Origin of the sequence: Pseudoteredinibacter isoporae, assembly GCF_040372805.1 — a bacterium.
Lineage (GTDB): Bacteria > Pseudomonadota > Gammaproteobacteria > Pseudomonadales > Cellvibrionaceae > Pseudoteredinibacter > Pseudoteredinibacter isoporae_A.
The window spans coordinates 57,672-115,342 of the sequence record NZ_BAABWJ010000002.1 but is presented as its reverse complement, the minus strand read 5'-3'; the positions used below and the strand labels follow the sequence as shown (position 1 = coordinate 115,342).

The window sequence follows — 57,671 nt, the reverse complement described above, 5'->3', positions numbered from 1 at the left end:
TGTCGTTGATGTTGCTCGAATCCAATTGAGCGGTGCCATCCCAATCATTGCTTTCCTGTCGTTCAAACTCATCGTAGGCGGTGATCGACGTCAGCTCGATATCACCCAATGACCATTCCAGTTTGAGCGATGCTCCCCGCAGTTGATTGTCACGACGTGGGCGCAAATTCCAGCGTTGTCCGGTACGTTCACTGACGTATTCATTGGTCCAGTCAGCGGCTTCATTATCTCCACGGGAATACCAGGGCGGTGTTTGTCCAAACGCGGCCCCTCCAGGAATCAAATACTGATCGAGGCCAAGATACGGTGCCGCAAAATCACTCGCCAAACCCGCATCAGTACCGGCGTAAGCGGTGTTTGCCCGGTTATCCGATTGATCGTCCACGTAATGCAGGTTCACCAATGCCGAGAGCGAATCGTTGACGGTGATATCAAACAAAGCCCGCCAGGCCAATTGATCTTTCTCGCCCAGTTCGTCATTGCGTGTCAGACTCTTTTGCCAGCCTTCGTTTGACGTCACGGATTTCAAAGCAAAGCGACCATTGACAGAATCGCTCAAAGTGCCAGTTAGAAACCCTTCCACATCCAATACATTCAAATCGTCATAGACCACGTCAATCGCGGCTTCAAATTCGTCGCTGGGCTTTTTGCTCACAAAGTTGATTTGCCCGGCCGTCGTGTTTCGTCCATACAAATCACCCTGCGGCCCCTTCAACACTTCAACACGCTCGACATCAAAGAGAACACCACGGCTCATGACAGTATAAGGAATAGCCACCTCATCCAAATACAAACCGACTGTTGAGGACGCCGCTGTAGAATAATCCTGAAAGCCAACACCACGAATGGTGTATAGCGGAACACCGGTAGCGGCCGTTTCATTCACGGTGAGGCCTGGAGTGAATACCGCAATATCCTCCGCTGTCGTGACGCCGTTGTCCTTCAGCTGATCACCCGTAAAAGCATTCACGGTGATGCCAATATCGTTCACACCTTGAGCGTGTTTTTGAGCCGTCACTACAACTTCTTCGAGAGTAGAAGCCTGAATATTGCCAGAAGCCATCAGTACAGCGAGAGATAAAGCATTTTTAGTCGAGCAGAAATGCCATGGTTTGAAAGTCTTTGTTATTTTATTCATAGATACAGGCGCACGATGGCCGCCGCTCCTTCATTCGCGAGGTAATAATTAGCAATCGGAGACATAACGTCACAAACGGACAGATGTGAACGGCCGCAGCCCAGTCCTGGCACTCAGTTTTTATTGCTTTAGCGGAGTGCTTCGAGAGAGATACTACGAATTGACGGCTAAATAATCTTGACGAAAGCGGACAAGGGCTTGACCACTCTGGTCAAGTCCTTGAATGGGGCAAGTGACTGATTAGGGTCAAACACCTGAGGCGAGGCGTATTAAAAATGTTGATCAGAAAAGCTATTCCACTTCATCTATCAGTGCAATGCCATCCTGAATTCCGTGCAAGAACAAATTCCGCAGCCAACGGTTTGCATGATCATCATCGGCGCTTTTGTGCCAGAACAAATGCCAGTTCAGCGCCGGAACATCAAAAGGCAGAGGTAAAATTTTGAAGTCCAGTTGGCGCGCCAAGCGAATCGGTAAGGTCCAGACCAGATCAGTATTGGCAACAATTTTTGCACCAACCATATAATGCTGGACGCGCACTTTGATATTGCGATTCAAGCCCATGCCATTCAGGGCGTGATCCACAATGCCCTGGCCTTTGCGGCGGCTGGAGACATTGATGTGTCCAAGTGCCAGATACTGTTCCAGGCTGAGCTCATTGCGTACTGCGGGGTGGTCAGGCCGAACCACACAAACATAATCCTCACCACTCAGAGGGGCATGGCACAGGTTATTGTCAGCAACGAGAGGTACATCAATGGCAAAATCAAGGCTGCCTGCCGCAAGTTCTTTGGCCATATCCTCGCGGGGAACATAGTAACTGGTCAAAGTCATATTTGGGGCCAAACGCTGAAGGTGAGACATAATGGGCGGCAAAATCAGCGTCTCTCCCAGGTCATTCATACTGCAAGCCACAATCTTCTCGGAGGTTTCTGGGGTGAACTTGTCCCCTTCCTGCACGCTCATATTCAATAGCTGCAAGGCCTCACGTACTCGACCAACGATGTTTTCGGCCACCGGGGTGGGCATCATGCCATCAGGTGTGCGCACAAACAGCTGGTCATCGAAGGTTTTCCGCAAACGATTCAAGGCATTACTCACCGCCGGCTGTGTAATACACAGAACTTCGGCCGCACGAGTCAGGTTCTTTTCCGTGTAAATGGCATCAAAAACGACAAATAAGTTCAGATCCACCTGGCTTAAACGCATGCTGTATCTACCTTGCTGTGGGGCACTAATGGGTTCTTTCAGCCCTTTAGACGATTCAAAAAGGCCCTAGATCATAATCACTATAATTAATAATGCAATATTAAAATAATAAACTTCAATGATAGTAATCACTTCAATATTCTCTTTTCATACCTTTTGGGTCCCCTATCAGGGGCCGGAAACCAGGAAATCGAGCACGAACCGCAAGCCCTCGGGAGAGATATGTCAGAGTTTTTGTTAGTACGTCACGGCCAGGCCTCCTTCGGAGCGGATAATTACGACAAATTGTCCCCATTAGGCTGGCAGCAGGCCCGCTGGCTGGGTGAATACTTTCAACAACAAGACAAGCCTTTTGACGACATTATTACCGGGAAACTCGTGCGTCATCGCGAGACCGCCCAGGGTATTTGTGAAGGTCTGGGATTATCCCGTGATGGTTTTACTGAACACGGTGGTCTGAATGAATTCGATTTCCACTCAGTGGTCAGTGCTTACTTGAGCCAACACCCCGAGGAAATGCCCAGCGACAAGAGTGACGCCCGCCCCTTCTTTAAAGTACTCAAAAGAGCCATGGAAGCTTGGCGTAACCATCAATTGGATGCTTCTCTGCCCGAGAGCTGGGAAGAATTTGAACAACGTGTAGCCGATGCTCTGTCCTTTATCCAAAGTCATTATTCCGGCCAACGCGTGTTGGTAGTGAGTTCTGGCGGAGCCATCGCGATGGCGATGAAGCACGTTTTGGGCTATGGCGACGATATGGTCATGAACATCAATATGCAGGTCATCAATTCAAGCTTGAGCCGCTTTGTGTTCAGCCCACGCAGTGTTCGCCTTGCAAGCTTTAACAATATTCCTCACTTGGACGATGTCAGTCGAAGTGACGCCGTAACGTACAGCTGATTCCCATTAGTCGTACGAGATATAAGTAGCACCCTTATTTTTATTGACATAAAAACAACCTGGAGAGAACCATGGATTTTGAATACAGCGATAAGGTAAAGGATCTGGTTTTACGCGTTCGTGCTTTTATGGACGAACATGTTTTCCCGAATGAAGGCACTTTTCACGAGCAGGTCAATGCCGATCGCTGGAAAACTCCACCGATCATGGAAGAACTGAAAGCCAAAGCGAAAGCGGAAGGCCTGTGGAATTTCTTCCTGCCCCTGGCCTACGGCGAATACTCCGGCGGCTTGACCAATCTGGAATACGCACCGCTGGCGGAAGAAATGGGTCGTGTTGCCTGGGCACCGGAAGTGTTCAACTGTGCCGCTCCGGATACGGGCAATATGGAAGTGCTCGCAAAATACGGTAACGCCGAGCAGAAAAAGCAATGGTTGGAACCCCTGCTGGAAGGCAAAATTCGTTCTGCTTTCGCAATGACTGAGCCCGAAGTTGCCTCTTCCGACGCAACCAATATCGAAACATCCATTGTCCGCGACGGCGACGAGTACGTCATTAATGGTCGTAAGTTTTACATTTCCGGTGCTTGCCGTGAAAGCTGTGAAATCATGATCGTGATGGGTAAAACCGACCCGGAAAACCCCAACCGTCACATGCAGCAATCACAAGTGCTGGTGCCGGTAAAAACGCCGGGTGTGAATATTGTTCGTCCGATGCAGGTATTCGGTTATGACGATGCTCCAGAAGGTCACGCCGAAGTAATCTTCGACAATGTGCGTGTTCCTGTCAGCAATATTATCCTGGGCGAAGGTCGTGGTTTTGAAATTGCGCAGGGCCGCTTGGGACCAGGCCGTATTCACCACTGCATGCGCTCGATCGGTGCCGCTCAGCGCGCGCTGGAAATGATGTGCAAACGCGCCAATGAGCGAATTGCCTTTGGTCAACCACTGGCCAAGAACCAATCAGTACGCGAAGACATCGCCATCTCTGCTTGTCAAATCGAACAAGCGCGTCTGATGACCTTAAAAGCAGCGTACAAAATGGATACAGCGGGCAACAAGGACGCCAAAGACCTGATCGCCATGATCAAGATTGTCGCACCGAACGTCGCCCTGGATGTTGTCGATCGTGCAATTCAAATTCACGGTGCTGCCGGAGTGAGTCAGGATTTCTTCCTGGCGCATATGTGGGCTGGCCAACGCACCTTGCGTTTGGCTGATGGACCGGATCAGGTTCATATGATGCAGCTGGGCCGCAACCTGGCCAAAGCACACGCCTGATACCATAAGACGCAAGAACTCAGCCGGGGCCTGCCCCGGCTTTGTCGTTAGAAAAATACGAGGAAATCACCATGGCAGACGTTAGCCAATTGGATGTGGTCAAACTGGCAAGCTATCTGGAATCTCAAATCGATGGTTTCAAAGGGCCAATCAGCGCCGACAAATTTCCCGGTGGACAATCCAATCCCACCTTTAAAATTACCGCCGAATCCGGCGTTTATGTTTTACGCCGACAGCCACCCGGCAAACTGCTGAAAAGCGCCCACGCGGTCGATCGTGAATATCGAGTACTTGCCGCCCTGGCCGACAGCGATGTGCCGGTCGCCAAGGTATACCACCTGTGCGAAGACCGTGAGGTGATTGGCTCCATGTTCTACATCATGGAGTACTGCGACGGCAATGTGCACTGGGATGCTCAGTTAGCCGAAGTCGACAACACCACACGTGGAAAAATGTACGATGAAATGAATCGCGTACTCGCCGCTTTACACAGTGTCGATCTCACAGCTGCTGGTCTTGAAGACTATGGCAAGCCCGGGAATTACTTCGCCCGCCAGCTGGACCGTTGGACGAAACAGTACCGCGCTTCTGAGCTGGAAAAAATTGACGAGATGAATCAACTGATCGAGTGGCTGGAAAATAATCAGCCTGAAGATGATGGTCGTGTCTCTCTCGTGCATGGCGATTATCGTCTCGACAATGTTATGTTCGACAAAAACAATCAGAACATTATTGCCGTTCTGGATTGGGAACTGTCCACTCTGGGCCACCCCTACGCCGATCTCGCATACCAGTGCATGCAACTGCGTATGCCAGGAGCCGGTGACATGAAAGGCTTGATGGGCATCGACCGCGCCGCCTTGAACATTCCTTCAGAAGAAGAATACGTCGCCCAATACTGTGAGCGAATGGGCTTGGCATCCATTCCCAACTGGGAATTCTATATTGCCTTCAGTTACTTCCGTTTGGCCGCCATTATTCAAGGTGTTGCCAAGCGCGCTGCAGACGGAAATGCCTCCAACAAAAAAGCGGCACAAATGGGAGCCTATGTTAAACCCATGGCTCAATTCGCACTGGATACCATTGCCAAAGCTAAGGCCTGACAGCCGCCCATAACAACAGGATAAGAAAATGAAAGCGATTGTATGTCATGAATTTGGTCCCCTGGAAAAACTCAGTTATGAAGACGTCGACACTCCCACCGCTGGCCCGGGTAACGTCGTTCTGGATATTAAAGCAGCAGGGGTAAATTATCCGGACGGTTTGATGGTACAAGGCTTGTATCAAATGAAGCCGCCTTTTCCATTCACCCCTGGCTCTGAAGTTGCGGGTGTCATCAGCGAAGTCGGTGACGGCGTGAACCATGTGAAGGCAGGCGATCGTGTTATTGGTTTTGTAGGCCTCGGTGGTTATGCTGAAAAAGCGCTTTGCCCGGCAACGCATCTTATTCCGATTCCCGATGGTATCAGTGACGCTGAGGCGGCTGGTTTAACCACCGCTCACGCAACCGCACATCACGCTCTGAAACAGCGCGCTAATATTCAACCAGGCGAAACCTTATTGGTCACTGGCGCTGCCGGCGGCACAGGTTTAGCGGCCGTGCAGATCGGTAAAGCGATGGGCGCAACCGTGATTGCAGCCTGCTCCAGCGAAGAAAAGTTGCAACTCGCTAAAGAGAACGGTGCCGACATTCTCATCAATTACAAAGAGAAAGACCTGAAGACCGAACTCAAAACCATCAATGATGGCAAGGGCATCGATGTTGTCTACGACACTGTGGGTGGTGACGCTTTTGACGCCTGCAGTCGCTGTATGGCATGGAACGGCCGCTTGCTGATTATTGGTTTTGCGTCCGGCGAAATCCCCAAATTCCCGGTCAACCTCGCTCTGGTAAAAGGGTATTCCGTGGTAGGTGTTTTCTGGGGTTCTTTCACCGCACACCAACCCAAAGACTTCGCAGACAATATGCGTGAGCTGCTCGGCTGGTACTTGCAAGGTAAAGTGAAAGTCATTGTCGATGAAGCCCTTCCTTTAAGCGACGCCAAATCGGCCTTGGAAAAAGTGATGGGCCGCCAGGTCAAAGGCAAGATGGTACTGCTGCCTTAACACCAGCACAAAACAGAATGCCATCCGCATTATTTGGAGAACAACAATGAGTACAGAACTGTTTAACTTAAATGGCAAAATTGCTCTGGTCACTGGCGCAAGCCGTGGTATCGGTGAAGAGATTGCCAAATTGCTGGCGGAACAAGGAGCCCATGTCATGGTGACTTCCCGCAAAAAAGAAGGCTGTCAAAACGTGGTCGACGCCATTGTTTCAGCCGGCGGAAGCGCTGAAGCGTTGGCTTGTCACGTGGGCAATATGGAAGACATCAGCAACACCTTCGACTATATCCGTGAACAGCATGGCAAGCTGGATATTCTCGTCAACAATGCAGCAACTAATCCCTACTTTGGCCATGTGCTGGATACCGATCTCGGCGCTTACAACAAAACCGTTGACGTGAACATTCGCGGTTATTTCTTCATGTCGATTGAAGCAGGCAAGTTGATGAAGGAGAACGGCGGCGGCGCTATTGTTAATACGGCATCCGTAAATGCAATTCACCCAGGCCCTGCTCAGGCCATTTACTCCATTACCAAAGCAGCGGTTGTCAGCATGACCAAAGCCTTTGCACGGGAGTGCGCTGAATTTGGTATTCGCTGTAATGCCCTGCTGCCCGGTTTGACCAAAACCAAGTTTGCTGGTGCCCTTTTTACGCACGATGAAATTTATCAAATGGCCGTTGATAAAATTCCAATGAAGCGCCACGCCGAACCACGTGAGATGGCCGGTACCGTTCTGTATTTGGTTTCTGACGCGTCCAGTTACACCACCGGCGAGTGCATTGTGGTCGATGGCGGCATGATTGTTTAAGTCGCGCTCATTAAGCTTCACGGCCAGCCTGAACTGGCCCCCAAAATAGAAGACAAATTATGGATTCACTATTAGATTTTCGAGGCAAAGTCGCCATCATCACCGGTGCCGCCAGCGGTTTCGGTGCCGTTCTTGCAAAAGGCTTGCATGAACGCGGTGCCCAACTGGTATTGGGTGACATCAACCTTCCTGGTCTGGACAAAGCCAGTGCCGAATACGGCGACAATGCAGTTTTACTGCAATGCGATGTCAGTAAAGAAGAAGATTGTGCGGCATTGGTAAACGCGGCACTGGAAAAGTTCGGCCGCCTGGACATTGCGGTCAATAACGCCGGTATCGGCCACGAAATGCTGGCGACTCATGAGCAGCAAGGCGATATTTTTGACCGTCAATACGAAGTTAACCTGAAGAGCGTCATGATCGGCATGAAGCATCAGATTCCCGCCATGTTCAAGGAAGGCGGTGCTATTTTGAACGTCAGTTCCATGGCTGGTATTGGCGGCGCTCCAAAACTGGCTCCCTATGCAGCAGTTAAGCATGGCGTTATCGGTTTAACCAAAACCGCCGCCGTGGAATACGCCAAGCAGAATATTCGCGTGAATGCCATCTGCCCATTCTTCTCGCCCACCAATATTGGTGCTGGCATGCTGAAAGAAGATGGTGTGGAAGATATGCTGGTCAGGGGTTGCCCCATGAAACGTTATGGCACTGTGCAGGAAATGGTCAATGCTATGATGTTGATTCTGTCCCCTGGCAACAGCTATATGACTGGTCAGGCCATCGCGGTCGACGGAGCCGTTTCAGCGATTTAAACATACTGGGCAGAGTTATACTCTGCCCTAACCCTTCCTGCAGCTCATTCCAGACACAAACTAAAAGTACCTCAGTGCCGTCGCCTTTCCCCAAAACACCCGATAGGAATAGGCGGTATACGCCAGAATAACGGGGACAACAATCACCGCGCCCCAGAAAATAAAGCCCAGAGCTTCCGGTGCAGCCACCGCATCAAATAAACTCAAACGCCCCGGAATAACATCCGGATAAAAGCTCACCACAATTCCATGGAAACAATTCAGGAACAACAATACCGCCAATACAAAAGGGATCCAGCAGCCGTAATCGTCTTCAGCGGGAACGCGTTTTAGCACCTGGTCAGACAAAATAAACAGAGCCGCACTGACGATAGGAATCACCCAAAGCAGTAAATTGTTTGGAAAGCTGAACCAGCGCGCATACACTTCCGAATTAATCCAGGGGTTCACGACACAAACAGCGGCAATGCCTGAGGCCATCAACACCCCACTGATGCGCGCGCTCCGAGCACTGTATTTTTGCAAAGCGCCTTCGGTTTTCATCACCAGCCAACATGCACCTATGTAGGAATACGCCGCGGTCACACCAAACGCACTCAGTAGGGAAAATACGATCGTCAAGGCATCATCAGAAAAACCGCAAATGTATTGCCCCAACATATACCCTTGAGACAGGGCTACGATCAGAGAGCCCGCTCTGAAAATATGATCCCACAGGCCCTTATATTCCATCGCAACCTTGGCCCGAAAATCAAAGGCCACACCTCTAAGAATTAGCCCTGCCAACATCAAAGTTGCCGGAACATAGAGCTCCTGAAGCAAAATATTGTATGCCTCGGGAAACGCAATCAACATCAGACCAATTGCCAAGACCAACCAGGTTTCATTGGCATCCCAAAAAGGACCAATTGAAGCGATCTGAGTATCGCGCATCGCCTCATCATGACGGTGAAGCACAATGCCTACTCCAAGATCGTAACCATCCAAAATAGCGTACACCAATACTGCAAGCGCCATTAAGCCGATAAATACGGGCCCAAGATACGCTGGATCGATCAAAACACTCAAAATATTCACCTTACGCTCCTGTCATTGTCGCTTTCAGTTCTAATGCTTCATTCCGATCAGAATTCTCCGGCGCTTCCAATCGGGCTGATTTTCTTGCCATCAAAAAAACCGTATGGATATAGGCCCACAGTAATCCACCATACAACGTTGCGTAGATCACAAGAGAAAACAGCACATTACCCTCAGGAAGAGTCGTTGCGGCCTCTGAGGTTTTCAGCACACCCTGTACAAGAAAAGGCTGCCTACCAATTTCGCTGACATACCATCCGGCTAAGGTTGCGAGCCAGCCCGAAAAGGTCATTGCCACAGAGGCTTTCAAAAGATAGGGACTTGCCTCGCCTTTGCGCCACAACTGCCAACTCAAGACCCAGGAGATGAGCAACATTAAGAGCCCACAACCCACCATAACCCGAAAACTCCAGAACACTGGGGCCACGGGTGGGTGGGCACCTCTAAACTCATTCAGCCCTCTGATCTCACCATCCGCTTCATGGGTGAGAATCCAACTGGCCATATTGGGAATACCCACCTCAAAATGATTTTCCCGCGCCTCCTCATCCGGCAAGGCAAATAACAACAGGCTGGCGCCGCGCTCGGTTTCCCAAACACCTTCCATTGCGGCCACCTTGGCCGGCTGATGTTCAAAGGTATTCAAACCATGTAAATCACCCACGAAAATCTGAACCGGCAAAGCGATCGCCGCTACCAGCGCGCCCAACCGGAGCGTAATTCTTGGCGCCGGTTTGTGATCGCCTTTCAATAAGCGATACGCCGATACCCCCATTAAGAGAAAACAGGCCGTAATCAAAGAAGCCAGCAACATATGAAAGAAACGGTACGGAAACGAAGGATTGAAAATTACGGCCCACCAATCCACTGGAAATGCCACTCCATCCCTCAACTCAAAGCCGGTAGGCGTTTGCATCCAGGAATTCAGCGCCAGGATCCAAAAGGCCGAAGCAGTTGTACCTAAAGCAACAATCGCCGTAGCGATGGTGTGCATGCGTGGGGAAACCCGATCAATGCCGAACAGCATGACTCCCAGAAAGGTCGCTTCCAGAAAAAATGCGGTGAGCACTTCGTATCCCAAAAGCGGACCGGCAATATTCCCCACCCGAGCCATAAAGCCTGGCCAATTGCTGCCAAACTGGAAGGACATCGTAATACCACTAACCACACCTAGGGCAAACGTCAGAGCAAAGATTTTTACCCAGAAACGATAACAGCGCATCCAAACCTCATCTCCGGTTTGGTGCAAACGAATTTTAAAAAACAGCAAGGCCCAACACAGAGCAATAGTGATGGTTGGAAATAAGATATGAAAGCTGATATTCAGGGCGAACTGAACCCTCGATAACATGACGGTATCGATCACAATATCCATGATTTACCTCGTGGATGAAAAGAGAAATGAGCCTTTCAGCTCAGAGCCCGGCGAGTGCCGGGTTTCAGTTCTCCGGCCCGCGCAAGGTAAGCTTGTCGGTGAACTCCAGAACCTTCCCCATGCCACTGCCTAACCTCATCAGGGTTTTCAGTTTTTGCGGTGGCATAGTCAATAATTCATCCGCCCAACCACTGCACAGTTCGAGCAGATCGTGAATTTCCTGCATTTTCTCCTGAGCATAGACTTCCTGCTCATTGGCCGGTGCAACCAGCAGGGTATCTCGTAGTACACTCAGAGTCGGTTCCACCTCTCGGCGGCGGCGCTCTTCCAATACTCGAATGGCCATGTCCCAAATACTTCCCGCTGCGGTAAAGTATTCTTTGCGGTCACCGGGCACCCGTTTTTCCTGCAGTAAACGCCAGGATTGAAGCTCCTTCAGGCCCATACTGACGTTACCCCGAGAGATATTCAGCGCCTCACTGAGATCATTTGCGCACAACGGGTGTTCGCTCAATACAATCAAGGCATACATCTGCCCCACCGTACGGTTGAACCCCCAGCGGCTGCCCATCTCACCAAAATGGTAAACAAAGGCCTCAATTTGTGGAGTCATGGTCATAACACTACCTCAGCTAATTCAATAATTTCTGTATTTTCAGAAATTATTGAAAGCTTAGAACTTTAATTGCGCCAGATCAAGGGTTCGAATGTAATTCATTTATACGTGATCATTCTGGCGAACGCCGTCTAGGCAAATGAGAGGTCGACAGCAGCATGCCCCCTTCGACGTCCTCAACTCCTCCCTCTAGCTCAAATCAACCAGCTTGCAATACCCGACTTAATTACCAATTTCCCCTTTTTCAACTGGCCATCAGGCCTTAGCTGTGGCAAATTTAGGCGCCTAAAAATGAACGTCATCCATCACAGAGGAAGTGTTATGGTTCAAGAGTTGAATCGCCCTTTTATCTCCGTTTTTCTTGCCTTAAGTGTTCTTATTTTGAGCAGCTGTGCCAGCCGAGTCAGCACAGTGCAATCCGATACCGCCAAACCCATTAAAAACAGCGAAGGATATTTACTGCTCGGACTTTCCTCCAATATGTATCTCGAATACATCGTGATCGACGGTGAAAGCAAGATCATGTTTACCAAGGATGATGTTCGCTACAACAGTAATTATTTATTTACCGCCTTGCCTGCGGGGGACTATCGGATTAAGTCAGTTAAGACCGGAAAATATACGGGATACAGTTTGCTGGGGGATATCTGGTCATTTTCTGTTGCGCCCGGCACCATTAGTTATGTTGGTGATTTTCAAGCCAAACGAAGTCAGTGGGGAGACGACATCCTGATCGTTAATCGATCCTCCTATGCCTATGAATTTATGAAAGATCACTTTCCAAGCCTACTCAAGAAACATTCAATTGACTACACAGGAAAAAGGGAAGATCGTTTTTTTGATTTAATACATAAAGGAGAAAAAAGTAATAACGATGAAACATTCGTAGGTAAAGGAGTTACAAAATGAACAAGAAAATCATCCAATTTCTAGCTCTATCACATCTTCTAATGTTTGGCATTGTGGCGTTTGCCACACCTATCCCGGCTGAAAAACTCTTCAGGAACATGGACATTCATTCTGTAACACTCAGTCCAGATGGAGCCTATCTCGCGACATTCAAGCGCCATGAAGACCGCACTTCAATAGACTTTACTTTTACCAACACCATGATTCAGCACGAGATCATCTCGTTTCCGTACAAAAAAAGCGCTCGCTTGCTCGACATAGAATGGCTGGACCATAAGACTCTACTCATCGATTACAAACATAAGAACGGTAAAGAAAGGCTTCAAGCCATTTTGCCTATCGAATTTAAAGAAGATGGGGTTCCCCACACAAAAGCCAAGCGCATTTGGGCGAAAGGCTATATCGTTGACAAACTGATCGACAAGCCAGGCATTGTCTTATTTGCCCGAGATGAGGGAAGGGATGAATACCGTCAAAAGCTATACTACACAGACTACGCCACTTTGATGGGTAATAAAGTTAGAGAAAAAGGCAAACCCTTTCATACCCAACCTTTTGCCGCATACCACGTATTTTCCAGCCATTCTGATAAAGAGCTGATGTCTATATCGTTGGATAGAGACAATGAAAAGGTCGACTTTCATTATTGGATAGAGGGCATGAAAAAATGGAAAAAAGCCGCTAGTATTGATAAAGGCAATTACAATTTCAGCCCCGTGAGCTTAATCAACAAAGAAACCCTGGCTGTGCTCAGCAATCAAAATTCCGACTTAAGAGGTTTGTACGAATACGATCTCAACACCCAACGTTTAGGAAGCTTGATTTATGCCCACCCCAAGTATGATTTAATCTCAGCTAGTTTTAGTCCTCAGACCAAAACTCTTGAATCAGTTAGCTACCTTGATCACGGACAATTAGTCAGCAAGTATTTTTCTAAATCCCAGGCGGAACTGAAGGCTAAATTAGACAAGGCCTTTTCTGATCAACAAATTGCAATCATTGACAATGCTCCCCTCAGTTCTATTTCTTTGCTGGCGACATTTTCAAGTGATAACCCAGGTCAATACTACTTATTCAATAAAAACACCTTGAAAGCCGAACTTGTCGGAGACTCATTCATTGACATCGACAGAACTCAACTGAGTAAAGCTGAACATATCAGTACTAAAAATAGGGCCGGCCAAGAACTCGAGTCCATCTTGATCCGCCCTCACTCTGGGTCAAACGGAGTACTGATCGTGAATCCTCACGGAGGTCCAGTTGGAGTTAGAAACAACGAATACTTTGACCGACAAATCCAGTTTCTAAGTAGCCGCGGATATTCCGTTCTCCAGGTTAACTTCAGAGGTTCCTGGGGGTTTGGTAAAGAATTCTTAGAAGCCGGACTTGCTCAATTTGGCAAAGCAATTGAAGAAGATATTGACACAGTTGTTGATCATGTTCTTACCAAATATCCCTACCAACATGTTTGCTCCATGGGATCGAGTTATGGTGGATATTCTTCGGTCATGCTGGCCATGGAAAAACCTGACCTATATAAATGTGTCATTGCAGCTTTCGGAGTCTACGATCTTCCGCTAATTTTTAACTCCCGAAACCTCGATGAAATTGATGGCAGCATGGAAGGAATTGAAAGAGTTCTAGGTTCCATGCGCGAGGAGCTTTGGGAGAAGTCTCCTCTTTACCACGCTGAAAAACTCCAAGCTCCCATTCTGTTAATAGCAGGTCATAACGATAAAATTGCCCCTATCGAGCAAAGCAATCGTTTTAAAATGCGTTTAGAACAGCTAAAAAAGCCTCTAGAAACTCTTTTTTACAATGATAGTAGCCATGGGCACGACAACTGGTACAGCGAGACACACCACAACTATTATGTAGATGATTTCATTAGGAGAACGCTCAACCTACCCTCACCATATGCAGAAAATGATAAAAAATCACGCATTGAACACTACAAAAGCATTGCAGATGGCTTAGATAATGGCACCGTCAGCGACCCGGATAGTGAGGTAGCGTTCAGAAACTATCAAGAAGCAGCTAAATTGGGCCATGCCCGCTCTCAATTTAATATTGCAAGCTACTATCACCGAGGCGAACAGGTTGAGAAAGATCTAAATCAAGCCGCACATTGGTATCAACGCGCAGCCGACAACGATTACAACAATGCCAATATACGCCTAGCCCATTTGCATCGCAGAGGAATCATAAAATCTGCGAGCAAAAAGAAAGCTCTCGATTTCTACAATAAAGCGAGTGAATCTGACAGCTATACAGGAAAAATCTACGCCGCCAGGGCTCAGTGTTATGGAGAAGGTATAGAGAAAAATATTGATGTGTGCATCAACACCCTAGAAGCAACTGTTAAGGAAAAGTTCTATAAGAAAGAACGCGACAAGGCACTCATGAATGATGTTCATAGCATTGTTGCCGAAATAAGCTGGCGGATTCCTTTGAACGAGGACCGAACCAATAGCTTAAAGAAAATACTTGCCTACACCAAAGGCGCATCTATATTCGACGCTGAAGTTGATGAAGATGATATCGGCATTTTCAGTAAAGACAGCAATGGCCGCTATACCTTTGAAGAAACAGCAACCCAAATTCCTCTCAAAAAAGGCGTGGTCTTTGGAGCCATGTTGGACATTTCACCGTCACCCAAAACAAGTAAGACACTAAGTCAACTGGTTGCATTGAAAGCAAAATGGACAAGCCCCATCCAACATGATGAAGATGGTGCCAAGAAAGAACCATATTACTATATTCAATTCTCGAGATATTCAGGTGGGTTTTACTTTATAAGAGAATTACCCGACGACTGGATGCAAGTCCCAGGCACATGGACTTTAGAACTCGCAACGCTTGATGGAGAGAGTCTATTCAAACAAGAATTTGACCTCCAACCAGAATCCGTCATTCGCAAACGACAGGAAGAAAGCGGTTTAGGCTCCCTATTTTGAAACCCACCATAGAGTGGATGGCCTAAAGCCATCCACTCTATGGACCTCTTCCTCGCACAATGCCATATTTGCCCCTACCCCCTTCCTCCCCAAAACAGCAAAAAAAGGTGAGTTCACACCACCAAATGCCTTTATGATTGAACTCAACAGCTCAATAGGAAGTGTGTTCAATTGGATTGGTCAACGCGAATTCGGCGGGTAGTCGAGTACATTGAAGGCAATTTGGACGGCGGCATATCGGTCGAAACTGCCGCTGAGATCGCCTGCTCCTCCAAGTACCATTTTCATCGAATGTTCCATGCCATGCTCGGCGTCACTTTCGCGGACTATGTCAGGAAGCGAAGGCTGACCCAAGCCGGAGCTGAGCTAATGTCCGGTCGTAAAAAAGTGACTGATATCGCGTCCAAGTATGGTTTTGATTCACCGAATGCATTTACACGGGCTTTCAGAAGTCTACACGGCATCAACCCCAGTGAAGCGAGAACCGGCAAGGTCAAGCTATCGATCTATAAACAAGCGGACTATCGAACAAAAACAGTAGGTGGAGACATGCTGAAATATCGAATTATCGAGAAGCCCGAATTTCAAGTCATCGGTAAAGCCCAGGAATTTGATTATGAAAACTTCATTAAAAGTGGCCCCGGATTCTGGAAAGACTATGTCAGCAGTGAGGAATACTCTGCCCTTTCGGAGTTGAGTCAGGGGCACTGTGGCCCGGTATCAGAAGCACCGTTAATGTCAGTTTATTTCCCCAATGATGACGGCCATCGAGATTCATTCAGTGATGTCCTGTGCATAGAAAAAACTGAAGACTTAAACAGTGATTCATTCAGCCAATTTTCGATACCTTCTGCCTGCTATGCGGAATTCACGTGCAAATATCCAACTTCGATGAAAACCAATAAACGTATTTATGGAGAGTGGTTTTCAGCAACAGGTTATGAACGAGACAACCGTAAACCGGATATCGCCGCTTACTTTCCCATCGCTTTCCGACCGCTCAGAGACATGGGGATTCGCTGGTGGATTCCTATCGTTAAACGGAATTAAGGACACCCGTCGGGTTACTGACCCTGAAATTGTTTGATTTTCCCGAGCAGACCATCTTCCGTTTGAGGCCCTAACAAGGCCTTGCTTAGGCGAATACCTTTGCCAGATTCAGGGCTAGGCACCAACATCAAATACGTCATTGGCAGGGCCTGAGCTTTGCGTGTCAGCTCCGGGTGAATATGCTTGGGCTCGTGTTGCCCAGCCAGAACGGGAAACTCTATTTTCATTTGAGCAATAAGACTGTTCAGCTCTTGCCCCTGATGCTTATCGAAATCAATACCTATTACCGTGATACCTGTGTTCTTGTTCAGGCGGTTCAGCTCAGGAATTTCGTGCAAACAGGGTTTGCACCACTTGGCCCAGTAGTTAATCACCAACACTTGCTGTGCATCGAGCCTCAGCTCGCCACCATCGGCGAGTTCAATATGGCGATCTCCGCTGCAGGCAACAAGAATTGCTGTCACCCACACGACAAGCGCGAGGCGCTTTCCTTTGGATAGTCCCACCCAACGATTACTGAGTGTCATTCCCACCATTGCCTTGCTTGGCCTGGTGAATCGGAAATACTCCATCATCGCTGATCAGGGCATCTTCTTCCGGTAACTCCAGAGTTTGCGGAACCGTATCGAACACATCGGTTAAACACACGTCGTATTCCAATTCGGTTTTCTGATCGATGGCTAACATGCGTGCTGCCACCGAAGGAAACCATGGTAAGGACTGCAGAAAGCGCGACTCACCCGGCAACTGACTTTCCACACCCACCATTTCGGCCAGAGTGCGCAGGCGCACACGGGATAAATCTTTACTCAGTACATAGTCACCGCTGTTGGTCGCCGCAATAATTTGCTGTTGCAACAAGGACTGACGAATATTGGCCCACTGACGCCCATCCACCCCCACTTCGGCGGCTTGTCGGTCGGTCAGGCTTTCGCCCTGCTGCCAGCGTTGATGGAATGCCCACAGCACCAATAAGGCCGCCACCAAATCTGGATAATGCTGGCCATCAGCGCCATCAGAAAAGGTCGACATGACTCGCACTAAAATCGCGCCGGACAAAACCAGCATCCACATCACGTAGATCCAGACCAGGAACAAGGGAGCCGCAGCAAAAGCGCCGTATATGACTTCCAGTGAAGTCATACCGACAACGGTAGCAAACAGTTTTTTCACCAGTTCAAAAGCGATCGCCGTGAGGAAACCACCAATCGCCGCGTGTTTTAAATTGACCTTGCAATTAGGCACAGCCACAAACAACAAGGTAAACGCAGAAGTTGCCAAAATAAACGGTAGGAAACTCAAAAAGCCCGCCAAGAGCCCTTGGGTTTCAGCGCCCTCAAACAGTTTAAGTGACAGTAGATACGTTGTTACCGCCAGGCCCATACCCAGCATAAGAGGCCCCAGGCTCAATACTGCCCAGTAAAGAAGAAAGTTGGCCAGTCCCTTACGTCCTTCCTTAACCCCCCATATGGAATTGAAATTGCCTTCGATATTTTTCAGCATTAAATAGGCTGTCACCACCAACATAATGACACCCACTGACGTCAGACTGCGCGCCTGGGAAGAAAAGCCCGCCAAATACTCCTGCACTTCCTGGCCCGTGGATGGCACAAAGTTATCAAAGATCAGGGTCTGCAGCTGGGATTCCAAACCAGAAAACGCGGGAATCACCGAAAACATGGAATAGCTCACCGTCATCATCGGGACGATGGCAAACAAGGTCATATAAGTCAGGGCGGCTGCACTCTTTTGGCATTGCTTATCCTGATAGTGGAATATGATTTGTTGAATAAAACGCTGAACTGTTTCTAGCGTAATCATATTGTCCTCGTAAAATATGTGGTTAGAGCCGTCAAGCCCGCAACGCCCCAGAGTATCTATTTGCCAGGCAAAAGTCTGTACTTGTGGTGATAAAGATTAGTCTTAACTGATCCATCGACATACAATAGGCAGTTTAGCCCATTCACAGCAAGCGCACTTGCCATGTGTGAGAACTGATTCGCGCTTATTGAAGGAATTATCTATGTACACCATTTACCACAACCCACGCTGTTCAAAATCCCGCCAAACCTTGGCGATTTTGGAAGAGAAAGGCATTGAACCTGAAATTGTCCTGTATCTCGATACCCCCCCAAACAACGGCGAGCTAAGCACCATTTTGAGCAAGCTCGGGATATCGGCTCGTCAATTGCTTCGCAAGGGCGAAGAGGCCTACAAAGAACTGAACCTGGCCGATGATAAACACAGTGAAGCGGATCTCATTGAGGCCATGACTCAACACCCTAAGTTGATCGAGCGCCCGATTGTCGTCAATAGCAACAAAGCCGTACTGGGTCGCCCTCCCGAAAACGTACTTGAATTAATCTAAGACCGGCAAAACAGCCCCGAAAACCCTCATTTTAACCCGTTAAGGTCCTCGGAAAGAGACAGACATGAGCAAGCCTTATATTCTGGTTTTGTATTACAGTCGCCAAGGGGGCACCGCCCAACTGGCACAGCAAATCGCACGCGGAATTGAGAGTGCAGGAATGGAAGCACGCTTGCGCACGGTGCCTCCGGTATCGACTACCTGTGAAGCTATCAGCAGCGATATTCCCGACAGCGGCGCCCCCTATTGTTGCAAGGAAGACCTTCAGCATTGTGCCGGTTTGGCCCTTGGCAGCCCAACCCGTTTTGGCAATATGGCCGCGCCACTGAAATACTTTATCGACCAGTGCAGTGACCTGTGGTTGAACGGTGATTTAATCGACAAACCCGCCAGCGTATTCACCTCGACAGCCAGCCTGCACGGCGGCCAGGAGAGCACTCTGCTCAGCATGATGCTGCCCCTGCTCCATCAGGGTATGGTGGTGATGGGCTTGCCCTACTCCCAGAGTGAACTGAGCACAACCCAAAGCGGCGGCACCCCCTATGGGGCATCCCACCTTGGGGGCGAAGAAGGCCGTGCGCTCAGCCCTGAGGAAAACAACCTGGCCCAGGCTCAGGGACAGCGCTTGGCAAAACATGCGTTAAAGATGGTGTAACTTATGAGTGAAAACACCGTCAAAGAAGTTAAGCGCATTCCCAATCTGGAGAACAAACTCCAATGGGGAATGCGCCTGCACTGGTTGTGTTATGGAACATTAATCGTGCTCTACAGCTGGCTCAACCTGACTCACGAACATGGCGCCTGGGGCGTCTGGGGCTTTCAGGTTGTCCCCTTGTTGCTACCGCTGTGGAGCATGCTGAAAGGCAATCACAAGGCGTTTAGCTGGTTTTGCTTTATCATTTTGTTCTATTTCACAGCTGCTGTGGTCAGTGTTGCCATGCCGCCGGAACATGTGCAGGCCTATCACTGGCTACAATTGATACTCAGTACCATCTTGTTCTTTACTGGCATGATGTGTAGCCGCTGGATTCAGTACCACAAGTACTGGCAACAGCAAGATACACAGGACGCGCCGGCACAAGCCTGATACTGCGAGCGACCTGCCTCTTGGCAGTTTATTGAAAAAGGATCGATTATGAGTGACTCAAAGAAGCGCCCATGGGTTTTGCGTTTTTTAAGTGGGCTGTGGGATGGCATCAATGGCCTGCGACGCATTGTGCTGAATATCCTGTTTTTATTTATCTTGATCGCGTTTTTCGCGGCTCTGATCCCCAAGGGACAGACACCTCTCAGCAAAGACACCGCCTTGGTTGTCGCCCCCGCTGGCTATTTGGTTGATCAACTCAGCGCCAAGGATCCTTTCGCCCAACTCATGGGCGGCAACGATGGACAAATGGAGACCCGCCTACGCGATTTGCAACAGGCCATTCTGCGAGCCAAAGACGACGATAACATCAGCGCCATGGTTCTTGATCTCGGCGGCATGGCGGGTGGCATCAGCAAGCTTGAAGAACTGGGCCAGAGCATCGAAGCCTTTAAAGAGAAAGGCAAGCCTGTGTATGCTGTGGGTGATTACTATTCCCAGAGCCAATATTATTTGGCCGCCTTTGCCGATGAGATTTATTTGAACCCCATGGGGGGGGTTGGCGTGATGGGTTTTGCGGCTTATCGCAACTACTACAAAGATGCGCTGGATAAACTGTCCATCAATGTCCATATTTTTAAAGTCGGCCAATATAAAGATTTCCTCGAGCCTTATATGCGCAACGATATGTCCCCGGCGTCCAAGGAACACAATGAGCAATGGCTGAATCAATTATGGGGGCATTACACCCAGCGTGTTGAAGGCCTTCGCGGGATGGAATCCGGCAGTATTGATGAATTAATTAATCATCTGGATGTTCGCCTGCAGGAAAGCAAAGGCAACACTGCCCAGCTGGCCTTGAGCACCGGTTTTGTCGATGAACTTCTGCCTCGTCATCTGCAACTGGCCAAGCTTCAGGAAAAAGTGGGCAAAAACGAAAAAGGCGATAGCTATCGTGGTATCGACACCGCGCATTATCTTGCCCTGACCGAACCGGCTTTCCAAACCAAGGAAAACAAAGTCGGCCTGATCGTCGCCAGCGGCACTATCCTTGATGGCGAACAACCTGAAGGCAGCATCGGTGGCGACACTCTGGCGCAACTGATTCAACAAGCCAAGAAAGAGCAACTCAAGGCGCTGGTTTTGCGTGTTGATTCCGGCGGCGGCAGTGCATTTGCATCTGAAATTATTCGTCAGCAACTGCTCGATTTACAGGAAGACATCCCGGTTGTGGTATCCATGGGCAGTGTTGCCGCCTCCGGTGGCTATTGGATTTCGGCCACCAGTGATGAAATTTGGGCAACCCCCACAACCATCACCGGCTCCATCGGCGTGTTCGGCGCCTTCCCTACACTGGAAGAAAGCTTGAAGCATTTAGGCATTCATACCGATGGCCTGGGCACGACCGCTCTCGCCGGCAGTATGCGCGTTGATCGCACCTTGACGCCTATGGCTGAGCGTGTCGTCCAACAGGGTGTTGAACAAGTTTATGAGCAGTTTCTGGATATTGCCGCCGAAGGTCGCGATTCCACGCCCGATGCCATTCACACCATTGCTCAGGGTCGAGTGTGGAGTGGTGAGCAGGCGCTGGAAAATGGCTTGGTGGATAAACTCGGCGGTCTGAACGACGCTATTGCCGCCGCTGCGGAGTACGCTGACATCAGTGATTACGACGTTCTCGAAATCAAACGCAAACTCAGCCCTAGCGAACAATTTATGCAAGAGCTTGCTAACAATTTGAATGCTCAAGCGACGGCAAACCCCTGGGTTCAGCCGATCACTCAAAAAATGGCGAGCTGGTTCAGCCCTGTGACGGCAGCAATTGAAGAGTTGGGTAATTTGAATGATCCGAAAGGTATGTACGCACGCTGCCTGGCCTGCATAGCGCCGTAAATTCTGTTCAAGCTTCTCAAAGTAAAAAGCCGCGATACATAGGTCGCGGCTTTTTTGTATCGGCTATTTGACTCTCTGCGTATACGCAGTGCTTTGCTCTATCCAAGAGCCTGATCGTTACAAACCCAATACGTGCTTCACAAAAGGAATCGTCAGCTTTCTCTGCTCGGCTAAGGAAGCATTGTCCAGACGATCCAGAATATCGAAGAGCTCACCAATATGTCTCGGGGCACGGTGCAAAATAAACTGGGCAACTTCATCAGACAACTCCAGGCCTCGGGCCTTGGCTCGCAGCGTCAAGGCTTGTTGTTTTTCAGTATCCCCCATTAAAGGCACTTGAAAACTCAAGCCCCAACTTAAGCGCGAGGCCAAATCGGGCAGACGGATGTTCAACTCGGTCGGATTGGCACTGGCGCTGAACAGCATTTTGCGGCCACTGTCTTTGCTGCGATTAAAACAATTGAACAGGGCCTGCTCCCAATCGGCTTTGCCAGCAATGTGTTGCAAACCATCGAGACACAAAAGATCAAAACCATCCATACCTTCGAGCAAGGCATCGGGTGCAAACCCCACTAACTCCGACAATGGCAAATACTGGGCGCTCAACTGCTGCTGATTTGCGAAATGGCAACTCGCCTGCAACAAATGACTCAAACCACTGCCACTAGCTCCCCACAAGAAAAAACCGTGTTCGGTCGGGTTTTGCAAAAACTGCTGCAGAGCGTGCACAGCCTGAGCGGCACCCGAACCTTCCTGAGTGTAAAAGTTCTCAAAGGTGGCGTCGTCAGCGAGTGCTACGCCCAGAGATAATTGTTGAGGTTGAGAATGATCCACGGAATTCTGAACTGGCAAAAATAAGCGCGAGCTTACCCTTTTGCTCTTTATGGAATCAAGCCCCCAAGTAAAATCAGAGGCCTGATCAGGAGATCATCATAGGAAAACAATCATGATCATTGTGGAGGCTGGGGCGTCTGCGAGGCATCGATGACCACCGCATCTGAAGACTGGGTACGTTCCTCGCCGCCACGCTCTAACTCACCGGATTGTTTCAGACTGCCATCATTCACGGGCATCAATGGCGCCAACACATTGTTTTCTGGCGGCGGCAGCTGGTAATACATCACCCCCTGCTGCTTAGCGTCACCCGCGGCAGAATTGGGCTGTAAAACATTATCCAGAGCAATAGCATCGACCAATTGCTGCAATTGACCATCAATAAACAAACGCAAACGCAGCTGTTCTCCCAGAACCCGTTCCGGCTCGGCATGGCGCACCATGGCCAGCCCATTCAGGTAATCCAACACCTTTCGGTAAGACGCGAAATGGCCGATATTGTCCAACTGCATGTAATAAGGCTTGCTGTCCAGTGGGCTGGCCACGATCGCATGTTGGCTCGCCAGATAATCCGCAACCTGATTGAGGCCGCTCACCACAATGTCTTCCGGATTGGCGCCGCGGCCATCAAACAACTGTAATTTTCCCCGATCCATCAGCAACCAGGACGCCAACCATTGGCCGCTCCCGGTAATGCTCATTCGGCCCAGTAAGGCAACATCGCTTTGATAACGACTGGAAGCGCGTTGCAGACTCTGCTCATTCAACGACCAGGCCGCAGCGACCGGCAAGGCCAGTCGATCGTCCAAATCCATCAAGGGTAAGGACAGCGGCAGGCCGCGATCCGTTTCGACCCGCCTAGCGGCGTCCAGTAAGGATTCCTGCTCATTCAGATTGAGCATCTGGCGTTGCTGAAAATCGTCCTGAACCAACCACAGCAACACCTGCGGGCGCTTATCCGGCCAGATGGGGAGAGACAATTTACGCAGCAAGGTATCAACCGCACCCTTGGCATAATCCAGATTCAGCTGATAACCATCTTCGGCATTTTCATAACTGAACTGCTGCAAGTAGCGATTCGCCTGCCCCAAAGCCGCGTTAAGACGCTCAGGTTCTGGCAGATTTTGAGAGCCACTGACCTTAACTATCACGTTGGCCAAACCCGCCGCGGCCAACGTTTCCCTGCGCTCAGGGGTTTGATCCTGAACATCAAAACTGGCGCGATAAAGGTTTTCAACCTTCACCGCTTCAGCCCACTGAGCTCCGGCAATTACCCACAGCGCAAACATCCAGGCGATTATTCTGCCCACAACTCCCCCAATACAATCAAATTCCGGTCTGTCTCACCATTTTCAGCCTATGGCCTTGTTGATGCGAGTAACGACCACAAAGTTCCAAAAAGGCCTGAAACTATAGCCCTGCTGGTATGAACTCGGGCTAAACCTGCCCCTTCCCAGGGAATCTCACAGCAAGCAAAGCTACAATCCGGCCACATTGTAGCTTTGCCATAGCAGAATGGCAGCAATCACTAAAAGAAAATGCAAATTAGCCAATAAAACTAATGAGCTTAGCAGCCATTCAAGCTAAAATACGCGCCCATTTTTTAGACTACTCAAAGACCCAAACCATGACAGATAAGCAGCCTTCCTTAAGTTACAAAGACGCCGGCGTAGATATCGACGCAGGTAATGCTCTGGTTGATCGCATTAAACACGTTGCCAAACGCACTCGTCGCCCCGAGGTTATGGCCGGTTTAGGCGGTTTTGGCGCCCTTTGTGAGCTGCCAAGTGGTTACCGTGAGCCCGTCTTGGTATCCGGTACAGACGGTGTTGGCACCAAGCTGCGCCTGGCGATGGATTTGGACCAACACGACACCATCGGTATCGATCTGGTTGCCATGTGCGTGAACGATCTGGTTGTTGCTGGCGCTGAGCCTCTGTTTTTCCTGGATTACTACGCCACTGGCAAGCTGAACGTCGATGTCGCGGCTGCAGTGGTTGATGGCATTGGTACCGGCTGTGAGCAGGCGGGTGCAGCGCTGGTAGGCGGTGAAACGGCTGAGATGCCAGGCATGTACGAAGGCGAAGATTACGACCTGGCCGGTTTCTGTGTCGGTGTAGCAGAGAAAAGCGAACTGATTGACGGCAGCAAGGTTCAGGCGGGCGATTCCCTGATTGGCCTGGCGTCCAGCGGCCCCCACTCCAATGGCTACTCATTGATTCGCAAAATCATCGAAGTCTCCGGCGCCGATCTGCAACAGGATCTGGCGGGTCAACCATTGGCAAAAGCCCTGATGGCCCCGACTCGTATTTACGTGAAGTCGTTGTTGAAATTGATTAAAGAAAACCAGGTCAACGCCCTGTCCCACATTACCGGTGGCGGCCTGCTGGAAAACATTCCCCGTGTATTGCCCGAAAACTGCAAAGCCGTGATTGACGTCAATTCCTGGACGATGCCCGAAGTCTTCAACTGGTTACAGAGTGCCGGCAACGTAGATGGCGTGGAAATGTACCGCACCTTCAACTGCGGCGTGGGCATGATCATCGCAGTGCCGGCTGACCAGGCCCAAGCAGCAATCGAACTGCTGAAGGCTGAAGGCGAAGACGCCTTTATCGTCGGCCAAATCGCCGAAGCGGCGGCCGACGAAGAACAGGTTGAGTTGCAAGGTCTGTAATTCCCAATATGGAAACAAGCTCTCAAACTCGAATTGTTGTATTGATTTCCGGCAGTGGCAGTAACCTCCAAGCGATGATTGACTGCCAGCAAGCCGGCGAGCTGGACGGCGACATTGTGGCGGTTATCAGCAACCGCCCCGGAGCAAGGGGCCTGGAGAGAGCCGCCGAAGCGGGTATCGAGGCACAATGCCTGGACCATAAGGGGTTTACGGACCGCGAAAGCTTTGATCAGGCCCTGCAAGCTCAAATCGATCAATTTCAGCCTGATCTGGTCGTACTCGCCGGTTTCATGCGTATTCTCACCCCGGCATTTACTGAGCACTACCTCGGGCGCATGATCAATATTCATCCTTCTCTGCTCCCCAAACACCAGGGGCTGAATACCCATCAACGCGCGATAGACGCCGGTGACGCCCAACACGGCGCAACGGTTCACTTTGTAACCGCCGAGCTGGATGGTGGCCCAGGGATCGTTCAAATCGCGGTGGACATCAACACAGAGGACACCTCTGAGACACTCGCCCAAAGGGTACAATACCAAGAGCATTATATGTTCCCATTGGCGGTGCAATGGTTTTGCCAAGGTCGTCTAAGACTGCATAAAGACGACAATAACCATGTTAGCCTTTTCGATGGTGAACCTTTGCCTGTAAGTGGTCGTCTAATAAAGGCCCGATAACGCGGGCCCTTTTGACCATAGCCAAGGTAAACTCTGATTTATGTTAAACACTCTGCGACCTCTGCTGCATAAAACCAGTTATATTCTGGCCAGCTGCTTATTGGCCGGTGGGGTATTGGCGCAAGAACAACAACAAGAATCCGCACAATCCCCAGCCCCCCTGCAAGCTGCCCTTCAGCCACTGACTCTCGCCGTGGATACCGAACAGCAAATGCCCAAACCCTTTCACGCGACCTACAAAGCCAAGTTTTCCGGCTTTACCATTGAAGCGACGCGGGAATTGGGCACGCACCCAAATGGCGAACAGGAATTAATTTTCAGCGCCTCCACCTGGCTGGCCAAGCTGCGTGAAAGCTCACGCTTTAATTGGTCCCGTGGCCAGCTGATTCCCAGCCAATACCAGTATCACCGCGAGGGCCTGGGCCGCAGTCGCGATGCCGTTCTGGAATTTGATTGGGACAAGAACAAAGTCGTTAACAATGTGCAGGACAAGCCCTGGCGCATGGACATTCCAGAAGGTGCGCTGGATAAACTCAGCTATCAATTACAACTGCGCAGTGACTTGCTCAACGGCAAACAGACGCTGCAGTACAACATTGCCGATGGCGGCCGCCTTAAAACCTACCTGTTTGAAATGGTCGGCGAGGAATTGCTGGAAACTCGCCTGGGCAAACTGGCCACCGTTAAAATTAAGAAGGTACGTGCCACCGGTAAAAAACGTGTCACGTACATCTGGATGGCCAAGCATTGGGATTACTTGCTGGTGAAGCTTCAGCAAACCGAAGAAGACGGAAAAACTTACGCCATCGACCTGCTGCGCGCAGAAGTTGACGGCAAAACCGTAACTCCTCGTCTAGGGCAACGCCGCGAGTTATTACCGACCCAACTGCCCATTATCGACGCCGAGCTGAACAGCCTTGGCCAATAAGTTAATCAGAGGATCTTATGGAACTTAAAAATGAATTGGTGGGCATCATCCACTATACGCTGCGCAATGACGAAGGCGAAACCATCGACACATCGGCAGGCGAAGCGCCTCTGGAATACCTGCACGGTTTTCAGAACATCGTTCCAGGTCTGGAAGACGCATTGAGCGGCAAAAAGGTTGGTGACACTTTTAACGTCAGCGTAGAACCCGAACAAGGCTACGGCGAACTTGACCCAAGCTTGGTTCAGGAGCTGCCCAAGGAAATGTTCCAAGGGGTGGATCAGGTTGAAGTCGGCATGGCTTTTCACGCTGAAACCCAAAATGGCATGCAAACGGTTGAAGTCATCGAAGTTGATGAAGAGACTGTTACCATCGATGGCAACCATCCCCTGGCCGGTCAAACCCTGAACTTCGAGATTGAAGTGGTTGGTATTCGCGAAGCAACTGCCGATGAGTTGCAGCATGGTCACGTACACAGTGCTGAGGGTTGCGGACACTAAAAAGCGACGCCTGTCAGAGCTCCAGGGCTCTGACAGTGCATGTTCAAGCCGATATAAACACCTACATCACGAGCCCCATCACAACCGCCTCACACAGGCCTCAACATCAGCTCGTTCAACGTCTCATAATTCAGCTCTGCCACTTCTGATTCGCCCCCCATAAACGACGACAAGGGTTTATAGGCTGCGATAAAGCTTCCCGGCCCATAACTCAAACGCTTCACCCCCGCTTCAATGAACTCATCCACTGCTGTTTCCAAAGAAGGCAACATGATATTCAGAGGCACGGAATTTGATGTGACCAAATAACGAATATCCTCAAGCACTAACAGTCCCGGCACAAAAACCGAATCCGCCCCATACTCAGCATAACGAGCCAAGCGCTGCTGAGTTTCATTCCGCTGTTGTTCGGTGGCGACAAGGGATTGCAGATAAACATCCGTGCGCGCGTTAATAAACAAACTATCCGGGCCAAATACACGCCGAATGGCTTTCAGCTTTGCGCATAGAAGATCTGGGCTATCTTGACCATCTTCAATATTAATGCCCACCACCCCCATACCAACAAGCTCAATGACCAACTCCACTACCTGCTCAGGTTTGTCACAGTAGCCAGCTTCAATATCGACGCTCAACGGAACCTGGCAAAGCTTTGTGATTCTCTCTACCGAGTTTAACAAAACATCTACAGGCAGCGCCCCACCATCGGCATAGCCATTTGCCCAGGCGAGCGACGCACTGCTGGTGGCAATCGCTTTGGCACCCGAGCGTTGAACCAAAGCGGCACTCGCGCAATCCCAAACATTGGCCAGCAGCAACGCTGAGGGTTCATAGTGAAGTTGTCGAAAAGCCGCAACATTGTTTTGGTTCATAGTTCCTCCTGTCACATCATTGATGTGCATGATGATGGCAAAGAGAAAGTAAACCGTCTGGCGGCATTCGGAAGTCAACGTTGCAAAAACCAAATACGCTCTTCGGCATCTACACCGTCTTTAAAATTTTCGATAAACCGTGAATGCGATAAGCTGCATACCTTATGGCTGCGACCATAAAGCATATGGATTTCCTCACCGCCTACCGAAAATGGCGGTCCACCCATTAAAGCCGGATCGTATTCATAAATCACCACGAGCTGAGGTGCGCAACCACTGAGCTCGTTCAGTTGTTGGCTGTACGCCTTGCGCATTTCAGGCGGCAATGCGATCAGTGCGGCACGATCATAGATCGCCACCACCGGCCCCAACTGTGCTTGGCTTAGCTCGAAAATATCACCAACAAAAATATCCAGCTTGTCAGCGTGATAGCGCTTTAGATTGCCCAACTCTTCCTTCTGGGCCGGGAGTTTCAAGCTGTCAAACAACTCGATCACAGCGGTTTCATTCAGCTCAGCACCGCACACCTGATAACCCTGTTCCAATAGCCATCCGATATCGTTGGTTTTTCCACACAAGGGCACAAACACCCGATCACCGCTCTGCAAATCCAAATGATGAATATGCTGAATCAGAACAGGGTCAACCTGCGCCTGATGAAAGCCAAGATTACGCTCCTGCCAAACCTGATGCCAAAATACTGCGTCCATAAACATCTCCTGTTAATATTTTAGAAAAGCCTGCATCGACTCTCTGTCCAGGGCAGCTTAAAGGTTCAAGTCGACTTGAGGTCAAGCAGGAATGAGCACAGAATTTCTGAGTATCGGTGAAGTATCAAAACGCAGCGGAATCGCCGCTTCGGCCCTGCGATACTATGAAGAAAAGGGACTGATTGAGCCGGCGGGACGGCAAGCTCAAAAACGCCTCTACCACCCGACAGTCACCGAACGCCTGGCCCTCATTACACTGGGTCAACAAGCAGGTTTCAGTCTCGATGATATTGCAGAGGTTCTCACCACCACCGGTTTTGAACTCGACAGAGAACAACTCACAGAGAAAGCTGCAGAATTAGATAAACAAATTCAACGCTTAACCGTGATGCGCGATGGTCTACAACATGCCGCAAAATGCCAGGCACCCCGTCATGCGGAATGCCCCACCTTTCAGAAATTATTAAGAATCACCCAGAGGAAAAAGGTACAGGCCGCGCAGAATTAAACCGGCAGTAAGAAGTGAAATAGTGGCACGAAAAGAACAGGAGCAGAGCCAACGCCCTGCCCCTGTGTTTAGTACTTACAAACTCACCGGGCGACCCGGTGTCCATGGAAGGCCCAGACGATCAGCCTCCGTTTCCAGTTTGGACATGGCCTGCTCAGCCTGTTCCAACTTAGGCATAAATGCCGTCAACTGTCGCTTGGCAATATCAAGGCCCGTGCGAACGTTACCACCTGCAGCGGCCTGAGTATGCCAATGACTGCCGATCACCGCATTCACACGAGACATAATGCCCCACGGCGCTTTCTCATTCGCCGAGGTTTTTACAGAGTCACCGTATAAATCCATTTTCATGGCCTGCAATTGGCCGCGCAGCGCGCGTGCATCAGCCGAGACAGCCGTTGTATCTACCGTCGCCACATCGATTGCTTTCAACATATGCTTCAAACGCTTGCTGATATCCGCGAACTGGCGCCCCACAGCCAACACCTGAGCCTGAGTCTTCGCCGTATCTTTTTGGAATGCCAACAACGCCTGGCGATCTTCCGCCTGCAAGACCACATCACTCATGGTATTCAGGGCAAACTTCTGAGGCGCAGCAACTGCGGTGACATTACCATCCACACGCTGCATCAACTGTGCGGTGTAGCTACCGGGCAATGCTAATGGCGCCTGCGGCGAGCTGCCCCATGGACTGGGCTTGGATTTCTTCAAACTAATGGGCTTGATCGCTTCATGACGGAAATCCCAATTCACCTGGTGCAGGCCTTTTGAGCTCTTTGCGGTGACTTTGCGAACCCGATTGCCATCGGCATCTTTGATCTCGAACCACATGCTTGGAGCTTCCTGGTTTGCCTCCGCGCGCAACGCATCCCAACTTGGGTACGGCGTATCCTTGCCTTCTTTCTGCAGGGCCGCTTCCTGCTTCTGGCGCTTCGCCTTCAAACTCTGCAGTCCATCACGCAAATAATAACGGAAGGCCACACCATACTCCGGGTTCGGCGCGATAAAGAAGTTATCCCCCATCATGCCCTTATCGCTGCTGTAACCACCCCAACGGCGGGTTTCCATATAAATCGGCGAGTCTTTAACCGGGAAAACCGTGACCGCTTGATTCTTCAAATCAGTTTGTTGAGTGCGCAGCGGCGAGTAGTCGTCCAGCACATAGATGCCGCGACCAAAAGTGCCGAACAACAGATCGTTTTCACGACGCTGAATCTCCAAATCACGCACCGCAACGGTAGGTAACTTGGTAAACTTATGCCAGTTCTTGCCACCGTTCTGTGTATAGAAAGCGCCATATTCAGTACCAACAAAGAGCAGGTTTGGATCGACATGGTCTTCTACAATCGTGTGAACCGTACCACGCTCAGGAAGATCTCCAGCGATGGAACTCCAGCTTTTGCCTCGATTGTTTGATTTCAACACATAAGGTTTTTCGTCACCGCGTTTGTGGTTATCAAACACGGCGTACAGAACGTCCTGATTGTGTCCGGAAAACTGCAGATCCTCGACCAGACTCATATCCGGGACGCCTTTGAATCGATCATAACGTGTCCAGTTTTCACCGCCATTGTCACTGACATGAATCAAACCATCATCAGTACCAACCGCCAACAAACCCTCTTTCAAGGTGCTCTCATCCAAGGCAATCAGAGATCCGTAAACAGAGGTGGAGTCGTTTTTCGCGATGGCGTCGACACTCCAGACTCGATCCATCACTTTCAGCTTGTTGCGATCCAAACCGCGACTCAGATCACCGGACACGGCTACCCAACTATCGCCACGATCGTCTGAACGGAAGAGTTTTTCTGCTCCGTAGTACAAACGTTCTGCTTTGTGCGGGCTGATTAACAGGGGCGCATTCCAGTTCCAGCGCAGGGCATTTTCACCTTCCGCCGGTTGTGGAGCGATATAAACCGCCTCGCGAGTTTTGCGATCGCTGCGCGCCAAACCACCGTACTGATATTGAGAGTAAACAATGTCGGGATTGCTTGGATCAATCGCAGGTTCAAAACCGTCGCCGCCCAGAGTCACCCACCAATCAGCATTGGTGATCCCTTCCATAGACGTATTGCGTACCGCTGTTCCCAATGTGTTGTTGTCCTGGGTACCGCCGTACACATTGTAGAAAGGCGTGTCATTATCGGCGGCAATTCGGTAGAACTGAGTCAGTGGCAGGTTACGCAAATGATTCCAATGTGCCCCATTGTCGAAACTTTCGTAAATACCACCATCACCACCGATACGAAGATGATTGGTGTGCTCTGGGTTTACCCATAAAGCGTGATCATCCACATGACGGGCTTTGAAAGACAGCGGTTTAAATGTCTTACCTCCGTCCATGGACACCTTGGTAAAGGTATCCATGACGAACAGACGGTCCGGGTTTTTCGGTCCGACCACAAGCTCGTTATAATACTGCGGACTGGAACTCATATACGAGGAGCGTTTGTTCCAAGTTTTACCAAAGTCGTCACTGCGATAAATGCCTTTGTCTTTATCGTTTGCTTCAATGATAGCATATACCGTATTCGGTTGACTGGGCGCGGCGGCCAAACCGATGCGACCTTTTTCAGAAGCCGGTAAACCCTGAGTGAGTTTCTGCCAGGTTTTACCACCGTCGGTAGTCTTATGAATCGCTGAGCCCGGGCCACCATTAATCAGAGTCCAAACATGACGGCGACGCTGATAAGACGAGGCAATCATTTCGTCCGGATTATGTTTATTGATCAGCACTTCATTGATGCCAGTGTGCTTGTCAATTTCCAGAATGCGTGTCCAGCTCTTACCACCGTCAGTAGTTTTGTATAAGCCACGATCACCCCCACTCGACCACAGTGGCCCCTGTGCGGCAACAAAAACGGTGTTGCTGTCACGGGGGTCGATAATGATCTGACTGATATGGCCTGACTTTTTCAGGCCAACATTCTTAAAGGTTTTACCACCGTCAGTGGATTTATACACTCCGTCACCTGAAGCTACTGAGCGCTGGGAATTGTTTTCACCGGTACCTACCCAGATAACCTGAGGATCTTTAGGATCGAGCTCGACAACACCGACAGCATAAGAACCGTAGCGATCGAAGATCGGCGTGAAGGTTGTGCCCGCATTTTCAGTTTTCCATACACCACCCGATGCCACGCCCACATAATAATGTGACGGATTGCCGGGAACGGTTGCCAGGTCCGAAATTCGTCCACTGGTGTGGGCGGCGCCCAGATTGCGTAGATTCAGACCACCTAGGGCGGCGTCTTTCGCGAGGGCGGTTTGGCCGAAGCCCAGGGAGCTGGCAGCCACCATGACTGCAAAGGATAAACGGGTTTTCTTCACTTCGATTCTCCATCTGTGTTTTTAGCGTAGGGATGGTCCATTAGCTATAACGAATAGAAAGGTATTTGGCGCAAAACGACATCATGGACCATGGCCCAGATGCGCCAGTCTGAGAGCTTTGGGCGGTAGACGGATTTGAGAGGGAGATCCAGGGCCCGAGTGCAGAAGGAAAACTGTACTCCTCCCACACTCAGCATCTTATGTCTGAACAAAGATTGCAGCGTAATGATCGGGTGAAAACATCCCCTCGTCATCAAGCACTCGGGTTAATCAAAAACTTCTCCCCCGTCTTCTGCTGGCTGTAACGCTCTATGGCCTCTTTGCTTAAGGCGCCGGCTAGGGATACTTCTTCGCTGTAATGACTGGCAAAGGTGGTTTGCAATTCAGCCGCTACCTTAGCGCGCATTTCCATGCTCTTTTCCAATCCAACTTTAGCCAGGAACGGGGTCAGCAGGAAACCACCAATGCCCCAGGAAAAACCGAAACCACGCTTCAGAACGGTGGGGCTGCGATCCAGTCCACCGTAGATATAGAGTTGCTTGTAGACATCGGAACCATAGCGGTTGTACTCGCCCATATTGCGCGCCGCTGCCGCTTCCATACAGTTCAGGATATCACTAGCAAGCTCTCCGCCACCGGTGGCATCAAAGGCCAGAGTTGCTCCAGTCGCCACCAGAGCCTCGGTCAGCTCGGCATAAAAATTCTCACCACTGGAATTCACGATGTACTTGGCGCCCAAATCTCTCAGTATGGCGGCCTGTTCATCTTTTCGAACAATGTTGACGAGATCGATACCCTCATTAATACAAATGCGATTCAACATTTGCCCCAGGTTTGAAGCCGCCGCCGTGTGCACCAGTGCCGTATGACCTTCAGCCCGCATAGTTTCTACCATAGCTAAAGAGGTGAGTGGGTTCACGAAGCAGGAAGCACCCTGCGCTGAGCTTGTCCCCTCTTCCAGAGGTAAAGCCATCATGGTGTGAACGCAACGGTACTGGCTGTACATATCGCCGCCTACAATGCCCACTCGCTTGCCTAACAAGGCTTTGGCGGCATCAGAGTTGCCCGACGCCACGACCACACCGGCACCTTCATTGCCAATGGCCAGAGATTGCCCCAAGCGAGCTCTCACCATGCCCATAAGATGAGCAGGAATGGGCGCTTTGACGACAGGTCGTTCCGGGGTGCCACTGTATTCAGCGTTACTGATATCCGCTGGGCCGATCAGCAATGCGAGGTCAGATGGGTTTAACGGTGCGGCCTCCATCTGCACAATGATTTCTTCCGGGCCTGGTTCAGGAATATCAACACTTTCCAGGCTCAAGGTCAGGGTATTGTCTTCACTTACTAAAGAACGTAACTGCAGTGCACTTCTGGACATACGATTTCCTTATTATTTTTGTGGATCACACGGGCTAGCAAGAGGCCATTTATACCTCGCTTTGATGACGGTTAATAGTGGAAAATGTGACATTAATCCGCCGCCGTCGGCAGAACCGACATTTCAGGTCTCTATAGCAAATGCCTGGAATTCCCTTAAAATAGGCGCCCCAAGCAATAAAAAGACAGGAAACTGTAAACATGTGGACCGTGTACCTATCTGGAGAAATTCACACCGACTGGCGTGATCAAATCAAAGCAGGCGCTAAAGAGCTGGGCCTGGATATCGAATTCACCTCCGCCAATACTGATCATGACAGCAGCGATGCCGCCGGCGATCACTTAGGGGCCGAAGACAAGGCTTTTTGGCGTGATCACAAATCCGCCAAGGTGAATGCCATGCGCATTAAAAGCTTAATCGAGCAGGCTGATTTTGCGGTGATACGCTTTGGCGATAAGTACAAGCAATGGAACGCCGCCTTCGATGCGGGTTACTGTGCCGCATTGGATGTTCCCTACATCACCCTGCACGATGAAAGCATTATTCATCCATTAAAAGAAGTCGACGCCGGCGCGATGGCTTGGGCACAGACGCCTCAGCAAGTTGTTGAAACACTGCGTTACATCACCCAAAACTAAGCATGAAGCCAAGGTTTTTCGCCAGGACCTTGGCGCCTTTAAGCCGCCTTTCCCGGAAATATCTTTTTCCGTCAAAAAATTGAGCCAATAACTGGCTAACTGTAAACATTCGCCTAAACTTACTTTCTGTACCGCAAGCTCAGTCCAGTTTAGTTGTCTATGCAGCAACATCAGCCTCAAGCCAGAGGGCATAAACCATAGAAGTCTTGCTATGCAACCACCGAACAGGCATAGTTCGGCAGATATAAATACTTTGAATAATCAGTGACTTGGCCAATAAGGAGAGTCGATGTTTTCCAAGCCTATTGAAGCACTGATCGCTAATTCAGGCGCATTGGCCATTACCGAGGCCTTTATCGTATTGATGCTGGCCGCGTTTATTTATGCGGCTTACGCCAAGCGAATGGATAAGTCGCCGGCGTTTTGCAACTACACCCCAACATTACTGACCTCCTTGGGTATTCTGGGTACCTTTTGCGGGATTGTTGCCGGCTTGCTCGGTTTTAATATCGGCGATATCGACGGCAGCATTGATATGCTGCTGCAAGGTATGAAAACCGCCTTCACCACCAGCTTGGTGGGTATGGGCCTCTCCATTATTTTCAAGAGTTTAATCGCCAGTGGCCTCCTGAATCCTCCACAACAGGAAGAAGACTTGCCCAGCGAAGAACAGATTGGGATTGAAGATCTATACCAGGTAATGCGCGAACAGCGCGATGGCGTACTCGCTCTGCAATCGTCCATCGCCGGTGAACACCAAAGCAGCCTGAACGGCCAACTACAGGCATTGCGCGCCGAATCCAAACACAATATTCAAGCCGCGCAGAAAGAAACCAAACACCAGCAAGTTGCTTTCCAGGCCTTCCAGAAAAACCTCTGGCTGAAGCTCGACAAATTTGCACTGAATCTTTCCCAGGCTGCGGCTGAGCAAATGGCCAAAGCCCAGCAAACCGTGATTCGCGACTTCAATCAGAACTTCAGCGAACAGTTTGGCGGAAACTTTTCCCGCTTGAACAGTGCCGTGCAAGAAATGGTGGAATGGCAGAACAATTACCGTGATCAGCTCGCCGATATGCGCAGCAATTACGACCAAGGGGTACAGGCCATCAGCCAGACTGAAAGTGCATTGGCCAACATCAATGAGCAAACTCAACAGATTGGTGTAAACCTGGGTAACTGGCAAAGCATTATGGAAGTGAACCAGCACCAAATTCAGGAGCTGGAACGCCATTTGGAAGCCTTCGCACACATGCGCGATGAGGCTGCGCAGGCGGTTCCTGATATGCAGCAACACATTAAAGACACTCTGGCCGGTGTTCAGCAGGCCAGCGAACAAATGGGTAAAGGAGTACAGGAAAGCAGCGAGCAGATGAAGCAATCGCTCGCCGAGGGCGCAAAATCCATGGAAGAATGCCTGCAAAACAATTCGGAACGCTTACATACGGCCCTTCAAGAGAGTGCTGAGAAAATCAGTGACAGTGGTAAAGCCTTACAAGACAGTGGCCACGCTCTACGGGAGAGCAGTGAAGCCCAAAGAGATACTCTGCAGCAGACTTTGAAAGACGGCCAAGAGCAATTGATGCACGCCTTTGGGGAAAGCAGTCAAGCGTTGAACAAAGCCGCTGAAGCCATCAGCCAAAGCCAGATCGACAATAATAAATTGCTACAGGAACTGGCTCAGAATATTCGCGAGCAGAGCGACGGCCATTACGAAGCACTGCAAAGCAGCCAAGAGAAATTGCAGCAGCAGTTTGAAGAACTCGGCAAAGACATTGGCCTGGAAAGCCAGGAATTCGCCGAGCAAATTCGTGAGAGCGGTAATGCTCTGATGCGTGTCGCCGGCCGCAGCCGGGAAGCCTTCGACAACGATATGCAAAGTATGGTCGAGAGCGTGAGCGACAGCATGCAACAAATGTCGGCGCAGCACGCTGAAGAATCCCTGAAGATTGTTGAGCTGCACATCAAACTCACCCAAGATCTGCATCGTATTTTGACGCACGCCAATTAATAAGCATTCGGTTAAATCATCCACATGAGCGATCCGATTCAAAAACTCGCCCTGAACCAGCGACAGCAATCGCAATCTCTGGAACAGGAAAAAGATCATTGGCTCACCGTCTCTGACTTGATGGCCGGGCTCATGGTGGTGTTTTTGTTTATCGCCGTTGCCCTCATGCGTGATGCCATGGTGGAGCGGGACAAAATAAAACAAGTCGCCATTGCCTATCGCGATAATCAACTGGCCATTTACCAAGCACTGCAAAAGGAATTTGGTCCCAATCTCGCCACTTGGAATGCCGAAATTGATAAAGACACCCTGACCTTTATTTTTAATTCATCTGAAATTTTGTTCAGTGAAGGTGCAACTGAATTGAGCCCTAGCTATCAGGCCTTGTTGGATAATTTTTTCCCGCGCTATATGGGTGTGCTGGAACAGTTTTCCGACTCCATCAGCGAGGTGCGTATTGAGGGCCACACCAGCAGTATCTGGAACGAGAACACCAGCGACACCGAGGCCTATTTTTTAAATATGGAATTGTCGCAGGAACGCACGCGCTCGGTTCTTGATTACGTGTATCAATTGACCGCTGTCGTGCCATATCGCAGTTGGATTAAAGGACACATCGCCGCTGTAGGTTATTCTTCCTCCCATCCTATTCTCAACCGTTATGGCCAGGAGGATCTGGACCGCTCCCGGCGCGTCACTTTTCGGGTTATGACCAATGCCGAGACACGAATTCAGCAAATTCTAGACGTGAATTAGTTAAATTCCCTCAGCGGTCAGAAAAACCCCAAATTCTTCCTGAAAAATGATTGCAGCGCCAGCATCTGTCACCTATTCTTTAGCCTGAAAAAAACAAGTAGAATAAGGGCCAAAGCCATGTCGTCTGTTCGCTGCAAGCCATCTCGATCTCTTTCTTCACTCTCCTTTTGTTTATTAGGTGCTGCGTTTATTAGTGCCAACCTTCACGCCGATACTCTGTACTATAACGGCCCCATCCTGAGCATGGTCGACAGCGCACCTTTTCTGGATGCCGTCTTAGTTCGCGGCGATAAAATCCAACAAACGGGACGCTTGGCAGAATTGGAAATCAACTGCCAACAACCCTGTGAAAAAAGAGATCTCAATGGCCGCAGTCTCCTTCCAGGGTTTATTGATGCCCACGGCCACTACACGATGACACTGGATTTTCTGGCCTATCGCAATGTCGCCTCTCCACCCGTTGGTCCGGTAAAAACGATGGACGATTTAATTGCCCAGATGGGTCAGCAAAAACAGAGCAGCAGCCCAGGCGGTGGGAAACATTGGATTTTGGGAGCGGGATATGACGACTCCCTGCTGGCTGAAAAACGGCACCCTACCCGGCACGATCTGGATAAAGTCAGTACCGACATTCCCGTGTTTGTTCGTCACGTGTCTGGCCATTTGGGTGCCTGCAATACCTTGTGTCTTGAAATGGCAGGCATCACCGCTGACAGTGACAACCCTGAAGGGGGTGTGTTCCGCCGCGAAGAAGGCAGCACACAACCTAATGGGGTATTGGAAGAAAACGCAATGGCCGCGATTCACTCTATTTTTCCTCAGCAAGGTTTGGAAGAGCAATTGAATCGTTTGCCAGAGTTAAATCGCTATTACGCTCAATACGGCATCACCACCGTACAAGATGGCGCGACATCCAATGCTGGAATGGCTTTACTCAAAGAAGCCGCGGATAAACAGCTTTTGGATTTGGACGTTATCGCCTACCCCTACACTGCCTGGACCGATCTCAATCAATACGCACCTGAATCCGGCCTCGACAAACCTTATTCGCATCATTTCCGCAACGCCGGCATCAAGCTCGTGCTGGACGGCTCTCCACAGGGAAAAACGGCTTGGCTGTCTGCTCCCTATCATCACCCACCTCACGGACAGGGCGAAGAGTATCAGGGGTACCCCATACTTAGCGATGAACAACTCGAAGAGAAGCTCAAAGAGTATTTTCAAAAAGGCTGGCAGGTTTTAGCGCACTGTAATGGTGACGCTGCCGCTGAACAGCTGATTCAAGTCATGGGCAAGCTGAAGAAAGCCGGCATCCACCAAGACCGTACGGTGATGATTCACGCTCAAACCGTCCGCGATGATCAGCTTAAGCGCATGAAAGAGCTGGGCATTATTCCCTCGTTCTTTGTCGCACACACATTCTTTTGGGGTGATTGGCATCGAGATTCTGTTCTCGGCCTCGAACGTGCCCAACGTATCAGCCCATTAGTCAGCGCCAAAAAAGAAGGTCTTAAATACACGATCCACAACGACACACCTATCGTCCCACCCAACATGCCACTGCTCTTATGGACGGCAGCCAATCGTGAAACTCGCAGCGGCCAGCCCCTGGGCAAACCACAACGCGCGAGCGTAAAAGATGCACTCAAGGCCATCACCATCAATGCGGCCTACCAACACTATGAGGAAGATCGCAAAGGCAGCATCGAGCCAGGTAAATTGGCTGATTTGGTTATCTTAGAGCGCAACCCCTTAATGATCCCGCCACAACAATTGAAAAATATTCGCGTGCTGGAAACCATCAAGGGAGGCAAGACGGTGTATAAAGCGCAAACACTGTAACGGTGTTTAAGCAAGCAATGCTAAGCCTCACTCAGACTTGGCCTGCTGGGGAGTCCTGTAATACGCGCCAGTATCAAATAAGGTAAACCAATGCCATTTACCCCTCTCCATATGGGCCCGGGAATTGTTATCAAAGCGCTGCTGCAGGGCAGCTTCAGCCTGATGGTGTTTGGCTGGTCACAAATCGTCATGGATATCCAACCACTTTTGGTGTTAATCACGGGAGAAGGACACCTCCATGGTTTCTCTCACAGCTATGCGGGAGCAAGTTTGCTCGCTGTATTTTCTGCGCTAAGCGGCAAATATCTTTCTGAGGTCGGTCTCTACCTATTGGAAATGAACCCTAACTGGACGGTCAACATTTCTTGGTGGGTGGCGCTGCTGTCCGCCTTTGTCGGCTCCTACAGTCATGTCCTTATCGATAGCCTCATGCACAGTGATATGGAACCCTTCTTTCCATTTAACGCTGAAAATGAACTGCTGGGTGTAGTATCCGTAGAGCTGCTGCACAAGCTCTGCCTTTACAGTGCCTTGGCGGGTGGCGGGTTATACTATGCGATCCGTTGGGTAATGGAACGTCATCGAGGGCAGTAAATCAAATGCCATGTAGACAACATTTGCTTCATGACGTTGATGCCGTAATATACACGCGAATTTATCGTGAGAAAGTCAAAAACCATGTCCCAACCCCCCTGCCCCAAATGCCACTCTGAGTACGTTTATCAAGATCAGGATAGTCTGATCTGTCCAGAATGTGCCTACGAATGGAATCCCTCAGAAGAATCGTCAAACGATGACATTGTCACGGTAAAAGATGTCAATGGCACCTTGCTGCAGGCTGGTGATAAGGTAACTTTCATCAAAGATCTGAAAGTAAAGGGCAGTTCTCAGGTCCTCAAAATCGGCACCAAAGCACTCATACGACGCGTTGTCGATGCCAAAGACCACCAACTTGACTGCAAGATCAGTGGAGCCAGTGACATGATGGTAACGGCAAAGTTTGTAAAAAAAGCCTGATCGAATTCGACCAGGCTTTACGCAATCAATTTATCTGGACAGATTAATAGCGGTATTCCAACGACACTCTCACGGTACGCGGTTCAATTACGTGATAGTGAATATCTTCAACGCCACCCGCCTCTCCACGCAAACGGGATTCATAATAGTAATCCACGTCATGGGCATCGCTGTCGCTGAGATTGAGAACATCGGTGTATACCGACCAATGTCCGCTTCGATAACCTGCTCTCAGATTCCAGATCGTACTGTCGTCAGAAGTAACGGAGCCATCTTCAATCAGTGGTCTCTCACCAAAATGACGCAGGCGCAAACTGCCAAACCAACCGTTCGCAAAATCAGCACTGATACCCGCTTGCAATACCTGCTCAATAGCACCGGGAATATCATTGCCCTCTGGCGCAGAATCACTGAATTCCGCATCAGTGTAGGCGTATTCCAGATCGGCGCTCCAATGCTCGTTAAAATGATAATAAGCCGTCAACTCAATACCCTGTCGTTCTGATGCGCGACTCGCTTCAGTATTACCCGCATCACCAACAAACAACAATTCACTGTCCAACTCCAATGACCACAGGGCAATGGAAGCATTCAAACGCTCATGGAAAAATGCGCGCACACCCGCCTCATAACCAAAAGAGCGTACTAATGGGTCAACGGTATTTACCGAGTCTCCACTGTCTGGATCGATGCGAATTGTTGCTCCCCGTACATCATTGGAATGCAGCCCCTGGCCCGCAGAGGCATAAACTTCCCATTCATCAGATACGCTGTAAATAATGCTGCCTTTGAGAGAAACAATATCGTCGTCGCCCTGGCCACTGTTCACACGAAGATCAACGCCGCTCTGATTCACACCTGCCCGATCGTTCACCTCAAAATCCAGATAATTGTAACGAACCCCTAAAACTGTGCGTAACTGCTCGGACCAGGCTATCCGGTTTTCCCAGTAGAGTCCCACGCTCATCTCTTCGACCTGATCGCTGCGTTTCACGCCCAACCGTTGACGCGCCTGTGTTTGATAAAGCCCAACTTCATCAATGTCATCCACACGGACATCGGCGCCAAAACGGTTACTGACCGCATGCCCCGCCCAACGGGTTTGTTGCAGATAATTCAGTTGACCACCGTACACTCGGCGGTCATCAAGTTGCTCAAACTGATCACCGTCATTGTCGTCATCAAGATAGTACGTAAAATTGGACCACAAACTCAGATCGTATTGAATGAGGTACGCTGAGGCATGCCAGGCGTCTTGCTGCCAGTCGACATTCACACTGTAGCGACTCGACTCACCACCCAGACTGTCATCAATCACCCCGAGCTCACTGATCACCCCCTGCGCTACCGCGCGAGAAGGAATTTGGTCTGCGCTATTCCATTGATTGTCGTAAGCCATGAACGCAACGCTCAAGCGCCCCGTCCCTAAAGGTTGGGTGTGCTTCAGCAATACATTGGTTTTCTCCAGATCTTCCTGAATACCCGACCAGGGACCGTCATAGCGACTGCCTTCCAGCGCCATAACCGTTTCACCACCCGCCAACTCGAATCCATTCAGCAGTAATAGGCGTTGATAGCCATCTTTGCCGGCTGCCAAACCAATTCTGCCGCCATCAAGCGTGCTCAGTGTCTTTATGTGGGCACTGCCCGCGCCACTGAAGTCACCTACATCGGCATAATACGCCCCTTTTTTATAGGCAACGCTGGCAATCGTTTCCGGGATAATAAAATTCAAATCAGTATAGCCCTGGCCGTGACCATGGCTGCGCATGTTGACCGGCATGCCATCAACAACATTTGCGAAGTCTGTGCCGTGATCAAGATTGAAGCCTCTGAGAAAATACTGATTGGCTTTGCCGGTACCGCTGTGCTGAGTGACCACCATTCCCGGAACCAGCTCCAGAACCTCACCGGTGCGAAGTAAGGGGCGCAAAGCAATTTCTTTCGCACCAATTACACCTTCCGATGCAGATATCGCCTTACCAAGCAGGTTGGATTGTCGTCCCTCCACGACCACGGTTTCGATAGTGTCCGCTTGGGCCAAAGCGAGCTGACTTAACGGTAAAAAAAGGGAAAATATGCGCTTCATCGTTTATCTGCTTCAATACTGTTGCTAGACTACGGCCCGCTTACACTGAAACGGACGGTTTGGATTGGAAGGCATTGTCTACCCGTAAGCGAAAACCGATAAGGGATCGACTTTATGAAGACCATCGGCTTAGGGCTGGAGCAGCTCTTGGGTCAAAAACAGCTGAAAAAGCCGGCTCCCAATCTTGGTGAACGCGAGCTGGAGGTGATGAAAATTCTTTGGGACCAGGAAGTCTTGTCCGCCCGTGATGTGTTGACTCTCTGTGGGGAAAGTTCACTTAGCTTAAGTACGGTGCAAAGCACGTTGGAACGCTTACATCGAAAAGAACTGATCTCCAGGCAGAAACAAGGACGCCACTATGTCTATCGCGCCATTGTGAGCCGCAGCACCATCATTGGTCAGCTGCTTGGTGACATTGCCGATCAATTCAGCGAAGGCGACATCGCTCCAATGATTTCGGGTTTTGTTTCCTATGTTGACCAGGAAAGTGCACGACAAAACAAAAGCCTGTTACCCGACCCGATCTTGAAAAGCCTGCAAGCGGCCGAAGATGGCCATGACTAATTCGCTCATCACTTTCGCCTACTATCTGTTGGGCTGGGTTCTCCTAAGCATCGTTTTATCCTGGGTTTCAGCGGCACTTTACCCCTTGTTTTCCCGCCAACTCAACCAGTGCAGCCCTCAAAGGGCAACGAACTACACCTTTTTCTTTAGCTTGCTCCCCCCACTCGCCGCAAGCTTGAGCATTCTGATTCTGGCCAGCCCAGAACTCGCCTTCCCTCTGGTGGCAAGCCATTGCCATAATGAATCCTGCGCCCCTCATACCGTGCACATTGAAATGAGTACTCTATTGAGCAGTTCCAGCCTTGCATTGGGTGCGGCGGCGATTCTCGTACTCTGCATCAGTATGCTGTGGCAAATCAGGGGTAATCATCGCTACGAGCGCATGCTGCAACAACTGTCTGAGACGGACACATTAGGCTATCGCTGGTTCGACAGTCAAAGGCCTATTGCGCGGTGCATTGGCCTGTTTAAACCTCAAGTGTATTTCTCTACCGGCTTACTGCGCGTGATGACAGAGGAACAACAAGAACTTGTTCTGGCTCAAAACCTGGTTCGGGCGGCACGCCATGAAAATCTGAGTTATTGGCTACTCAAATGGGCCAGCATCGCCTGGCCAAACGCTCTCAAGCACCGTATTCGACGAGACTTTTTACAACACAGTGCATGTGCATGCGACATCAGCGCCTTCAAGATGTTGGCAGACAAAACCAACAAGCGTGATTTTGTTAAAACATTGGAGAGCATTTATGCGAAACAATACAATCCCAAGCAACAACCCTGGCGGGAACGCTTGGATATTTTTCAACACGCGGTAGACACAACATCGCAGGACAAACTTGGCGGCATCTGGACAGCACTCTCAATGACCATCAAACTGACTGCGTACACGACGTTGCTTGTCATCGCAGCGGTATACCTCGGGCACCCGGTGTTAGAAGTGTTTTCTCGTTGAAGCCAACGTTCCCGGCAGCCAAGAAAACTAAAAACCATCAGGGCTCGTACGAACTCTCATAGGCTCGATGTTTACACCGGCCGCTATGTCGACGCATTGCAAAGTGAATGTATTGCCCCTTGGAGGAATAAGCATTGACCGATAACCCTCTTATACTCCCGATGTTCTCGCACATTGCACTGTGTGCCTTTCTCTATGTATTGCTTACGATCGCCCGAGCCCCCAAAGTCTGGGGTTTATGGCAAATGAATGACGGCTCAAACCCGTGGCATGCATGTGAAACCCGGATTACCAATAACCTCAAAAACCAATTTGAGTGGCCCCTTTTTTTCTACATAGCCTGTGTGCTGCTGCTCGCTGAAGGAGACGCGGTAAGCCAACTACAATGCTATTTAGCCTGGGCTTTTGTTGCTGGCCGCGTGCTTCACAGTATTATTCAGATTGGCACCCGCAATATTCGATTGCGTGGCATTGTGTTTACGATTAACTTTTTAGCCGTTTTAGCAATGTGGACAGACATGGTGTATCAGACGCTCTAGCCCAAAACCGGCCCTTCAAACTGACCCCGCCGCAATGAAAAACGGAAGAACACAAGCTATGAAACAAGCCATCGTTCATATCGCCCTGGTGGTTCGCGACTACGACGAAGCCATCGAATTTTACGTCAACACCTTAAAGTTTGAACTGATCGAAGATACCTATCAACCAGAGCAGGACAAACGTTGGGTGGTCATTTCCCCACCGGGCTCACAGGGCGTAACGCTACTGCTGGCCAAAGCCTCTAAACCGGAACAAGAGCCATTCATAGGCAATCAAGCGGGAGGGCGAGTATTCCTGTTTTTGAATACGGATGACTTTTGGCGGGATTATGAGCGAATGGTCTCGGCAGGCGTCCAGTTTGTCAGGCCACCCAAACAACAAAGTTACGGAATGGTCGCCGTTTTTGAAGACTTGTATGGAAACCGTTGGGATTTACTCCAGTTAAATCCCAACCATCCCATGACTCTGCGTTCAAAGTGAAGCCGATGACGGCACACTGAAAACGCAAGCCATGACGCAGACGAATCTACGCCAGCACTCGTCTGCTGTTGAACCAACGCCTCAGTTTATTCGATTGAGTCACCAAGCCGACCCCAACAACCGTTACGGCCACCGCGACACCATGCATCGCCGTGAATGGTTGATTCAGTACCCAGGCGGCCATCATCAGCGTCATCATGGGGCCCAGCATACCGGCTACACTGCCTTTTTGAGCACCAGCAAGAGCAATTCCCCGGTTTAATACAAACGAAGCGAATACGGTCAACACAATAGACAAAAAGGCGCCATAGGCCCAAATATCCAAACCAATACCCGATATATTAAAGCCATTCATAGCCACGAAATGACTGGGAATCGTGAGTCCTGTAACACCCATTGCAACCGCCGTGAAAAAGTCGCTGCTGAACTGGCGCCCATACTTCTGGCTTGCCAACACATAATAAGCGGTCAGAACTGCCGCCAGGAAAACGGCCACTACGGCAAGCAATGAGGTGCTTTGATACAGCTGCACATCTTGACGAAAAAACAACAGCACTCCCAAATAGGCGACCGCCAGTCCCAACCACTGGAGACGATGAATCGAATGCCCAAGAAAAGCCTGGATGAGCACAACCATAATCGGATAGCTGAAAAGGACAATCCGTTCCAGGCCAGCGGTCAAAAACTGCAGCGCCCACATGTCCAGATAACTTGCGATGTGGTAACAGGCAAATCCCGGCAAGGCCATTAACACCAATGCATGAAACGGCGGCTTATGCTCAAGTTTTTTCCAGGCCCACAAGCCAGCAAGACAATAGAATGGCAACGCAATCAGCATGCGAATCAACATCAGTTGGTCCACGGATGCACCAGCATTGAATGCCCACTGTATTAAAATTGATTTACTGGAAAACAGCGTCGTGCCTAAGCAGACGAGCATGATGCCTTTGGTATTTTCGTTCACGGATTGGGCTCCTGATTTATATTCCGGCTTTGGGTTGAGCTGCGGAATAAACCAGGACAGGGAAACAAGCCGCGGAATATTCCGCAGCTGTGTAGACAATAGCTACCCGCTGCGGACCTTAATCCACAGTAGGTTTAGATAAGCGAAAGCGTATACAGCGATCATAATAAAGGGCTCATGTCTGATTGTTGACGAGTATACGTCATCGTGTTGAAAAAGCGAGCCCATTCAGAAACCGTTTAACGCAGCTAAAATTGTCCAGCCGAGCGTTTACTCAAGCGCGAAGGTCAAACCCGCATTGGCCTGCAAACGTTCAATCAATAAGCCGCCCATTGCCGATGCAGGCGTCCAAACACCACCACTGGCCGCTTCCGGGTTCTTCAGGAGACATACGGCACTTTCGGCAATCATCTTACAGGTAGAACCGTAGCCTGGATCCTTGTCGCCTTTAACACTGGCCACTAAGGAATCGCCTGAGCCATTGCTGCCGACAAACATCACATCGTAGAAACCATTTTCCCGTTCTTCTTTACTCGGACCCTCGCCTGGCTTTTTAGGATCATTGGCCATGGACTTATCTTCAGCAATCGCCTTAGCCATCGCTTCACCGTTATCACCCGGTCCGGTAAGCATCATTTCATCGTAGCTGAAATCTTCACCGTATTGGTGCCCCATCAGAAAATTGGAGCGGTGAATGTTTTTGGTATTGATGGTTGCCATCACAAAGGGAGCGGACCAACTCTTCAAATCATCTTCGTAAATCGGCGTCAGACCACTGGGTTGCTCCGGGCCATTAAAACTGCCGGTCAGCGCAAAAGGATTCATCAAAACATTCACGAGTTCAGGATCTTTAGCCGCAGCCGCCATCGTGGCTTTAAAACTGGCAAGCGTTCCGCCCGAGAATGTGCCATTCATGGCACGTACCCGCCCTTTAATTCTAGGTAAGGGGGCGGAAAACTTTTCCTGTGCGGCCTGTTGCAAAAAGTGAACGCCCAAATCGAATGGTACAGAATCAAAACCACAGGAAAAGACAATGCGAGCGCCGCTGGCTTTAGCGGCCTCCTGATGGGCGCCAATCATCTCGTGCATCCAAGCAGGTTCTCCACAGAGATCAACATAGTCGGTACCCGCTTCTGCACAGGCTTTAACCAAGTCATTGCCATACAACTGATACGGGCCTACGGTCGTCAGCACTACCTGAGCGCGCGATGCCAAGGCCTGAATGCTTTCTGGGTTGCTGGCATCGGCAACCAACATTGGGATGTTACTGGGAATACCCATTTCATCTCTTACGGCCGCCAACTTCTCTTCACTGCGGCCAGCCATCGCCCACACAACATCACCGTTCACGCCATACTGCTGATTTAAATATTCACATACCAGGCGCCCGGTGTAACCTGTCGCACCGTAGACCACAATTCCAAACTCTCTATTTCCAGCCATAGCTGCCCTCTCCTGTCGTGCTCAATAAACATCGAATGCCTGCCGCAACGTGAATAACCACACAAAAACTGGCAGGAATGCACTCGTCATTTCTTCATCATAGGGGAAATAACAGTGCTTTATAATGGCGACTAATGACAGATAACAGCGAGGACTGCCAAGATGACCCGAACTATTTCTGGCGTTTATTTTGCACTATAAACCAACCGACAGTGGGCCACCTGGCGAGACGCTCAGTGGCTGTTCACGAGGGCTCTGGATCCAACCCCGGTAAGCTGGGCTGATCCACATCACCATTCTTTTTGTTTTGCTTTTTCTTCTTTTTCTCGAGCTGCTTTTCCTGTTTTTTCACAGCTTCCTGAGCATCAGCCTCGGCCAGTGCAAGAATGGTTGAGCCCGGTTCCGGCTGCGTGTCGTCTCCCACCAGAACAGGTTGCGCCTTACCTTTCGAAGAAATGATGAATAACGGAATACGCTTACCCTGATAATCGGATTGGTACATTTCCCAACTGTATTCCTCGGTGATATTCGTGCTTTTGATTTCACCGCCCTTGTTCATCTTAGTCGCCAGGTCGTAGTAGCTGATGTCTTCGGCAAACAATTTATGCCCCTGATAACTGTCGGCAAACTGATGCTTATCAAAGCTATTCATGTCGCGGACGGACATCAAACTGTAAATGCGATCGCTGCCAAAATCCGCGCGAAAATGCACCGCTGAAATAGCGTTTAAATGTTGCTGCCTGGAAATGGCAAGCAAGCTTCCCATGCCACTTAAATCCAGATACGTTTCGGCGTGGTCTGAAACCGGGTTACCATAAAAAGTATCCAGCCCGTCCATGCGCGCCTGGCGAATATCATTCCAGTTGGAATCCACCAATAGACAAGGCAAATCGTGGCGCTGAAACTCTTTGGCCAGTGCTCGTGAAAAGGCATTGGCACCTACCACGAGAAACCCTCTCGGCGTTGGTTCCGCAACCCCCAACCAACGAGCCAAAAGGCGTGAAGTGCTGCTTTGCAATACCACGGTGCCAATGATCATGAAAAAGGTCATGGGCACTAGCAACGCGGCCTCCTCAAAACCGGCGGCCAATAGACGATCGGCAAAAATCGCCGAAATAGCTGCCGCCACAATCCCCCTTGGCGCAATCCAGGCGAGCAAACCGCGTTCTGGCCAACTGACATCCAGCCCCCAGGTACTCACCAGAATTTTCAGTGGTCGAGCCACAAACTGCAGCACCAGCAATAGCGTCAGGGCTGGCCAAAAAATATCTGCCAGTTGTTGAAGATCGATCCGCGCGGCCAGGAGAATAAACAGCATGGAAATCAGCAGCAAACTGAGGTGTTCTTTAAAATTCAGAATCGGATGAATATCCAGATCCGACTTGTTGGCCAACCACATTCCCATCACGGTAACCGCGATTAAACCGGACTCATGCACCAGAGCATTCGAACCACTGAACGCAATCAATACCAAACTCAAGGTGGCAATGTTCTGCAGGTATTCCGGTATCAGGTTTTTGCTGAGCAACAAACCGAGAATAATCCCGGCAGCCACCCCAATAGCGGTACCCGCCCCAACGGCTTCCAGGAACAAGAGGAACACATGGCTGGCGGGCAGATTGTTCACACTTGCGAGAATAAACTCAAAGGTAATAACAGCCATCAATGCCCCAACGGGATCAATCGCAATACCTTCCCAGCGCAGAATGTTGGCAATTTTGGCGGTGGGACGCACAGCTCGCAGCATGGGTACAATCACTGTTGGACCGGTGACAATCACAATGGCCCCGAAGAGCGCACTCACCTGCCAACTGAAATTGAAAATCATATGAGTGGCGATAGCCACAACCACCCAAGTCACCAAGGCCCCTACAGTAATCATACGTCGTACGACCCTATCCACGCCTTGGATTTCTTTCAGATTCAGCGTCAGGCTACCTTCGAACAGGATAATGGCGACCGACATCGACACCATCGGCATCAGTAAATCCCCTAACATAGCATCCGGGTTCACCCACCCCGTCACCGGCCCCGCGATCAAACCGCTCAACAGCAGAAATAAAATGGCGGGCAGTTTCACCCTCCAGGCCAACCACTGGCACAGCATGGCAACGACAAGGACTAGGGCAACGACGAGTTCCAGATGAGGCATCAGGCTTCCTTATTGTGATTTTCCTGCAAGCATAGCAGTTTACCTCATCCATGCTGAACATAGGGTGAGCTGTTAACCCTGCATAGGGGTTTGCTTAACCGCGGCACCCACAAAAAGGCCGGGGGTCACCCGGCCTATGCATCAATCTATTGTGGCATCATCAAGCCCTTACCAATCCCCCAGATGGTGCCCCAAAATATGCTTGGATTTGGCAATGATATGTTCGCTGTGGCCGACAATCAGAGGATCCGGACGACGAACCACATGCTCATCTTTATCTGGGTAAGGCAGGCTGTTCAGGAAATGCATCATGCAGGCCAGACGCGCGCGTTTCTTGTCATTCGATTTCACAATCGTCCACGGCGCATCAGCTGTATCCGTATAGAAGAACATCGCCTCTTTGGCTTCGGCGTACTCGTCCCACTTGCTTAGTGACGCTTTATCAATCGGTGAGAGTTTCCATTGTTTCAAAGGATCATTGGCACGGCCTTCAAACCGGCGGGCCTGCTCCTCCTGCCCCACCGAAAACCAATATTTGAATAGGCGAATCCCACTGCGCACCATCATGCGCTCCAACTCGGGTGTCTGCCGCATAAATTCCAGATACTCTTCCGGAGTACAGAATTCCATCACACGTTCTACGCCCGCGCGGTTGTACCAAGAACGGTCAAACAGCACCATTTCACCTCGCGTGGGCAAGTGCTTGATGTAACGTTGGAAATACCATTGTCCCGCTTCGTTCTCAGACGGCTTTTCCAATGCGACCACGCGGGCGCCACGAGGATTCAAGTGCTCGGTAAAGCGCTTGATCGCTCCCCCTTTACCGGCGGCATCACGCCCCTCGAAAATCATGACGATTTTCTGTCCGGTTTCTTTGACCCACTTTTGAACTTTGAGTAATTCGATTTGCAGCTGACGCTTTTTGCGATCGTAATCTTGACGTTTGAGTTTCGTTTTGTAGGGAAACTCGCCGCTCAGAAATAATTTTCGAATCGCTTCCGGGTCTTTACGCAGTTCGGCCAAGTGGTGTAAATGATCCACAGAATTCTCACCGTCCACCATGGCGCTGGCCGCTTCACCGGCTAAGGTTTCCAGCGTTTCCTCATTCACAGCGCTAAAGTCGATTTCCGCCAGTTCGCTGTTGTTGGGCAGGCTTTCAGTGTTCACGGTATTGTCTTTCACGGTTTCTCTCCTAGTTTCAAATTCGTCCACTTGGCATAAGCTGTTTTCTTCATGAAGCCAGATTGAAGTGTTCCCGATACATCAGCAGCTTATTCAGTTTATAAGTTCAACATGACACTTATATACCATATGCAAACGACCCTTTTGCTGATCTAAAACAAGGAAAGTCGGGCCTGAATTTCGAGGCTCCGGCAGCACTGTTTTTACGCATTTTGTTGAAGCTGAGCCATTCCCTCTTTCCAAGAGATGAGCGGACGATACCCCAGCTCCCGACGCGCTTTGCTGTCGTCCAGAGTGCAGTGTCGAGACATCACCATAACGGCGTATTTATTCAATGGGGGTTCACTGGAAAGGTTCAGCAAGCGCCAGGTGCTTTCGCATATTGCCCCCAATGCTTCCGCGAACCACAGCGGCAGGTTTTTGTCGCCCAGCCGCAAGTCCTTACTGGCCGCAAGCCCTTCAATCATCTCACGCAAACTGTGATCGCCGTCATCGAGCACAAAGTACGCTTCACCGCCTTCGCCCTGGGTCAAGGCGAGCTCAATGGCATGAACCAAGTTATCAATATGAGTGGAAGATGTCATGGCTTTGCCGTGATTGATCCATACCCAGGCATTTCGCTCACACATTTGCTCAATTGCCGGCAACAACGTTTGATCCCCAGGGCCCCAGATAAAGCGGGGGCGAAGAACCAAGCAGCTCATCTCTGCGCTATTAGCCGCCTTCACACGCTGCTCAGCCTGTGCCTTACTGGCGCAATAGGGATAAGGGGACTCAGGGGCAAGGGGATAGTTTTCATCAGCGTTAAAAAGGTCCTGACCATACACAAGCCCCGCTTCTGTTCCAATATGGATAAAGCGTTTCACACCGGCTTGTCGGGCGGCCTGTAGCATATTCTCAGTGCCTAACACATTTGCATTGAACCAAGCGTCTTTCGGCCCCCAGGCTTCGACATAGGCGGCGCTGTGAATGACCGTGTCGCAATCGCCAATGTGTTCTGCACGGATTGAATTCAAATCACAACGTTGGGCTTGCCCTCCCAAAGATTCGATCAATTCATCACTCTCGGAGCGACGAGACATGGCCACCACCTCATGGCCACGATTCACTAACATAGCAAGAGCGGCCTTGCCGACAAAGCCTGAGGCTCCAGTAAGAAATATTTTCATGTGCGATTCCGTTGTCGTTATTGTTGTTATTGTTATTGCGGCTCGACAGTCTGCCATGCCGAGCACGAGCCACTGTAATAAGAATGGCTCAATTAGCTACCGTCGCCTGACCATTTTTTACAGAACCTCAATATGATTCACCAGCAACTGCAAACTTCGACGACCGCGAAACTCATTAACATCCAATTTGTACGATAGACGCAAACGCTCCGCGCGATAGTTCGGCCATTGATCAGTATCGATATTAAACGCAATAGCATCGATGAGCTGTTGGCCACCGCTTTCCAAGCTCACAGTAAACTTGAGGTGACGGTCGCCCACAATGCGTTGATTAACCAGAAAGAACGCCCCATCAAAACTCGGCTCCGGGAAGTTCTGCCCCCAGGGCCCGGCCGCCTGCAGCATTTCAGCAATCGGCATACTGAGCTCTTCATTAGCCAGAGCGCCGTCACTGATGATTTTTGCTTGCAGATCATCGGCCGTTAACCGTTCCCTGACAACCTCGTCGAAAGCCTTCTGGAAATCATCGAAACGATCTTTGGCCAAACTCATTCCTGCCGCCATTGCATGACCACCAAATTTGTTCAGCAAGCCGGGATTACGCGCGGCAACGGTATCCAATGCATCACGAATATGGAGACCTGCAATGGAGCGCGCTGACCCCTTGATGGTACCGACATCGCTGTCTTCATCGGCAAAAATAATGACAGGACGGTGGTATTTGTCTTTGATACGGGAGGCCAAAATACCGATCACCCCCTGATGCCAATCGGCCTGGTAGAGACTTAAGCCCCATGGCATCTGTTGCTCATCCAGATGAATCTGGGACAGCGTACTAAGTGCCTGTTGTTGCATGGATTGCTCGATGCTTTTTCGATCACGATTTAAGTCGTCCAACTGGGTAGCCAACTCAGCAGCGTGAGCGTCATGAGGTGCCATCAGACAATCAATCCCAAGACTCATATCATCCAGTCGTCCGGCCGCATTTAAACGCGGCCCAAGAACAAAGCCGAGATCGACTGAGCTGATTTTGTCACAGGGGCGCCCTGCGACATTAAGCAGAGCTTGAATGCCTGGGCGCGATTGCCCCGCACGAATTCGAGCCAAGCCCTGCTGGACCAATATTCGATTAGGGTGATCCAAAGTCACCACATCAGCCACCGTGCCAAGGGCAACGAGATCCAACAGCGTTCCCAGATTCGGCTCAGACAAGCCCTGATCGGCAAACCAGTTCACCTCGCGAAGGTGCTTACGCAATGCCAACATCACGTAGAAAATGACACCGACACCCGCGAGGTTTTTACTCGGGAAAGGACAGCCCGGTTGATTCGGGTTCACAATTGCAACGGCTTCTGGCAACTCATCACCGGGTAAGTGATGATCCGTCACCAGCACATCCATCCCCAGCGCTTTGGCGCGAGCGACCCCTTCCACGCTGGAAATCCCATTGTCCACGGTGACCAGCAGATCCGGCTTATCGGAAGCACTCGCCGCAACCTCAACGATTTCAGGCGTGAGACCATAGCCATACTCAAAACGATTAGGCACCAGAAAGTCGACATGGCATAAGCCCATGGCCCGCAAGGCTTGCATAGCCACCGTAGTACTGGTGGCGCCATCGGCGTCAAAGTCACCCACAATCAGCACTCGTTCCTGCTTTTCTATCGCCCGCCACAAACGCGCCACGGCTTGATCAATACCCTTGAGTTGTGCGGGCTGGGGCAATTTCGCCAGTTGTAATTCCAGCTCCTCCAGCTGCTCGACACCACGGCTGGCGTATATGCGCTTCAGCAGCTCAGGTAAATCGGACTGGAGCAATGCTTCACTTGGACTGGATTGACGCTGGGAAATGATGGTGCTCATTAAGTATTCGAACCTGATTGGTGGGTTAGCAAGGGCGCGTTATGGAAGATGCCAGTATAACCGCCTTGACCTCCAATCTCCGAGCCATTAAATTACCGAATCATCATTCAATTTTGAGAATACTATCATGTCCAAATCCATTCTGCGCCTGCCTGCTTCCAGTGCCGGCGGCGAAAGCGGTCCGATTGACCCGGCCAAGCTCATCAGTGGTCAGCCGATGCAGGAAACCCACAATATGTTTACCAATGCCGCCGAGAATTTCTTCTGCGGTGTCTGGCGCTCTGAAGAAGGCAAATGGAATATTGAATACAGCGAAGATGAGTTCTGTTACATGATCAGCGGGGAGGCGATTATTTGCAGTGAAGACGGTCAATGTGAAGCGGTCAAAGCCGGAGACGCTTTCGCCATTCCCGCCGGTTTTAAAGGCACCTGGGAAAGCATTGGCCACGCGCAAAAGTTTTACGCCATTTATGAGGCCGCGGAATAAACCGGTGATATATTGGGTGGCATACCCTGTGACATAAAAGTGCCACAAAAATGCAAAGATCGTTTGATCGCCCAAGGACGGGCATCGACAAAAACAGATGGGAACTTAATACAGTGAAGTACTGGAGAAAAATGGTGCGACGTTCGGTTATCCTATCCTAACCGGTAAACCAGTGTGATCAGCCTCCTGCCAATCTCCTTACTGCAAATCGACTTCAACACATCCTTGCTTACGATTTGACCCAAACGCCGCCAGTTTCCATACAAACTTGTCAACTTAAAAAACCAAAAACATTAACTGATTTCAATTCTCAAGTTGTAAACCCAGTATAAATATCTCAACAAAAATATACAGAGCAAAAAAGCAAAATCACTAGAACTAGTTAGCCTTTTTAAATTTATCTAAATTGACCAATTTAAAAAACGATTCCTTTTTAAAATTTCCAAATGCTCTTACCCGTTAAGCTTAGTGGAAAATAAAATATTATCGAGCCAGCCTACAAAAATATTTAACCCCTTTCGTTGACAGCGTCACAGAAAAATTGCCAAAACCGTCACTTTTACCTTCAACAAAGCAAGCGACTCATCACCCAGCTTATGCACCATTGAACCATTCGGGTATTCAGACTTTCGAGATTTAAACGACAAAAATCCCTGCGAACAAACATAAAAAAACCGCCGATAAATCGGCGGTTTTTTTGATCTGCATCAATACAAACAAATAAAACAATAACGGTTTTACCAGATAGAAACACGCTCTTCAGGTGGCAGATACATACCGTCACCCGGTTTCACATCAAAGGCTTCATAGAATGCGTCAATGTTTGGCATGACACCGTTCACACGGTACAGCGCAGGCGAGTGCGGATCGGTTTTCAGCTGCTTGCTGAGATACTCTTCGCGCGCCTTACTGCGCCAAGCTTGAGCCCAACCAAGAAACACACGTTGCTCACCTGTAAAACCATCAATCTGCGGAGAAGACTTGCCATCTAAGGACGCTTTATAGGCTTTGTAGGCAATGCTCAAACCACCAAGATCACCAATATTTTCACCGATGGTCAGCTCACCGTTCACATGCTCGCCGGGTAACGGTTCAAATTTATTGTATTGGTCGATGAGCTTTTTAGTGCGTTCTTTAAACTTGGCCAGATCATCGTCTGTCCACCAATTGCGTAAGTAACCATCACCGTCGTAACGCGAACCCTGATCGTCGAAGCCGTGGCCAATTTCATGACCGATAACCGCACCGATTGCACCATAGTTTACGGCGTCATCGGCTTCTAAATTAAAGAACGGTGGTTGCAAAATTGCCGCGGGGAACACGATCTCATTCAGAATTGGGTTGAAATAGGCATTCACGGTTTGCGGGCTCATTCCCCAACGCTCACGATCCACCGGTTTGCCCAACTGATCGATCATGTAGTCGTGTTCGAACTGTCGGGCACGCTGCAGATTGCCAACCAAATCGTCCGCTTTCAAACTCAGAGCACTGTAATCACGCCATGTGTCTGGGTAACCAATTTTTGTGCGGAATTTGCTCAGCTTGTCTTTCGCGGCGACCTTGGTTTCATCACCCATCCATTCCAGATTATCAATGGAAACGCCGTAGGCATTGATCAAGTTTTGAACTAGGGTTTTCATGCGAGCTTTTGCTTCAGGCGGAAAGTGACGTGCCACGTATTCCTGACCTAACAACTCACCCAGATTGTTGTTCAGTGCACTTACTGCACGCTTCCAACGCGCACTGGGCTCTTTAACGCCATACAAATGGGCGCTGCGGAACGCAAAACGAGCATCGAACAGAGCCTTATGCATTTCGGCTGCATAGCTGTCCATCAGATGCAATTTGAAATACAGCTTCCAGGTATCCAGATCCGTCTCTTTAACAATCTTAGGTAACGCTTGCAGATAGCTCGGTTGATAAACAATGTATTCTTTCTGACCGGCCACACCTGCGGATGCCAGGAAGTCCTGCCAGGCATCCGCACCAATGTCGCCCATCCAGCCATTGATTTCTTCATTACTCAGGCGGTTGTAAGTCTTTTCACTGTCGCGGTTCTCAACCTTGGTCCAGTGATGTTCAGCCATCGCTTTTTCGAGGGCGTAAACCTTTGCGGTATCACCTTTTACGCCACCCAGTTCCGCCAGGGTTTTCAGGTATTCCTGATATTTCGCCTGGGTCTTCTTGGCTTTTTCGGTATCGTCGAAGTAATAGTCGCGATCCGGTAGGCCCAAACCGTCCTGCACCAGATAAACGACATTGGTATTTGGGTCTTTCTTGTCAGCGTATACCCAGAAAGCCGCGGGTGAGGTATCACTCATGATGCCCGCACGCGCGAAGTACTTCACCACATCGCTCTTGTTCTGAATTTTGTCGATCGCGGCAAATTCGGCATGCAGGGGCTTCATTCCCAGCTCATCCGCCAGAGCCTCATTCATGTAACTGTTGTAAAGATTGCCGATTTGCTGGCCTGAGGCGGAATCCGCCTTCTTCGATACTTCTTCGATGATGGCACGAATCTGCTTTTTGCTGTTTTCGGCCAGGACATTAAAGGTGCCCCAACGGGACTTATCGTCTGGAATCTGGTGGCTATCCACCCAATGGCCATTGGTGTAGCGGAACATATCGTCCGCCGCTTTGACGTTCTTATCCATGCCACTGGTATCAATGCCAGATTTCACAGCCACTTGCTGGGCCTGTACCTCGGCATCGGCCTTGGCTGTTTTTTCACCGCTTCCCACTTGTGGGCCGCTACAGGCAGTGACCGCCAGCGCAATCGCGCAAGCCAGTAATTTACGTTTCATCTTATTCATTCCCCTTCAGTGTTTGGCCAATAGGTTTGGCAGCTTAATTGTTCTATGACGCGTGAATTGCAGCGTCTGTATTGCTATAGTGCGGCCTCTTCATTTAGACGATAGAAATTGCCAAATGCGTTCAACCATTATTCTGATTAGCGGCCTCTCCGGCTCAGGCAAGTCCACCTTGAGCGAGGCTCTCGCGGCGACCCTGAGTGATTCACTTGGGTCCGATTGTATAAATATCATCCACGAAGATAACTACTACCGGGATCAGAACGATAAACCCTTCGAGGAGCGCTGTGAACAGAATTACGATCACCCGAGCGCCTTTGAGCATGAGTTGCTCCTGACACAACTGCAGCAACTTCAGGCCGGTCAGAGTGTTGATATGCCAGTGTACGACTTTTGCCAGCATACCCGCAGCGATCAGGTAAAAACCCTGCAACCAAGCCCCATCATTATCGTTGAGGGAATTTTGTTGCTGTCCCAGGCCAAGCTGCGAGACTTTTCTGACCTGAATATCTATGTCGATGCGCCCATTGATATCTGTTTAATTAGACGTTTGGAACGGGATATCCACCAACGTGGGCGCGATATGGCCTCGGTTCTCAATCAATATCAAGCCACAGTCCGCCCCATGGCGGAAGCCTTTATTCTGCCCTCACGCCAGCACGCGGATGTGGTATTATCTGGCACGTCAAAGCCGGGACGCAGCCTGGCATTAC

Annotated in this window: 51 protein-coding genes (2 of these 51 cut by a window edge); 30 read left to right on the top strand and 21 right to left on the bottom strand. The window is 50.0% G+C overall.

Features of this window, described 5'->3' with window-relative positions; genetic code table 11:
* Positions 1-1,018, bottom strand: partial view of a TonB-dependent receptor gene (locus ABWW03_RS06880; RefSeq protein WP_353407262.1) — the beginning only. It extends 1,313 nt beyond the left edge of the window; the window shows 1,018 of its 2,331 coding nt (coding positions 1-1,018); its start codon is at positions 1,016-1,018; the stop codon falls past the left edge of the window.
* A gap of 411 nt (positions 1,019-1,429) precedes the next feature.
* Positions 1,430-2,347 carry a LysR family transcriptional regulator gene (locus ABWW03_RS06875; RefSeq protein ID WP_353407261.1) on the bottom strand — a complete coding sequence of 306 codons (918 nt, stop codon included), beginning with the start codon at positions 2,345-2,347 and terminating at the stop codon, positions 1,430-1,432.
* Between the two features lie 222 nt (positions 2,348-2,569).
* Here ABWW03_RS06875 and ABWW03_RS06870 point away from each other — a divergent pair, with 222 nt between their 5' ends.
* The 6 genes from ABWW03_RS06870 to ABWW03_RS06845 all read left to right on the top strand — a co-directional run bounded on the left by ABWW03_RS06870 (position 2,570) and on the right by ABWW03_RS06845 (position 8,256).
* The gene (locus ABWW03_RS06870; protein WP_353407260.1) at positions 2,570-3,247 is read left to right on the top strand and encodes a histidine phosphatase family protein; all 678 of its coding nucleotides are present in this window, start codon (positions 2,570-2,572) and stop codon (positions 3,245-3,247) included.
* Between the two features lie 71 nt (positions 3,248-3,318).
* Positions 3,319-4,527 carry an acyl-CoA dehydrogenase family protein gene (locus tag ABWW03_RS06865; protein WP_353407259.1) on the top strand — a complete coding sequence of 403 codons (1,209 nt, stop codon included), beginning with the start codon at positions 3,319-3,321 and terminating at the stop codon, positions 4,525-4,527.
* A gap of 71 nt (positions 4,528-4,598) precedes the next feature.
* Positions 4,599-5,630: a phosphotransferase family protein gene (locus tag ABWW03_RS06860; RefSeq protein WP_353407258.1), complete on the top strand. Its 1,032-nt coding sequence runs from the start codon at positions 4,599-4,601 to the stop codon at positions 5,628-5,630.
* A 28-nt stretch (positions 5,631-5,658) separates the two neighbouring features.
* The gene (locus ABWW03_RS06855) at positions 5,659-6,633 is read left to right on the top strand and encodes an NADPH:quinone oxidoreductase family protein (protein ID WP_353407257.1); all 975 of its coding nucleotides are present in this window, start codon (positions 5,659-5,661) and stop codon (positions 6,631-6,633) included.
* A 46-nt stretch (positions 6,634-6,679) separates the two neighbouring features.
* Complete coding sequence (locus ABWW03_RS06850; protein ID WP_353407256.1) at positions 6,680-7,444, top strand: SDR family oxidoreductase; 765 nt, start codon at positions 6,680-6,682, stop codon at positions 7,442-7,444.
* 59 nt (positions 7,445-7,503) lie between these two features.
* A complete protein-coding gene (locus ABWW03_RS06845) occupies positions 7,504-8,256 on the top strand; it encodes an SDR family NAD(P)-dependent oxidoreductase (protein WP_353407254.1) in 753 nt (250 codons plus the stop codon).
* 60 nt (positions 8,257-8,316) lie between these two features.
* On the opposite strand, the gene ABWW03_RS06840 is transcribed toward ABWW03_RS06845, so the two are convergent.
* From ABWW03_RS06840 to ABWW03_RS06830, 3 genes are all read right to left on the bottom strand, one after another.
* Positions 8,317-9,333, bottom strand: a complete 1,017-nt coding sequence (locus ABWW03_RS06840) for a cytochrome d ubiquinol oxidase subunit II (protein ID WP_353407253.1) — start codon at positions 9,331-9,333, stop codon at positions 8,317-8,319.
* Position 9,334: 1 nt separating this feature from the next.
* A complete protein-coding gene (locus tag ABWW03_RS06835; protein ID WP_353407581.1) occupies positions 9,335-10,699 on the bottom strand; it encodes a cytochrome ubiquinol oxidase subunit I in 1,365 nt (454 codons plus the stop codon).
* Positions 10,700-10,772: 73 nt separating this feature from the next.
* Positions 10,773-11,327 carry a GbsR/MarR family transcriptional regulator gene (locus ABWW03_RS06830; protein WP_353407252.1) on the bottom strand — a complete coding sequence of 185 codons (555 nt, stop codon included), beginning with the start codon at positions 11,325-11,327 and terminating at the stop codon, positions 10,773-10,775.
* Positions 11,328-11,645: 318 nt separating this feature from the next.
* Here ABWW03_RS06830 and ABWW03_RS06825 point away from each other — a divergent pair, with 318 nt between their 5' ends.
* From ABWW03_RS06825 to ABWW03_RS06815, 3 genes are all read left to right on the top strand, one after another.
* Positions 11,646-12,233 carry a hypothetical protein gene (locus tag ABWW03_RS06825; protein WP_353407251.1) on the top strand — a complete coding sequence of 196 codons (588 nt, stop codon included), beginning with the start codon at positions 11,646-11,648 and terminating at the stop codon, positions 12,231-12,233.
* Positions 12,230-15,190 (top strand): prolyl oligopeptidase family serine peptidase, encoded by a 2,961-nt coding sequence (locus ABWW03_RS06820; RefSeq protein WP_353407249.1) that lies wholly within the window; start codon positions 12,230-12,232, stop codon positions 15,188-15,190. Before ABWW03_RS06825 ends, ABWW03_RS06820 begins: the two co-directional genes overlap by 4 nt.
* Before the next feature lie 171 nt (positions 15,191-15,361).
* The gene (locus tag ABWW03_RS06815; RefSeq protein WP_353407248.1) at positions 15,362-16,240 is read left to right on the top strand and encodes an AraC family transcriptional regulator; all 879 of its coding nucleotides are present in this window, start codon (positions 15,362-15,364) and stop codon (positions 16,238-16,240) included.
* A gap of 14 nt (positions 16,241-16,254) precedes the next feature.
* Here the strand turns inward: ABWW03_RS06815 and ABWW03_RS06810 are convergent, their stop codons facing one another.
* Positions 16,255-16,767, bottom strand: coding sequence for a TlpA disulfide reductase family protein (locus ABWW03_RS06810; protein WP_353407247.1), 513 nt, complete (start codon positions 16,765-16,767; stop codon positions 16,255-16,257).
* Positions 16,754-18,061, bottom strand: coding sequence for a YihY family inner membrane protein (locus ABWW03_RS06805; protein WP_353407245.1), 1,308 nt, complete (start codon positions 18,059-18,061; stop codon positions 16,754-16,756). The genes ABWW03_RS06810 and ABWW03_RS06805 overlap by 14 nt, the downstream gene beginning before the upstream one ends.
* A 202-nt stretch (positions 18,062-18,263) precedes the next feature.
* On the opposite strand from ABWW03_RS06805, the gene arsC reads away from it, so the two are divergent.
* From arsC to sppA, 4 genes are all read left to right on the top strand, one after another.
* Positions 18,264-18,608 carry an arsenate reductase (glutaredoxin) gene (gene arsC / locus ABWW03_RS06800; RefSeq protein ID WP_353407244.1) on the top strand — a complete coding sequence of 115 codons (345 nt, stop codon included), beginning with the start codon at positions 18,264-18,266 and terminating at the stop codon, positions 18,606-18,608.
* 64 nt (positions 18,609-18,672) lie between these two features.
* Positions 18,673-19,263 (top strand): NAD(P)H:quinone oxidoreductase, encoded by a 591-nt coding sequence (wrbA, locus tag ABWW03_RS06795; RefSeq protein ID WP_353407242.1) that lies wholly within the window; start codon positions 18,673-18,675, stop codon positions 19,261-19,263.
* 3 nt (positions 19,264-19,266) lie between these two features.
* Positions 19,267-19,695 (top strand): DUF2069 domain-containing protein, encoded by a 429-nt coding sequence (locus ABWW03_RS06790; protein ID WP_353407241.1) that lies wholly within the window; start codon positions 19,267-19,269, stop codon positions 19,693-19,695.
* Positions 19,696-19,743: 48 nt separating this feature from the next.
* On the top strand, positions 19,744-21,585 hold the full coding sequence (gene sppA, locus ABWW03_RS06785; RefSeq protein ID WP_353407240.1) for a signal peptide peptidase SppA: 1,842 nt from the start codon (positions 19,744-19,746) through the stop codon (positions 21,583-21,585).
* Positions 21,586-21,702: 117 nt separating this feature from the next.
* Here the strand turns inward: sppA and hda are convergent, their stop codons facing one another.
* Positions 21,703-22,419, bottom strand: a complete 717-nt coding sequence (hda, locus tag ABWW03_RS06780; protein ID WP_353407239.1) for a DnaA regulatory inactivator Hda — start codon at positions 22,417-22,419, stop codon at positions 21,703-21,705.
* A 116-nt stretch (positions 22,420-22,535) separates the two neighbouring features.
* Positions 22,536-23,729, bottom strand: a complete 1,194-nt coding sequence (locus tag ABWW03_RS06775) for a DUF2066 domain-containing protein (RefSeq protein WP_353407238.1) — start codon at positions 23,727-23,729, stop codon at positions 22,536-22,538.
* A gap of 317 nt (positions 23,730-24,046) precedes the next feature.
* On the opposite strand from ABWW03_RS06775, the gene purM reads away from it, so the two are divergent.
* From purM to slyD, 4 genes are read left to right on the top strand one after another with little or no spacing between them, the layout of a single operon-like run.
* Entirely contained in the window at positions 24,047-25,093 is a 1,047-nt protein-coding gene (purM, locus tag ABWW03_RS06770; protein ID WP_353407237.1) for a phosphoribosylformylglycinamidine cyclo-ligase, read from the top strand.
* Between the two features lie 8 nt (positions 25,094-25,101).
* On the top strand, positions 25,102-25,773 hold the full coding sequence (gene purN, locus ABWW03_RS06765; protein WP_353407236.1) for a phosphoribosylglycinamide formyltransferase: 672 nt from the start codon (positions 25,102-25,104) through the stop codon (positions 25,771-25,773).
* A 40-nt stretch (positions 25,774-25,813) separates the two neighbouring features.
* Positions 25,814-26,701, top strand: coding sequence for a DUF3108 domain-containing protein (locus ABWW03_RS06760; RefSeq protein ID WP_353407235.1), 888 nt, complete (start codon positions 25,814-25,816; stop codon positions 26,699-26,701).
* 17 nt (positions 26,702-26,718) lie between these two features.
* Positions 26,719-27,201 (top strand): peptidylprolyl isomerase, encoded by a 483-nt coding sequence (gene slyD / locus ABWW03_RS06755; protein WP_353407234.1) that lies wholly within the window; start codon positions 26,719-26,721, stop codon positions 27,199-27,201.
* 89 nt (positions 27,202-27,290) lie between these two features.
* Here slyD and ABWW03_RS06750 read toward each other — a convergent pair whose 3' ends face one another.
* Both ABWW03_RS06750 and tmpT read right to left on the bottom strand, forming a co-directional pair.
* Positions 27,291-28,073 carry an isocitrate lyase/PEP mutase family protein gene (locus ABWW03_RS06750; RefSeq protein ID WP_353407233.1) on the bottom strand — a complete coding sequence of 261 codons (783 nt, stop codon included), beginning with the start codon at positions 28,071-28,073 and terminating at the stop codon, positions 27,291-27,293.
* 74 nt (positions 28,074-28,147) lie between these two features.
* Entirely contained in the window at positions 28,148-28,783 is a 636-nt protein-coding gene (gene tmpT, locus ABWW03_RS06745; RefSeq protein ID WP_353407232.1) for a thiopurine S-methyltransferase, read from the bottom strand.
* A 91-nt stretch (positions 28,784-28,874) separates the two neighbouring features.
* On the opposite strand from tmpT, the gene ABWW03_RS06740 reads away from it, so the two are divergent.
* Positions 28,875-29,291: a helix-turn-helix domain-containing protein gene (locus tag ABWW03_RS06740; RefSeq protein ID WP_353407231.1), complete on the top strand. Its 417-nt coding sequence runs from the start codon at positions 28,875-28,877 to the stop codon at positions 29,289-29,291.
* 75 nt (positions 29,292-29,366) lie between these two features.
* Here the strand turns inward: ABWW03_RS06740 and ABWW03_RS06735 are convergent, their stop codons facing one another.
* Positions 29,367-32,621 carry a WD40/YVTN/BNR-like repeat-containing protein gene (locus ABWW03_RS06735; RefSeq protein WP_353407230.1) on the bottom strand — a complete coding sequence of 1,085 codons (3,255 nt, stop codon included), beginning with the start codon at positions 32,619-32,621 and terminating at the stop codon, positions 29,367-29,369.
* 253 nt (positions 32,622-32,874) lie between these two features.
* On the bottom strand, positions 32,875-34,002 hold the full coding sequence (locus ABWW03_RS06730) for a zinc-binding dehydrogenase (protein WP_353407229.1): 1,128 nt from the start codon (positions 34,000-34,002) through the stop codon (positions 32,875-32,877).
* A gap of 200 nt (positions 34,003-34,202) precedes the next feature.
* On the opposite strand from ABWW03_RS06730, the gene ABWW03_RS06725 reads away from it, so the two are divergent.
* From ABWW03_RS06725 to ABWW03_RS06700, 6 genes are all read left to right on the top strand, one after another.
* Positions 34,203-34,640, top strand: a complete 438-nt coding sequence (locus ABWW03_RS06725; RefSeq protein ID WP_353407228.1) for a YtoQ family protein — start codon at positions 34,203-34,205, stop codon at positions 34,638-34,640.
* 289 nt (positions 34,641-34,929) lie between these two features.
* Positions 34,930-36,648: a hypothetical protein gene (locus ABWW03_RS06720; protein WP_353407226.1), complete on the top strand. Its 1,719-nt coding sequence runs from the start codon at positions 34,930-34,932 to the stop codon at positions 36,646-36,648.
* 24 nt (positions 36,649-36,672) lie between these two features.
* The gene (locus ABWW03_RS06715) at positions 36,673-37,404 is read left to right on the top strand and encodes an OmpA family protein (protein WP_353407225.1); all 732 of its coding nucleotides are present in this window, start codon (positions 36,673-36,675) and stop codon (positions 37,402-37,404) included.
* Positions 37,405-37,521: 117 nt separating this feature from the next.
* A complete protein-coding gene (locus tag ABWW03_RS06710) occupies positions 37,522-39,246 on the top strand; it encodes an amidohydrolase (protein ID WP_353407224.1) in 1,725 nt (574 codons plus the stop codon).
* Between the two features lie 90 nt (positions 39,247-39,336).
* Positions 39,337-39,840 carry a metal-dependent hydrolase gene (locus ABWW03_RS06705; protein WP_353407223.1) on the top strand — a complete coding sequence of 168 codons (504 nt, stop codon included), beginning with the start codon at positions 39,337-39,339 and terminating at the stop codon, positions 39,838-39,840.
* A gap of 84 nt (positions 39,841-39,924) precedes the next feature.
* Positions 39,925-40,263, top strand: a complete 339-nt coding sequence (locus tag ABWW03_RS06700; RefSeq protein ID WP_353407221.1) for a zinc ribbon domain-containing protein YjdM — start codon at positions 39,925-39,927, stop codon at positions 40,261-40,263.
* A 43-nt stretch (positions 40,264-40,306) separates the two neighbouring features.
* On the opposite strand, the gene ABWW03_RS06695 is transcribed toward ABWW03_RS06700, so the two are convergent.
* Positions 40,307-42,352, bottom strand: coding sequence for a TonB-dependent receptor (locus ABWW03_RS06695; RefSeq protein WP_353407220.1), 2,046 nt, complete (start codon positions 42,350-42,352; stop codon positions 40,307-40,309).
* Positions 42,353-42,466: 114 nt separating this feature from the next.
* Here ABWW03_RS06695 and ABWW03_RS06690 point away from each other — a divergent pair, with 114 nt between their 5' ends.
* The 4 genes from ABWW03_RS06690 to ABWW03_RS06675 all read left to right on the top strand — a co-directional run bounded on the left by ABWW03_RS06690 (position 42,467) and on the right by ABWW03_RS06675 (position 44,888).
* The gene (locus tag ABWW03_RS06690) at positions 42,467-42,916 is read left to right on the top strand and encodes a BlaI/MecI/CopY family transcriptional regulator (protein ID WP_353407219.1); all 450 of its coding nucleotides are present in this window, start codon (positions 42,467-42,469) and stop codon (positions 42,914-42,916) included.
* A complete protein-coding gene (locus tag ABWW03_RS06685; RefSeq protein WP_353407217.1) occupies positions 42,909-43,868 on the top strand; it encodes a hypothetical protein in 960 nt (319 codons plus the stop codon). Before ABWW03_RS06690 ends, ABWW03_RS06685 begins: the two co-directional genes overlap by 8 nt.
* Before the next feature lie 161 nt (positions 43,869-44,029).
* The gene (locus ABWW03_RS06680; protein ID WP_353407580.1) at positions 44,030-44,407 is read left to right on the top strand and encodes an MAPEG family protein; all 378 of its coding nucleotides are present in this window, start codon (positions 44,030-44,032) and stop codon (positions 44,405-44,407) included.
* Between the two features lie 58 nt (positions 44,408-44,465).
* Positions 44,466-44,888, top strand: coding sequence for a VOC family protein (locus tag ABWW03_RS06675; RefSeq protein ID WP_353407216.1), 423 nt, complete (start codon positions 44,466-44,468; stop codon positions 44,886-44,888).
* 46 nt (positions 44,889-44,934) lie between these two features.
* Here the strand turns inward: ABWW03_RS06675 and ABWW03_RS06670 are convergent, their stop codons facing one another.
* The 6 genes from ABWW03_RS06670 to recJ form a co-directional block, all read right to left on the bottom strand.
* Positions 44,935-45,852 carry a DMT family transporter gene (locus tag ABWW03_RS06670; protein WP_353407214.1) on the bottom strand — a complete coding sequence of 306 codons (918 nt, stop codon included), beginning with the start codon at positions 45,850-45,852 and terminating at the stop codon, positions 44,935-44,937.
* A 270-nt stretch (positions 45,853-46,122) separates the two neighbouring features.
* Positions 46,123-47,295: a saccharopine dehydrogenase family protein gene (locus ABWW03_RS06665; protein ID WP_353407212.1), complete on the bottom strand. Its 1,173-nt coding sequence runs from the start codon at positions 47,293-47,295 to the stop codon at positions 46,123-46,125.
* A gap of 244 nt (positions 47,296-47,539) precedes the next feature.
* Positions 47,540-49,447, bottom strand: a complete 1,908-nt coding sequence (locus ABWW03_RS06660; protein ID WP_353407210.1) for a cation:proton antiporter — start codon at positions 49,445-49,447, stop codon at positions 47,540-47,542.
* A gap of 168 nt (positions 49,448-49,615) precedes the next feature.
* Positions 49,616-50,629: a polyphosphate kinase 2 gene (gene ppk2, locus ABWW03_RS06655; RefSeq protein ID WP_353407209.1), complete on the bottom strand. Its 1,014-nt coding sequence runs from the start codon at positions 50,627-50,629 to the stop codon at positions 49,616-49,618.
* A gap of 203 nt (positions 50,630-50,832) precedes the next feature.
* The gene (locus ABWW03_RS06650; protein WP_353407208.1) at positions 50,833-51,798 is read right to left on the bottom strand and encodes an NAD-dependent epimerase/dehydratase family protein; all 966 of its coding nucleotides are present in this window, start codon (positions 51,796-51,798) and stop codon (positions 50,833-50,835) included.
* Positions 51,799-51,915: 117 nt separating this feature from the next.
* Entirely contained in the window at positions 51,916-53,661 is a 1,746-nt protein-coding gene (gene recJ, locus ABWW03_RS06645; RefSeq protein WP_353407207.1) for a single-stranded-DNA-specific exonuclease RecJ, read from the bottom strand.
* 127 nt (positions 53,662-53,788) lie between these two features.
* Between recJ and ABWW03_RS06640 the strand changes: the two genes are divergently transcribed.
* On the top strand, positions 53,789-54,148 hold the full coding sequence (locus ABWW03_RS06640) for a cupin domain-containing protein (RefSeq protein ID WP_353407206.1): 360 nt from the start codon (positions 53,789-53,791) through the stop codon (positions 54,146-54,148).
* A gap of 737 nt (positions 54,149-54,885) precedes the next feature.
* Here the strand turns inward: ABWW03_RS06640 and ABWW03_RS06635 are convergent.
* Positions 54,886-56,952, bottom strand: coding sequence for a M13 family metallopeptidase (locus ABWW03_RS06635; protein ID WP_353407204.1), 2,067 nt, complete (start codon positions 56,950-56,952; stop codon positions 54,886-54,888).
* Between the two features lie 124 nt (positions 56,953-57,076).
* Between ABWW03_RS06635 and udk the strand changes: the two genes are divergently transcribed.
* On the top strand, positions 57,077-57,671 hold the 5' portion of the coding sequence (gene udk, locus ABWW03_RS06630; protein ID WP_353407203.1) for a uridine kinase. The gene runs 47 nt beyond the window's last position; 595 of the gene's 642 nt are visible here — the first part of the coding sequence; its start codon is at positions 57,077-57,079; the stop codon falls past the right edge of the window.

Excerpts from the sequence above, each read along its gene's own strand:
- purN (WP_353407236.1), top strand. The coding sequence starts at position 25,102 with ATGGAAACAAGCTCTCAAACTCGAATTGTTGTATTGATTTCCGGCAGT.
- ABWW03_RS06870 (WP_353407260.1), top strand. The coding sequence starts at position 2,570 with ATGTCAGAGTTTTTGTTAGTACGTCACGGCCAGGCCTCCTTCGGAGCG.
- ABWW03_RS06680 (WP_353407580.1), top strand. The coding sequence starts at position 44,030 with ATGTTCTCGCACATTGCACTGTGTGCCTTTCTCTATGTATTGCTTACG.
- ABWW03_RS06720 (WP_353407226.1), top strand. The coding sequence starts at position 34,930 with ATGTTTTCCAAGCCTATTGAAGCACTGATCGCTAATTCAGGCGCATTG.
- ABWW03_RS06715 (WP_353407225.1), top strand. The coding sequence starts at position 36,673 with ATGAGCGATCCGATTCAAAAACTCGCCCTGAACCAGCGACAGCAATCG.
- ABWW03_RS06640 (WP_353407206.1), top strand. The coding sequence starts at position 53,789 with ATGTCCAAATCCATTCTGCGCCTGCCTGCTTCCAGTGCCGGCGGCGAA.
- ABWW03_RS06685 (WP_353407217.1), top strand. The coding sequence starts at position 42,909 with ATGACTAATTCGCTCATCACTTTCGCCTACTATCTGTTGGGCTGGGTT.
- ABWW03_RS06750 (WP_353407233.1), bottom strand. The coding sequence starts at position 28,073 with ATGAACCAAAACAATGTTGCGGCTTTTCGACAACTTCACTATGAACCC.
- ABWW03_RS06690 (WP_353407219.1), top strand. The coding sequence starts at position 42,467 with ATGAAGACCATCGGCTTAGGGCTGGAGCAGCTCTTGGGTCAAAAACAG.
- ABWW03_RS06710 (WP_353407224.1), top strand. The coding sequence starts at position 37,522 with ATGTCGTCTGTTCGCTGCAAGCCATCTCGATCTCTTTCTTCACTCTCC.
- ABWW03_RS06730 (WP_353407229.1), bottom strand. The coding sequence starts at position 34,002 with ATGTCCAGAAGTGCACTGCAGTTACGTTCTTTAGTAAGTGAAGACAAT.
- ABWW03_RS06825 (WP_353407251.1), top strand. The coding sequence starts at position 11,646 with ATGGTTCAAGAGTTGAATCGCCCTTTTATCTCCGTTTTTCTTGCCTTA.
- wrbA (WP_353407242.1), top strand. The coding sequence starts at position 18,673 with ATGAGCAAGCCTTATATTCTGGTTTTGTATTACAGTCGCCAAGGGGGC.
- recJ (WP_353407207.1), bottom strand. The coding sequence starts at position 53,661 with ATGAGCACCATCATTTCCCAGCGTCAATCCAGTCCAAGTGAAGCATTG.
- ABWW03_RS06820 (WP_353407249.1), top strand. The coding sequence starts at position 12,230 with ATGAACAAGAAAATCATCCAATTTCTAGCTCTATCACATCTTCTAATG.
- ABWW03_RS06855 (WP_353407257.1), top strand. The coding sequence starts at position 5,659 with ATGAAAGCGATTGTATGTCATGAATTTGGTCCCCTGGAAAAACTCAGT.
- ABWW03_RS06675 (WP_353407216.1), top strand. The coding sequence starts at position 44,466 with ATGAAACAAGCCATCGTTCATATCGCCCTGGTGGTTCGCGACTACGAC.
- ABWW03_RS06805 (WP_353407245.1), bottom strand. The coding sequence starts at position 18,061 with ATGATTACGCTAGAAACAGTTCAGCGTTTTATTCAACAAATCATATTC.
- ABWW03_RS06665 (WP_353407212.1), bottom strand. The coding sequence starts at position 47,295 with ATGGCTGGAAATAGAGAGTTTGGAATTGTGGTCTACGGTGCGACAGGT.
- ABWW03_RS06705 (WP_353407223.1), top strand. The coding sequence starts at position 39,337 with ATGCCATTTACCCCTCTCCATATGGGCCCGGGAATTGTTATCAAAGCG.
- ABWW03_RS06790 (WP_353407241.1), top strand. The coding sequence starts at position 19,267 with ATGAGTGAAAACACCGTCAAAGAAGTTAAGCGCATTCCCAATCTGGAG.
- ABWW03_RS06760 (WP_353407235.1), top strand. The coding sequence starts at position 25,814 with ATGTTAAACACTCTGCGACCTCTGCTGCATAAAACCAGTTATATTCTG.
- tmpT (WP_353407232.1), bottom strand. The coding sequence starts at position 28,783 with ATGGACGCAGTATTTTGGCATCAGGTTTGGCAGGAGCGTAATCTTGGC.
- arsC (WP_353407244.1), top strand. The coding sequence starts at position 18,264 with ATGTACACCATTTACCACAACCCACGCTGTTCAAAATCCCGCCAAACC.
- ABWW03_RS06830 (WP_353407252.1), bottom strand. The coding sequence starts at position 11,327 with ATGACCATGACTCCACAAATTGAGGCCTTTGTTTACCATTTTGGTGAG.
- ABWW03_RS06660 (WP_353407210.1), bottom strand. The coding sequence starts at position 49,447 with ATGCCTCATCTGGAACTCGTCGTTGCCCTAGTCCTTGTCGTTGCCATG.
- sppA (WP_353407240.1), top strand. The coding sequence starts at position 19,744 with ATGAGTGACTCAAAGAAGCGCCCATGGGTTTTGCGTTTTTTAAGTGGG.
- ABWW03_RS06700 (WP_353407221.1), top strand. The coding sequence starts at position 39,925 with ATGTCCCAACCCCCCTGCCCCAAATGCCACTCTGAGTACGTTTATCAA.
- ABWW03_RS06635 (WP_353407204.1), bottom strand. The coding sequence starts at position 56,952 with ATGAAACGTAAATTACTGGCTTGCGCGATTGCGCTGGCGGTCACTGCC.
- ABWW03_RS06865 (WP_353407259.1), top strand. The coding sequence starts at position 3,319 with ATGGATTTTGAATACAGCGATAAGGTAAAGGATCTGGTTTTACGCGTT.
- ABWW03_RS06740 (WP_353407231.1), top strand. The coding sequence starts at position 28,875 with ATGAGCACAGAATTTCTGAGTATCGGTGAAGTATCAAAACGCAGCGGA.
- slyD (WP_353407234.1), top strand. The coding sequence starts at position 26,719 with ATGGAACTTAAAAATGAATTGGTGGGCATCATCCACTATACGCTGCGC.
- ABWW03_RS06860 (WP_353407258.1), top strand. The coding sequence starts at position 4,599 with ATGGCAGACGTTAGCCAATTGGATGTGGTCAAACTGGCAAGCTATCTG.
- ABWW03_RS06850 (WP_353407256.1), top strand. The coding sequence starts at position 6,680 with ATGAGTACAGAACTGTTTAACTTAAATGGCAAAATTGCTCTGGTCACT.
- ABWW03_RS06845 (WP_353407254.1), top strand. The coding sequence starts at position 7,504 with ATGGATTCACTATTAGATTTTCGAGGCAAAGTCGCCATCATCACCGGT.
- ABWW03_RS06650 (WP_353407208.1), bottom strand. The coding sequence starts at position 51,798 with ATGAAAATATTTCTTACTGGAGCCTCAGGCTTTGTCGGCAAGGCCGCT.
- ABWW03_RS06810 (WP_353407247.1), bottom strand. The coding sequence starts at position 16,767 with ATGACACTCAGTAATCGTTGGGTGGGACTATCCAAAGGAAAGCGCCTC.
- ABWW03_RS06725 (WP_353407228.1), top strand. The coding sequence starts at position 34,203 with ATGTGGACCGTGTACCTATCTGGAGAAATTCACACCGACTGGCGTGAT.
- ABWW03_RS06695 (WP_353407220.1), bottom strand. The coding sequence starts at position 42,352 with ATGAAGCGCATATTTTCCCTTTTTTTACCGTTAAGTCAGCTCGCTTTG.
- ABWW03_RS06875 (WP_353407261.1), bottom strand. The coding sequence starts at position 2,347 with ATGCGTTTAAGCCAGGTGGATCTGAACTTATTTGTCGTTTTTGATGCC.
- purM (WP_353407237.1), top strand. The coding sequence starts at position 24,047 with ATGACAGATAAGCAGCCTTCCTTAAGTTACAAAGACGCCGGCGTAGAT.